50 protein-coding genes (2 of these 50 running past the window's edge) are annotated in these 57,671 nt (G+C 41.1%); 18 read left to right on the forward strand and 32 right to left on the reverse strand.

Annotation, left to right across the window (positions count from 1 at the left end; translation table 11 throughout):
• Window positions 1-685, reverse strand: the start of a protein-coding gene (gene nhaB / locus C9J48_RS18210) for a Na(+)/H(+) antiporter NhaB (RefSeq protein WP_006233013.1). 905 nt of this gene lie to the left of the window's left edge; only the first 685 of its 1,590 coding nucleotides appear in the window; its start codon is at window positions 683-685; its stop codon lies beyond the left edge, outside the window.
• Between the two features lie 440 nt (window positions 686-1,125).
• Here nhaB and fadR point away from each other — a divergent pair, with 440 nt between their 5' ends.
• The gene (fadR, locus tag C9J48_RS18215; RefSeq protein WP_006233014.1) at window positions 1,126-1,977 is read left to right on the forward strand and encodes a fatty acid metabolism transcriptional regulator FadR; all 852 of its coding nucleotides are present in this window, start codon (window positions 1,126-1,128) and stop codon (window positions 1,975-1,977) included.
• A gap of 109 nt (window positions 1,978-2,086) precedes the next feature.
• On the opposite strand, the gene C9J48_RS18220 is transcribed toward fadR, so the two are convergent.
• From C9J48_RS18220 to C9J48_RS18230, 3 genes are all read right to left on the reverse strand, one after another.
• A complete protein-coding gene (locus C9J48_RS18220; protein ID WP_006233015.1) occupies window positions 2,087-3,616 on the reverse strand; it encodes a SpoVR family protein in 1,530 nt (509 codons plus the stop codon).
• A gap of 69 nt (window positions 3,617-3,685) precedes the next feature.
• On the reverse strand, window positions 3,686-4,957 hold the full coding sequence (locus tag C9J48_RS18225; RefSeq protein ID WP_006233016.1) for a YeaH/YhbH family protein: 1,272 nt from the start codon (window positions 4,955-4,957) through the stop codon (window positions 3,686-3,688).
• Window positions 4,958-5,006: 49 nt separating this feature from the next.
• Entirely contained in the window at window positions 5,007-6,941 is a 1,935-nt protein-coding gene (locus tag C9J48_RS18230) for a PrkA family serine protein kinase (protein ID WP_006233017.1), read from the reverse strand.
• A 603-nt stretch (window positions 6,942-7,544) separates the two neighbouring features.
• Between C9J48_RS18230 and C9J48_RS18235 the strand changes: the two genes are divergently transcribed.
• Window positions 7,545-7,925 carry a VOC family protein gene (locus C9J48_RS18235; protein ID WP_006233019.1) on the forward strand — a complete coding sequence of 127 codons (381 nt, stop codon included), beginning with the start codon at window positions 7,545-7,547 and terminating at the stop codon, window positions 7,923-7,925.
• A gap of 100 nt (window positions 7,926-8,025) precedes the next feature.
• Here C9J48_RS18235 and C9J48_RS18240 read toward each other — a convergent pair whose 3' ends face one another.
• Both C9J48_RS18240 and gap read right to left on the reverse strand, forming a co-directional pair.
• Complete coding sequence (locus tag C9J48_RS18240; RefSeq protein ID WP_006233020.1) at window positions 8,026-8,901, reverse strand: D-hexose-6-phosphate mutarotase; 876 nt, start codon at window positions 8,899-8,901, stop codon at window positions 8,026-8,028.
• Between the two features lie 352 nt (window positions 8,902-9,253).
• Window positions 9,254-10,249, reverse strand: a complete 996-nt coding sequence (gene gap / locus C9J48_RS18245) for a type I glyceraldehyde-3-phosphate dehydrogenase (protein ID WP_006233021.1) — start codon at window positions 10,247-10,249, stop codon at window positions 9,254-9,256.
• A gap of 335 nt (window positions 10,250-10,584) precedes the next feature.
• Here gap and msrB point away from each other — a divergent pair, with 335 nt between their 5' ends.
• Window positions 10,585-10,974 carry a peptide-methionine (R)-S-oxide reductase MsrB gene (msrB, locus tag C9J48_RS18250; RefSeq protein ID WP_242610866.1) on the forward strand — a complete coding sequence of 130 codons (390 nt, stop codon included), beginning with the start codon at window positions 10,585-10,587 and terminating at the stop codon, window positions 10,972-10,974.
• 134 nt (window positions 10,975-11,108) lie between these two features.
• Here the strand turns inward: msrB and C9J48_RS18255 are convergent, their stop codons facing one another.
• Window positions 11,109-11,921, reverse strand: coding sequence for a DUF2989 domain-containing protein (locus tag C9J48_RS18255; RefSeq protein ID WP_006233023.1), 813 nt, complete (start codon window positions 11,919-11,921; stop codon window positions 11,109-11,111).
• Between the two features lie 258 nt (window positions 11,922-12,179).
• Here C9J48_RS18255 and C9J48_RS18260 point away from each other — a divergent pair, with 258 nt between their 5' ends.
• Entirely contained in the window at window positions 12,180-12,485 is a 306-nt protein-coding gene (locus C9J48_RS18260; protein WP_006233024.1) for a YeaC family protein, read from the forward strand.
• 9 nt (window positions 12,486-12,494) lie between these two features.
• On the opposite strand, the gene C9J48_RS18265 is transcribed toward C9J48_RS18260, so the two are convergent.
• From C9J48_RS18265 to sppA, 3 genes are all read right to left on the reverse strand, one after another.
• Window positions 12,495-13,163, reverse strand: a complete 669-nt coding sequence (locus C9J48_RS18265) for a glutathione S-transferase family protein (protein ID WP_036804031.1) — start codon at window positions 13,161-13,163, stop codon at window positions 12,495-12,497.
• Window positions 13,164-13,266: 103 nt separating this feature from the next.
• Entirely contained in the window at window positions 13,267-14,277 is a 1,011-nt protein-coding gene (gene ansA / locus C9J48_RS18270; protein WP_006233027.1) for an asparaginase, read from the reverse strand.
• 85 nt (window positions 14,278-14,362) lie between these two features.
• Entirely contained in the window at window positions 14,363-16,216 is a 1,854-nt protein-coding gene (gene sppA, locus C9J48_RS18275; RefSeq protein WP_006233028.1) for a signal peptide peptidase SppA, read from the reverse strand.
• Window positions 16,217-16,376: 160 nt separating this feature from the next.
• On the opposite strand from sppA, the gene C9J48_RS18280 reads away from it, so the two are divergent.
• The 5 genes from C9J48_RS18280 to C9J48_RS18300 all read left to right on the forward strand — a co-directional run bounded on the left by C9J48_RS18280 (window position 16,377) and on the right by C9J48_RS18300 (window position 23,554).
• Window positions 16,377-18,392, forward strand: a complete 2,016-nt coding sequence (locus tag C9J48_RS18280; RefSeq protein WP_036804034.1) for an NADPH-dependent 2,4-dienoyl-CoA reductase — start codon at window positions 16,377-16,379, stop codon at window positions 18,390-18,392.
• A 125-nt stretch (window positions 18,393-18,517) separates the two neighbouring features.
• Window positions 18,518-19,066: an NAD(P)H nitroreductase gene (locus C9J48_RS18285; RefSeq protein WP_006233030.1), complete on the forward strand. Its 549-nt coding sequence runs from the start codon at window positions 18,518-18,520 to the stop codon at window positions 19,064-19,066.
• A gap of 245 nt (window positions 19,067-19,311) precedes the next feature.
• Window positions 19,312-20,352, forward strand: a complete 1,041-nt coding sequence (selD, locus tag C9J48_RS18290; protein ID WP_006233031.1) for a selenide, water dikinase SelD — start codon at window positions 19,312-19,314, stop codon at window positions 20,350-20,352.
• Entirely contained in the window at window positions 20,352-21,440 is a 1,089-nt protein-coding gene (mnmH, locus tag C9J48_RS18295) for a tRNA 2-selenouridine(34) synthase MnmH (protein WP_006233032.1), read from the forward strand. Before selD ends, mnmH begins: the two co-directional genes overlap by 1 nt.
• A gap of 164 nt (window positions 21,441-21,604) precedes the next feature.
• Complete coding sequence (locus C9J48_RS18300; protein ID WP_006233033.1) at window positions 21,605-23,554, forward strand: DNA topoisomerase III; 1,950 nt, start codon at window positions 21,605-21,607, stop codon at window positions 23,552-23,554.
• Here C9J48_RS18300 and C9J48_RS18305 read toward each other — a convergent pair.
• A complete protein-coding gene (locus C9J48_RS18305) occupies window positions 23,551-25,173 on the reverse strand; it encodes a sensor domain-containing diguanylate cyclase (RefSeq protein ID WP_006233034.1) in 1,623 nt (540 codons plus the stop codon). The genes C9J48_RS18300 and C9J48_RS18305 overlap by 4 nt on opposite strands.
• Before the next feature lie 266 nt (window positions 25,174-25,439).
• Between C9J48_RS18305 and C9J48_RS18310 the strand changes: the two genes are divergently transcribed.
• On the forward strand, window positions 25,440-25,715 hold the full coding sequence (locus tag C9J48_RS18310) for a hypothetical protein (protein WP_006233035.1): 276 nt from the start codon (window positions 25,440-25,442) through the stop codon (window positions 25,713-25,715).
• 131 nt (window positions 25,716-25,846) lie between these two features.
• On the opposite strand, the gene C9J48_RS18315 is transcribed toward C9J48_RS18310, so the two are convergent.
• Both C9J48_RS18315 and C9J48_RS18320 read right to left on the reverse strand, forming a co-directional pair.
• Window positions 25,847-27,706: a DUF3413 domain-containing protein gene (locus C9J48_RS18315; RefSeq protein ID WP_006233036.1), complete on the reverse strand. Its 1,860-nt coding sequence runs from the start codon at window positions 27,704-27,706 to the stop codon at window positions 25,847-25,849.
• Between the two features lie 53 nt (window positions 27,707-27,759).
• Window positions 27,760-27,972 carry a YejL family protein gene (locus C9J48_RS18320; protein ID WP_006233037.1) on the reverse strand — a complete coding sequence of 71 codons (213 nt, stop codon included), beginning with the start codon at window positions 27,970-27,972 and terminating at the stop codon, window positions 27,760-27,762.
• Between the two features lie 89 nt (window positions 27,973-28,061).
• Between C9J48_RS18320 and yejK the strand changes: the two genes are divergently transcribed.
• The 3 genes from yejK (at window position 28,062) to C9J48_RS18335 (ending at window position 31,120) form a co-directional block, all read left to right on the forward strand.
• The gene (gene yejK, locus C9J48_RS18325) at window positions 28,062-29,075 is read left to right on the forward strand and encodes a nucleoid-associated protein YejK (RefSeq protein WP_006233038.1); all 1,014 of its coding nucleotides are present in this window, start codon (window positions 28,062-28,064) and stop codon (window positions 29,073-29,075) included.
• Window positions 29,076-29,305: 230 nt separating this feature from the next.
• Entirely contained in the window at window positions 29,306-30,622 is a 1,317-nt protein-coding gene (locus C9J48_RS18330) for an Hpt domain-containing protein (RefSeq protein ID WP_006233039.1), read from the forward strand.
• Window positions 30,623-30,739: 117 nt separating this feature from the next.
• Window positions 30,740-31,120 (forward strand): nitrous oxide-stimulated promoter family protein, encoded by a 381-nt coding sequence (locus C9J48_RS18335; protein WP_242610867.1) that lies wholly within the window; start codon window positions 30,740-30,742, stop codon window positions 31,118-31,120.
• A gap of 611 nt (window positions 31,121-31,731) precedes the next feature.
• On the opposite strand, the gene C9J48_RS18340 is transcribed toward C9J48_RS18335, so the two are convergent.
• From C9J48_RS18340 to nhaC, 4 genes are all read right to left on the reverse strand, one after another.
• Entirely contained in the window at window positions 31,732-32,868 is a 1,137-nt protein-coding gene (locus C9J48_RS18340; protein WP_006233042.1) for a M20 family metallopeptidase, read from the reverse strand.
• Window positions 32,869-32,976: 108 nt separating this feature from the next.
• Window positions 32,977-33,438, reverse strand: coding sequence for a YjiG family protein (locus tag C9J48_RS18345; RefSeq protein WP_006233043.1), 462 nt, complete (start codon window positions 33,436-33,438; stop codon window positions 32,977-32,979).
• Window positions 33,438-34,169, reverse strand: a complete 732-nt coding sequence (locus C9J48_RS18350; protein ID WP_006233044.1) for a nucleoside recognition domain-containing protein — start codon at window positions 34,167-34,169, stop codon at window positions 33,438-33,440. The genes C9J48_RS18345 and C9J48_RS18350 overlap by 1 nt, the downstream gene beginning before the upstream one ends.
• 412 nt (window positions 34,170-34,581) lie before the next feature.
• Window positions 34,582-36,021 carry a Na+/H+ antiporter NhaC gene (nhaC, locus tag C9J48_RS18355; protein ID WP_006233046.1) on the reverse strand — a complete coding sequence of 480 codons (1,440 nt, stop codon included), beginning with the start codon at window positions 36,019-36,021 and terminating at the stop codon, window positions 34,582-34,584.
• Window positions 36,022-36,795: 774 nt separating this feature from the next.
• Here nhaC and asd point away from each other — a divergent pair.
• Complete coding sequence (gene asd, locus C9J48_RS18360) at window positions 36,796-37,911, forward strand: aspartate-semialdehyde dehydrogenase (protein WP_086004192.1); 1,116 nt, start codon at window positions 36,796-36,798, stop codon at window positions 37,909-37,911.
• 96 nt (window positions 37,912-38,007) lie between these two features.
• Here the strand turns inward: asd and C9J48_RS18365 are convergent, their stop codons facing one another.
• The 3 genes from C9J48_RS18365 to sodB form a co-directional block, all read right to left on the reverse strand.
• Window positions 38,008-41,106 carry an efflux RND transporter permease subunit gene (locus tag C9J48_RS18365; protein ID WP_006233048.1) on the reverse strand — a complete coding sequence of 1,033 codons (3,099 nt, stop codon included), beginning with the start codon at window positions 41,104-41,106 and terminating at the stop codon, window positions 38,008-38,010.
• The gene (locus tag C9J48_RS18370) at window positions 41,106-42,344 is read right to left on the reverse strand and encodes an efflux RND transporter periplasmic adaptor subunit (RefSeq protein WP_006233049.1); all 1,239 of its coding nucleotides are present in this window, start codon (window positions 42,342-42,344) and stop codon (window positions 41,106-41,108) included. Before C9J48_RS18370 ends, C9J48_RS18365 begins: the two co-directional genes overlap by 1 nt.
• Before the next feature lie 306 nt (window positions 42,345-42,650).
• Window positions 42,651-43,235: a superoxide dismutase [Fe] gene (gene sodB, locus C9J48_RS18375; protein WP_006233050.1), complete on the reverse strand. Its 585-nt coding sequence runs from the start codon at window positions 43,233-43,235 to the stop codon at window positions 42,651-42,653.
• Between the two features lie 258 nt (window positions 43,236-43,493).
• Here sodB and C9J48_RS18380 point away from each other — a divergent pair, with 258 nt between their 5' ends.
• Complete coding sequence (locus C9J48_RS18380; protein ID WP_006233051.1) at window positions 43,494-43,835, forward strand: Grx4 family monothiol glutaredoxin; 342 nt, start codon at window positions 43,494-43,496, stop codon at window positions 43,833-43,835.
• 111 nt (window positions 43,836-43,946) lie between these two features.
• On the opposite strand, the gene C9J48_RS18385 is transcribed toward C9J48_RS18380, so the two are convergent.
• Window positions 43,947-44,213: a Rho-binding antiterminator gene (locus C9J48_RS18385; RefSeq protein ID WP_006233052.1), complete on the reverse strand. Its 267-nt coding sequence runs from the start codon at window positions 44,211-44,213 to the stop codon at window positions 43,947-43,949.
• A 200-nt stretch (window positions 44,214-44,413) separates the two neighbouring features.
• Window positions 44,414-45,736 (reverse strand): Na+/H+ antiporter family protein, encoded by a 1,323-nt coding sequence (locus tag C9J48_RS18390; protein ID WP_006233053.1) that lies wholly within the window; start codon window positions 45,734-45,736, stop codon window positions 44,414-44,416.
• 305 nt (window positions 45,737-46,041) lie between these two features.
• On the opposite strand from C9J48_RS18390, the gene C9J48_RS18395 reads away from it, so the two are divergent.
• Window positions 46,042-46,647 (forward strand): peroxiredoxin, encoded by a 606-nt coding sequence (locus tag C9J48_RS18395; RefSeq protein ID WP_006233054.1) that lies wholly within the window; start codon window positions 46,042-46,044, stop codon window positions 46,645-46,647.
• Window positions 46,648-46,739: 92 nt separating this feature from the next.
• Here C9J48_RS18395 and C9J48_RS18400 read toward each other — a convergent pair whose 3' ends face one another.
• From C9J48_RS18400 to rnt, 3 genes are all read right to left on the reverse strand, one after another.
• A complete protein-coding gene (locus C9J48_RS18400) occupies window positions 46,740-49,184 on the reverse strand; it encodes a VolA/Pla-1 family phospholipase (RefSeq protein WP_006233055.1) in 2,445 nt (814 codons plus the stop codon).
• A gap of 32 nt (window positions 49,185-49,216) precedes the next feature.
• The gene (locus tag C9J48_RS18405; protein ID WP_006233056.1) at window positions 49,217-50,476 is read right to left on the reverse strand and encodes an outer membrane protein transport protein; all 1,260 of its coding nucleotides are present in this window, start codon (window positions 50,474-50,476) and stop codon (window positions 49,217-49,219) included.
• Between the two features lie 435 nt (window positions 50,477-50,911).
• Window positions 50,912-51,583 (reverse strand): ribonuclease T, encoded by a 672-nt coding sequence (gene rnt / locus C9J48_RS18410; RefSeq protein ID WP_006233057.1) that lies wholly within the window; start codon window positions 51,581-51,583, stop codon window positions 50,912-50,914.
• Window positions 51,584-51,753: 170 nt separating this feature from the next.
• Here rnt and motY point away from each other — a divergent pair, with 170 nt between their 5' ends.
• On the forward strand, window positions 51,754-52,644 hold the full coding sequence (gene motY, locus C9J48_RS18415) for a flagellar protein MotY (protein WP_006233058.1): 891 nt from the start codon (window positions 51,754-51,756) through the stop codon (window positions 52,642-52,644).
• 100 nt (window positions 52,645-52,744) lie between these two features.
• Here motY and C9J48_RS18420 read toward each other — a convergent pair whose 3' ends face one another.
• The gene (locus tag C9J48_RS18420; protein ID WP_006233059.1) at window positions 52,745-53,188 is read right to left on the reverse strand and encodes a DUF2753 domain-containing protein; all 444 of its coding nucleotides are present in this window, start codon (window positions 53,186-53,188) and stop codon (window positions 52,745-52,747) included.
• Window positions 53,189-53,289: 101 nt separating this feature from the next.
• Complete coding sequence (locus tag C9J48_RS18425; protein WP_107281208.1) at window positions 53,290-53,901, reverse strand: superoxide dismutase; 612 nt, start codon at window positions 53,899-53,901, stop codon at window positions 53,290-53,292.
• Between the two features lie 162 nt (window positions 53,902-54,063).
• Between C9J48_RS18425 and C9J48_RS18430 the strand changes: the two genes are divergently transcribed.
• Window positions 54,064-54,402 carry a hypothetical protein gene (locus tag C9J48_RS18430; protein WP_107281209.1) on the forward strand — a complete coding sequence of 113 codons (339 nt, stop codon included), beginning with the start codon at window positions 54,064-54,066 and terminating at the stop codon, window positions 54,400-54,402.
• 50 nt (window positions 54,403-54,452) lie between these two features.
• Here C9J48_RS18430 and gloA read toward each other — a convergent pair whose 3' ends face one another.
• From gloA to rsxD, 5 genes are all read right to left on the reverse strand, one after another.
• Window positions 54,453-54,845, reverse strand: coding sequence for a lactoylglutathione lyase (gene gloA / locus C9J48_RS18435; RefSeq protein ID WP_107281210.1), 393 nt, complete (start codon window positions 54,843-54,845; stop codon window positions 54,453-54,455).
• Between the two features lie 24 nt (window positions 54,846-54,869).
• Complete coding sequence (gene nth / locus C9J48_RS18440) at window positions 54,870-55,511, reverse strand: endonuclease III (protein WP_006233062.1); 642 nt, start codon at window positions 55,509-55,511, stop codon at window positions 54,870-54,872.
• 140 nt (window positions 55,512-55,651) lie between these two features.
• On the reverse strand, window positions 55,652-56,353 hold the full coding sequence (locus C9J48_RS18445) for an electron transport complex subunit E (RefSeq protein ID WP_107281211.1): 702 nt from the start codon (window positions 56,351-56,353) through the stop codon (window positions 55,652-55,654).
• On the reverse strand, window positions 56,350-56,985 hold the full coding sequence (rsxG, locus tag C9J48_RS18450) for an electron transport complex subunit RsxG (RefSeq protein ID WP_006233065.1): 636 nt from the start codon (window positions 56,983-56,985) through the stop codon (window positions 56,350-56,352). Before rsxG ends, C9J48_RS18445 begins: the two co-directional genes overlap by 4 nt.
• 10 nt (window positions 56,986-56,995) lie before the next feature.
• Window positions 56,996-57,671, reverse strand: the 3' portion of a protein-coding gene (gene rsxD / locus C9J48_RS18455; RefSeq protein ID WP_006233066.1) for an electron transport complex subunit RsxD. 374 nt of this gene lie beyond the right edge of the window; only the last 676 of its 1,050 coding nucleotides appear in the window; its start codon lies beyond the right edge, outside the window — the gene reads right to left on this strand; its stop codon occupies window positions 56,996-56,998.

Consider the following 57,671-nt stretch of genomic DNA (forward strand, 5'->3'; position numbering starts at 1 on the left):
TCAGATTTTGAGGCTCACCAACCATTGTCATTACGCCACCTAATGCCGTGCCGATACCGGCGTGCATAAGTAGACTACGTAAGAATGAGCGGTAATTTTCTAGATCATCTCGGCTCACTTCACGCACGTGAGTATCTGTGGTGTGATCATGAGAAGTATTAGGATCTTGCCCCGATGCTACTTTGTGATAAATGCTATAGAAGCCGACAGTAACGCTGATAACAACAGCGATAACCGTTAGAGCATCAAGGAAAGCGGAAAGAAATGCAGCCATTAAACAAAATGATAATGACAGTAAAATCTTAGAGCGAATGCCAATCAGTATTTTAGTAAAGATATAAAGCAATAGCTGCTTCATAAAGTAAATACCAGCAACCATGAAGATCAGTAGTAGTAACACTTCAATATTCGCAACCAACTCATGCTTAACTTGAGCAGGACTAGTCATACCAATCGCAACAGCTTCAATTGCTAATAACCCGCCAGGTTGGAGAGGGTAACATTTTAGTGCCATTGCTAATGTGAATATAAATTCGACAACTAACAGCCAGCCAGCAACAAAAGGGTCAACTAAAAAGAAAACAAAGGGATTGATGATAAGAAAGGAAATTATTGCAATTTTATACCAATCAGGCGCTTTACCTAAAAAGTTCTTAATAAACGCGTTCCCTAGCGAAATAGCCATCTTTGGGGTCTCTTATAAATGTACATGTTAATAAATGAGCTGGGCGCGGCCTTTGTATCAATTAAGACCTCTAAGCTAAACATCATATCTGGTTGGATAAATTAGATGGTGTTTAACTTAAAGTAGGCAGCAGCGTCCATTCAGCTCCCAGTATTAATTCGATGCTAACTGTACAGTTAGATCTGAATCAGTCAAGTTATGTAAGCTGATGTTACATAAATTACTCAGCTTTCATCTCAAAATGAGAATATTAATGTGCTAGAAAGCATGCTATGCAATTTACAGTTAAAGTTGTAAGTAAATGTTGCGCAGAATCAACTTTACTTAACATCTAGACCTGAATATGTCTCTGTTCTACTTTCGTAATTTCGCCTATTCTTGAACTGGTGGTATGATGAGTGAATAAAATATAAACAAGAAGCAAATTGGATAGTATTTAAATGGTTATAAAGGCTGACAGTCCAGCAACGTTTGCTGAGAAATATATCATTGAGAGTATCTGGAATGGTCACTTTCCTCAGGGTTCTATTCTTCCAGCTGAACGTGAATTATCAGAACTGATTGGCGTAACTCGCACAACATTACGTGAAGTATTACAGCGGTTAGCTCGTGATGGATGGTTGACTATCCAACATGGTAAGCCAACACGCGTGAATAATTATATGGAGACTTCAGGTCTTAGCATTTTAGACACTTTGATTACGTTAGACGGTCAAGATGTTCAGAGTGTACTTGAAGATCTATTAGCTGCTCGTACTGATATCAGCAGCGTGTTCATGCGCTATGCTGTGAAGGGTAACGGTAAAGAATCTAGCGAATTGATTGAGCATGTTATTCAATCATGTGAAGAGCTGTTGAATGCAAATAGCTTTGCTGAGTTCGTAGAAAACAGCGATGACAAACTGCCACTTATGCAGCAAGTTAAGAAAATTGTTGATAAATATGGCAAAACGGATCCTGAATTGTGTGAAGCAATTTGTCGTGCTCGTGCATTTAACTATTATGATTATCGTTTGTTCCAAGGTTTAGCGGGCAAATCAGGTAACAAGTTGTATGTATTGACGATTAATGGGCTGCGTAAAATTTACACCCGTGTGGGTGGTTATTATTTCATGAGTTCAGAAGCATGCCAGTTAGCACTAGATTTCTATCGTGAAATGCAGTCTTACTGTGATAATAATCAACCGGAACATGTTGCCGATCGTTTAAAGAAATATGGTCGTGAAAGTGGTGCGATTTGGTACAGTAACCGTATCGAAATTGCACGTTACTTATACGAAGAAGAACAGTAACTGTTCTTTAATGTATGATATATAAAAAGCCGAAGGTAATATTACCTTCGGCTTTTTATATTGTTTTTCTTATGTAGCTGTTCACACATTTTGTAACATAAAATAGGCTTTATATTTCAGTGTTATACTGATTTTGAATAGGGCAAGTTGCCAGGATTTGTGTCCTTCCATCAGGCATCTCTTCTTCAAGCGTTACGTCAAACCCCCAAATACGGTGTAAATGCTTAATTACCTCATTATAGCTATCTGCGAGTGGTACACGATTATGTGGTACATAACGAAGAGTTAATGAACGATCACCCCTAAGTGCCACATTCCAAACTTGAATGTTGGGCTCATTATTACTGAGGTTGTACTGAGAGGATAACTTTTCACGAATAGCACGATAGCCTTCTTCATTATGAATCGCATCGACTTCCACATAGTTGTGCCTGTCATCATCATTGACGGCAAAGAGTTTAAAATCACGCATTAACTTCGGCGAAAGATATTGGCTAATAAAGCTTTCATCTTTAAAGTTTCTCATCGCAAAATGTACGGTTTCCAACCAATCCTTACCGGCAATATCAGGGAACCACTGTTTATCTTCTTCCGTTGGATTTTCACACATACGTCGAATATCTTGGAACATAGCAAAACCAAGGGCATAAGGATTAATACCACTGTAGTAAGGACTATTATATTCAGGCTGTGCCACGACATTGGTGTGACTGTGAAGGAACTCCATAATGAAACGATCAGTGACTAAACCATCGTCGTAGAGGTGGTTCATGATAGTATAGTGCCAAAAAGTCGCCCAACCTTCGTTCATTACTTGAGTTTGTTTTTGCGGGTAGAAATACTGGCTAACTTTACGTACAATTCGAACGATTTCTCTTTGCCAAGGCTCTAGCAAGGGGGCGTGTTTTTCGAAGAAATAAAGAATGTTTTCTTGAGGTTCAGAAGGGAAACGAACCTCTTCTGAATGGCTTTCTTTTTCTTCATTAACCGGAATTGTGCGCCATAGTGAATTCACTTGAGTTTGCAAATAATCTTCACGTGCTTTTTGGCGGGCAGTTTCTTCCACTAACGATATTTTTTGTGGTCGCTTATAGCGATCTACACCGTAGTTCATTAATGCATGGCAAGAATCAAGTAGCCTTTCGACATCATCGACACCATACCTTTCTTCACATTCTGTAATGTATTTACGGGCAAATAAAAGATAATCAATGATCGAACTTGCATCTGTCCATGTTTGAAATAAATAGTTACCTTTGAAGAAAGAGTTATGACCATAACATGCGTGCGCCATTACTAATGCCTGCATAGTGATGGTGTTTTCTTCCATTAGGTAAGAAATACAAGGGTCTGAGTTAATAACTATTTCATAAGCCAGACCCATTTGACCATGCTTGTACCCACGTTCTGTTTCAATAAAACGTTTACCGAATGACCAATGATGGTAATTAATTGGCATGCCAATACTAGAGTAAGCATCCATCATTTGTTCAGCAGTGATGATCTCTATCTGATTAGGATAGGCATCTAACTGATAATGATCAGCAATACGTTTGATCTCTACGTGATACTGATCAAGTAGGTCAAAAGTCCAATCTGGACCATCACTGAGTGTTTTTGTCTTTGTGGTTGTAACCATATCACACTCCCCAAAAGCGCTTATTGACATCAAAAACTAATCATCAACACGTGTTAACTCTGTTAGCCACTAGCTGACCTGTTTTTTAAATAGCTCCCTGAATACAGGGAAAATGTCATCCACAGTCCTTATGTTTTGCATCGCAAAGTTAGCGTGAGTTCCTTGCAGTGCTTCGTATTCTCTCCAGAGTGTTTGATGTGCTCGTCGAGTAATCTCGATATAAGAGTAATAACGGGTTACTGGTAGAATCTCTTTATTAAGTAATTCACGACAGCCTGGCGAGTCATCAGCCCAGTTATCACCATCAGATGATTGAGCTGCATAGATGTTCCATTCAGCCGGGGAGTAACGCTTTTTAATGATGTCATTCATCATACGTAAGGCGCTGGATACAATTGTTCCCCCAGTTTCTTGTGAGTAGAAAAACTCGTGTTCATCGACTTCTTTAGCTTGTGTATGGTGGCGAATAAAGACCACATCTACATTTTTGTAGGTCCGATTTAAAAACAAATACAACAAAATGTAGAAGCGTTTCGCGATGTCTTTTGTAGCTTGATCCATCGAACCAGAGACATCCATTAAGCAGAACATAACTGCTTGGCTACTTGGCTGAGGACGACGCTCATAGTTTTTGTAGCGTAAGTCAAAGGTATCAATAAACGGCACGCTGCTTATTTTCTTTTGCAGTGCCTCTATTTCTTCTAGAATTTTCTTTTCTTCAAATGGTTGTGCAGGCTCTGTGGTCTGTAACAAGTCTAGGGCTTGTTCAAATTCACGTAGTTGTCTGCGTTTACCTGCCGTCATTGCTGTTCGACGTGCCAACGAATTTTGTAATGATCGTACTATGGCAATATTCGACGGTACACCGGCAGATTTATAACCAGAACGGAACGTCTTCCATTCAACAATTTTATTGAGTTGGTTCTTTTGAAGGTTTGGTAATTCCAAATCTTCAAACAGTAAATCAAGGTATTCATCTTTCGATATTTGAAAGACGAATTCATCCTCTCCTTCACCATCTTGGCTAGCTTGACCTTCACCTGCGCCACCTTGCCCACCCCCACTAGGGGGGCGTTCAATACGATCGCCGGGGCTAAATTGGTCGTTGCCTGGATGAACAACATTACGTTGTCCACCACGGCCTTGATGAAAGCTTGGCTCTCTGATATCGCGAGAAGGGATAGTAATATCTTCCCCGCTCTCAACATCGGTGATAGAGCGCTTATTGACCGCATCCGCAATTGATTCTTTAATTTGCGATTTATGGCGGCGTAAAAAGCGCTGACGATTCACCGTGCTTTTATTTTTACCATTGAGCCTGCGGTCTATAAAATGCGCCATAAGCTCTCCCCCCTGTTTATTTATCCTACCGCGTATTCATCTTCTGTATTTATGAAGATTTACGTACGCGTAGATACCATTCAGATAACAAACGTACTTGTTTGCGGGTGTAACCTTTTTCCATCATTCGCGCGACAAAATCATCATGTTTCTTTTGTTCATCTGTTGATGTTTTGGCATTGAAGGAAATAACAGGAAGCAGTTCTTCCGTATTCGAGAACATCTTCTTCTCAATTACAGTGCGCAGTTTTTCATAGCTGGTCCAATTTGGATTTGTTCCTGCATTGTTAGCTCGTGCACGAAGTACGAAGTTCACAATCTCATTTCGGAAATCTTTTGGATTACTGATCCCAGCAGGTTTTTCAATTTTTTCCAATTCATTATTCAATGCTGAACGGTCAAATAGTTGCCCTGTATCTGGGTCGCGGTACTCTTGATCTTGAATCCAAAAATCAGCGTAACTCACGTAGCGATCAAAGATATTCTGACCGTACTCAGAGTAAGACTCGAGATATGCGGTTTGGATTTCTTTTCCAATAAACTCAACATATTTCGGAATCAAATAACCTTTCAAAAATTCAAGGTATTTTTCAGACAGATCTTGCGGGAATTGTTCACGCTCAATTTGTTGTTCAAGTACGTAGAATAGATGAACAGGGTTCGCTGCAACTTCGGAGTGATCGAAGTTAAATACTCGGGATAGGATCTTAAAGGCAAAACGAGTCGATAGACCGTTCATTCCTTCGTCTACACCCGCGTAATCACGGTATTCTTGGTACGATTTTGCTTTAGGATCGGTATCTTTTAATGTTTCGCCGTCATAGACACGCATTTTCGAGTAGATGCTTGAATTTTCAGGCTCTTTCAAGCGAGAAAGTGCGGTGAATCGAGCAAGGATTTCTAGCGTGCTAGGTGAGCATGGTGCTGAAGATAGCTCACTGTTTTGCAGTAGTTTTTTGTAAATTCGGATTTCTTCCGAAACACGTAAACAATAAGGCACTTTCACGATGTAAACACGGTCGAGGAAGGCTTCGTTATTTTTATTATTTCGGAATGTTTGCCACTCAGATTCATTTGAGTGAGCCAGAATGATACCGTCAAACGGCAATGCTGATAAACCTTCAGTACCGTTGTAGTTACCTTCCTGTGTGGCTGTTAGTAGAGGGTGCAGCACTTTTAGTGGCGCTTTAAACATCTCTACAAATTCCATCATCCCTTGGTTAGCTTTACACAAGGCACCTGAATAACTATATGCATCAGGATCATCTTGTGAGAAGTGCTCAAGTTGGCGAATATCGACTTTACCCACTAAGGCTGAGATATCTTGGTTGTTTTCATCACCAGGCTCAGTTTTAGCAATACCGACTTGATCTAGAATAGATGGACGTACCTTGATAACTTTAAATTTGGTGATGTCACCGCCAAATTCATGCAAACGTTTTGCAGCCCAAGGAGACATAATACTATTTAGATAACGATCCGGAATGCCGTATTCTTTATTTAGAATATCGCTATCTTCATTTTTGTCGAATAAGCAGAAAGGGTGGTCATTAACGGGGCTACGTTCACCGTTTGCCGTTAAAATATAGATTGGTACTTTTTGCATTAAGCTTTTTAGCTTTTCTGCTAATGATGATTTACCGCCACCTACTGGGCCAAGTAAATACAAGATTTGTTTACGCTCTTCTAGGCCCTGTGCTGCATGCTTTAAGTAGGAAACAATTTGTTCTATCGCATCTTCCATGCCATAGAAATCTTCGAATGTTTCGTAGCGTGAAATCACACGGTTAGAGAAAAGTCTGCTCAAGCATGGATCTTGAGCGGTATCGATCATTTTTGGTTCACCGATGGCCATAAGCAGACGTTCTGCTGCGTTCACATATGAACTACGGTCATTACGGCAGATCTCAAGGAATTCTTGCAACGAAAGCTCTTCATCCTTGGCTTCTTCATAGCGTTGACGATAATGGTCAAAAATACTCATGGTATGCCCCCTGAATCGTTCTTTAATCAATTAGAAAGGACGAAAACAAAAAACTTTCACATCCCTCATATCTAAGACTAGACCTAACTGATCAAAATGCTGCACTGAGTTGTTGGTTTTTAAATAAATTTCCTTTTTTCTTTCATTTCGCTAGCTTGTATATTTCTTGTTCACAATCTCACTATCCTCTTAAAAAACGGGAGATGCAAGCGAGATTGTTAGTAAAATGTAACTGAAATTTGCTGATATTCAGTATTCGTTCTATCAATAGTCGTTAAAATTATTTAATTAATATATCTTGGTTTTATATGCTTTCTTATCGTTATTCTATAATTGAATTAAATTTTTGACGTCTATTTTATGGAGTATTACTGCGTTTTAAAGGCTGTTCGTATAATGATAAGAAATGTACTTTTACCTATTTATGTATTTTTTTGTGCTATGCGAATGAATTTATTTGTCTATTTTTGATAGTGAATAAAAAAACACGTTGAATTGGCTATATTTCTCTTTGTTGATGCTTATTTTTTGAGCGAAATCAACAACCCTGTTTTAAGCTTGAGATGTAGAACAATAAAAAGCATAGATAGGGGATTTTGATTTATGGGTATTTCACGTGTTGATACAGTATCAATTCCTGTTTCTAATCAGAGTCAGGCATTGTTATTTTATCGTGATGCGTTGGGCTTTGAATTAGTACGTGATCATCATGCAAATAATAAGAAACGCTGGATTCAACTCGCACCTAAAGGGGCGGAAACAACCATTAGTTTAGTGGTGCCATTTGCTGGAATGAAAGCGGGCTCTGTACAAGGACTGGTGGTTCAAACTGATGATATAACATCAACTTATAATGAATTAGCGGACCGGGGGGTTAGTTTGTCTGAGATTGTGTCACTTATTGGTGGTCGTTTTGCTACGTTCACGGATCCAGATGGTAACGGTTGGGTACTCATTGAAGCGACATCGCATATGATGGCTTAATGATCATTGTTTCTAGCATGCAGGTAGCAATAAGCCGCACAGTTATGCGGCTTGAAATACTGAACATTAAGCTTATCAAAAGTAAGTAATGATAGTTGACTTACTTCTTCACAGAAATCAGTGTGCTTAGAGTGTGGGATTGACCTGGTGCAAGCTCAATACCTTTGCCATGGATCGTTGATTCAACACACACCATGGTTTCAAAACTATTATCAGCCATGTCACTCATGCTGATTGATAAGTCTTGCCAAGGATTCCAAATAACCGCTGCGTTATGCCCTTGGTTTTTAACTGCAATTTTGCGTTGATTATTTTTATCATTAATCTCGATGATTTCTTGTGGAGAGGTATAAACGCGATCAACTTCTTGAGTAAATACGAGTGTGTCGTTACCTTCTGCGGCTTTACCGCCTTTTGTGCTATCGCTGAAATTTTTACCCATACCAGTAATGTCAACAGTGTTGATATCTGCAACAGTAAAGTAAGTGTGTAAGGCTCCACCATATGACCAGCTATGATCATCGACATTGGTTGATGTTAAGTGGACTTTAAGTTCTGTACCAATTTCAAAAATCAGTTCATTTTTGAATTTATGTGGCCACATTTCACGTGTTGATTCAGAGTCTTCTAACATCAGCGAAATAATCACGCCATTGCTATTTTCACGGTGTTCTTTGAGTGTCCATTGACTGTTTCGTGCAAAACCATGAGACGGTGTTGCTGCTTTTCCAAACCAAGGCCAGCAGACAGGAATACCTCCACGAATGGCTTTAGTTGTGTCAAACTCCGCTTTTTCGCTAAGCCATATTACATCTTGCTCACCTGCTGGTTTGAACCAAATTAGGTGTCCACCATGAAGAGATATACCCGCTTCGGCAGTATTATGAATAACGCGAACTATTTTCACGCCCTGAAATTCACAAATGGTAACAGCATCTGAAAGTGCATTAATCGTTGAAAGCTTACGTAAATCCATCGACTATTCCTTACTTAACTATGATTTAAATGTTTATTCAGCTATTTAATCAAAATTTCGGGTAGAAAAGATAGTTGAATAAATACTTATTTTTCTTTTAAAAATATCATCATTTATGAAAACTTATTTGTTAAATTTGTAAAATCTCAACAATGGGAGCGGATGTAAACCTGACTCTGTGGCGGTTCAATGATACTAAAAGTGATCTATTTATAGTGTTGTGTTGTCAGTTGTAATACTAAAGGGGTGGGGTTCAATGAGTATGGCGGTGCAAATATCAATTGTTGTGTGTATTACAGATATAAAAAAAGGTAGCTAATCGCTACCTTTTTATCACTTTACTAAGTAATAATTACTTAGAGATGTGAGCAACTAGATCAAGAACTTTGTTTGAGTAACCGATTTCGTTGTCGTACCAAGATACAACTTTAACGAATTTGTCAGTTAGCGCAACACCAGCTTTAGCATCGAATACTGAAGTCTGAACTTCACCGATGAAATCTTGAGAAACAACAGCGTCTTCAGTGTAACCAAGAACACCTTTAAGTTCGCCTTCAGATGCTTCTTTCATAGCAGCACAGATTGCTTCGTAAGTAGCAGCAGTTTTTAGGTTAACTGTAAGGTCAACAACAGAAACGTTTGCAGTTGGTACGCGGAAAGCCATACCAGTTAGAAGGCCGTTTAGTTCAGGAAGAACAACGCCTACAGCTTTAGCAGCACCAGTTGAAGATGGGATGATGTTCTGAGAAGCACCACGACCGCCACGCCAGTCTTTAGCTGAAGGACCATCTACAGTTTTTTGAGTTGCTGTAGTAGCGTGAACTGTTGTCATAAGACCAGATTCGATACCGAACTTGTCGTTAAGAACTTTAGCAACAGGTGCTAGACAGTTAGTAGTACAAGAAGCGTTAGAAACGATGTCTTGACCAGCGTAAGTAGCGTGGTTAACACCCATTACGAACATTGGAGTTGCGTCTTTAGAAGGACCAGTTAGAACTACTTTCTTCGCGCCAGCAGTGATGTGCTTACGAGCAGTTGTGTCGTCTAGGAAAAGACCAGTTGCTTCAGCAACAACGTCTACACCGATTTCGTCCCACTTAAGATCTTCAGGGTTACGCTCAGCAGTTACACGTACAGTGTTACCGTTTACTACTAGGTTACCGTCAACAACTTCAACAGTACCGTTGAAACGACCGTGAGTTGAGTCATACTTAAGCATGTATGCCATGTATTCAACATCGATAAGGTCGTTGATACCAACAACTTCGATGTCATTACGCTCTACAGATGCACGGAAAACAAAACGTCCAATACGGCCAAAACCGTTAATACCAACTTTGATAGTCATTACAGTAGCTCCACGACTTAATTTATTATGAAAGATAACTGGTGGTAAAATTACAGAATCCTTAGTGAGCCTGCAAGTAAAAAACGAACTTAAATTGCTTAAGGTCAAAAAAAAGTCCGTATTTTTTTACATTCTTACTACAACGTTGTTAATTTGAACGCTATTTGTTCAAATATCCGGCGTTATAGTTATTAACTTTCAATATGGTACCTAAGAACAAAAATTGTCTTAGGCATGTAAACAAATCTTCAGAGCAGAAAGTATGTGCTACAGTTGTGATAATTGGCAAGCCTAAATGTCAGTTAGTGCTGAAATGGATGAAAATAGGTTTTAAAATGACTAATAAAACAAATGCTTATTGGCGAGAACAATTAACCGACGATCAATATCATATTTGTAGAGAAAAGGGGACCGAGGCTCCTTTTTCGGGAACATTGCTGCATAACCGTGAAACTGGCCTTTATAGCTGCACATGCTGTGAAGCCCCTTTATTTGTATCTGACAACAAATACGACTCTGGCTGCGGTTGGCCAAGTTTTGATGCGCCTGTGAATAAGGAAGCAGTCCGATATATTGAAGATGTTTCACATGGTATGCAGCGTACTGAAATTCGCTGTGCAAGTTGCGATAGTCATTTAGGGCATGTATTTCCTGACGGACCAAACACAACCGGTGAGCGGTATTGTGTTAACTCAGTGTCTTTAGTATTTAATACGAAAGAGTAAAAAAGTGATTGGAATTTAAAAGGACGAGAGTGTCCTTTTAAATTTATTATGTAGAAGTAGTGAAACTATGATGCCGCTAATATGATTTGTTATTTTGTTATTTTGTTATTTTGTTATTTTGTTATTTTGTGGTTTTATTTCATCATATCTGCGGTAAATTCCCCTTTCTTGAGTGCATTTGTGATTTTATTAGCACTGTTATCTAATGTCTCTCGTTTACTGTCTGCCATTGGATATAAAGCGGCGAGCTTTTCTTTGTTCGCGACGGGTAGGTTAAAATGTGATCCTACTGTTGCCCAGATATACGCATTCTGAGTAAATCCTTCCTGATGCGAAATTGTTGCCAGACTCTGGATAATTTCAGGTTGTATCTTATCTCCTTTTTTATACAGTTCTAATGCATGCATCAATAACGCTAGTGTTTTGTCTTTATCGTTATAGGTGTAATAGGTTGCAAGTGCGAGCTGCAAGGCGGGCGTTTCTAATTTTGGGGTACCCTCTAGTAATAAAAATTGACGCAATGCATTTTTATCACCTTGGCTCCAACGGTAATAAATAATGTCGGGATCCGGTGACGTTGATAGCTCTAAGTTCAAACGTTTAATGGCGTCGTAGCTATGAATGAGTGCATTCATGCGGATACTCTTACGTTCCTTCAATTCCGTCGGTTCAATACGTGCCGCGTACTCTAAGCATTTTTGATAATCGTATGTGAATTGCAGTTCTTTGAATTTTTCAGTATCAGTTGGATTTTTCTGCACATCAAAACGTTGCCAAATTAAATTCGTGCGTTGAATCCGACATTGGCCATCGTTGACATTTAATTCTGCACACAATGCAGGGTAACTTTCACATAAACTGTCTGTCGTTCGATGACGTTCGTAGCAGCCGCTCAATAGCGTTGTTAGGGTCGCTAAGAGAGCAAGTTTAATGAGTTGGGAAGGCATAAATTATCGTCGCTCGTCAACAGGTTAAAGGAGGCAGCACGTTCTATGGTTGATTATTCATAAGTCTATCAGTAAATAGTGTGGCATCAGTGTGAACGACAATATAAATGTGATCATCAAAGCAGAAATACGGTTCTTACTTGACTGTTTTTACCATGTCTTTATGGTTAGCGCTAAGGAAGTAATAAGGCTTATACCATATTTAACGTAATGGCGGATCGTAAACGCACGGATGTGAGTCGTGCAACGGAGTGAAAAATGGATGTAAAACAATTATTAGACGTAATGACGCCAGAAGTATATCAGCGAATCTCAACCGCTGTTGAAATCGGTAAATGGCCCGATGGCTCGGTATTAACGCAAGAGCAGCGTGATTCTGCGCAGCAAGCCGTCATGCTATACCAGTCGCGACATAACGATAATGCTGAACATATGTCGGTAGAAGCTGGTGGCGACATTAAATTTAAGTCAAAAGCAGAATTGAAGCGCGACTTTGGCGTAAAGGAGCCATTGTTAGAGTCTGATCTTAATGATATTGCGCGCTTTGGTCATAACGATTTATAGAGCAATTTTTTAGTCTGCTTTAAAGATCATGGGTTCACAGTAAAAGCTACTGAGCTCATGGTTTTCTTCACTGATGAGGTTCGCAATCCAAGGCTCTTGTTCTATCGTGCTGATGTAAGCATGTAACTTGGGATAATGTGAATTGAGCCTTAAGCCTGCCATCCAGCCATTTCGAAAGATGCTCCATAAGCTCACTTCTGCCATTGAAAAGTGTTCGCACACATACCCTTTTGCTGGTATTTGTTGTTCTAAATAATTCAGCACCATTGGAAGGTGATGTTGTAAGCACTGATCGATGGCATCTTGATCAACGTCTTTATTAAGGATTTTACCTCGTAATACTTTTTGGTAGAAAAGCACCCCACCAATGAGCGAAGTTAATCGTGTATCTGAATATTCTTCTAGCCAACGTATCTTTGCTCTATCTTCTGCTGTACCTGGATAGAGGGGCGGTACGGGGCATATATCATCGAGGTAATGTGCGATAACGGTGGAATCCATGATCGTTTGATTATTGTGTTCTAGAACGGGCACTTTCCCCATTGGGTGACGTTTATGAGCCAATTCTTTTTCAAGATAAGGGTTTAGCGGCTGTAGATCATAAGTAATGCCTTTATAAGCAAGTGCCAACATGATTTTTCTTACAAAAGGGGAAATGGATGCACCGTGCAAAATCATAGTTATTTCTCAAGCTAACTTTATTGGTAATAAGTGTAGCTCTAAAAAAAGAGCCGAATTAAATTCGACTCTTTTTTGATGATTTTACAGCACATCAATAAACTTACAGGGTAAGTTCACCACGTAAATCTTGCTGCATCATACTGCGAATAGTTTCTACCGGAAAATCGGTACTTAACAAGTAGTGCAGTTTAGCGAGTGCTGCTTCAGGGGTCATATCATAACCGCTTAATACACCAGCATCAGCGAGTGCACAGCCTGTCGCGTAACCCCCCATGTTCACTTTGCCAGAAAGGCATTGCGTAAGGTTCATTACAATCACGCCACGTTCACTTGCTTCTTTCAGTTGAGCGAGTAAATCGGGGTTTTGTGGTGCGTTACCTACACCAAATGTCAGCAAAATCATTGCATTAACAGGTTGGCGTAAAGTGTTACGAATTACTTCAGGTGAAATGCCAGGGTACATTGTAATGACACCAATAGGCTGCGGTGTTATTGCATTGACCTTAAAATTACCTTCAGGCTTCTTATCAAGTTCAACATTATTCAACTTGATATTAATACCAGCCTCAAGCAAAGGAGGCATGTTCGGTGAGATGAAAGCACCAAAGCCGTCAGCATGTGCTTTGGTACTTCGGTTTCCACGAATTAGCTGGTTATTGAAGAACAGCGTTACTTCATTGATTGGGTAATTAGCCGCAATATGAAGTGAATTCAATAGATTACTTTGCCCATCAGAACGTAATTCAGCTAAAGGAATTTGCGATCCTGTTACAATAACGGGCTTATCTAGGTTCTCAAACATGAACGACAAAGCTGAAGCAGTGTAAGCCATGGTGTCCGTACCATGCAAAATGACAAAACCGTCATACTTGTCGTAGTTTGCTTTGATATCATCCGCTATACGCTGCCAATCCTCTGGCGACATATCAGACGAGTCAATAAGCGGCTCGTATTCGTGGATAGTAAACTCTGGCATTTCCGCACGGTGGAATTCCGGCATGTTATCCAGTTGATTTTGCATAAATCCAGCAACAGGTACGTAGCCATGATCTGACTTTTGCATACCAATGGTGCCGCCGGTGTAAGCAATGTAAATATTTTTTCTTTCCATAATCGGGTACAGACTTATCGGTTTTGGTGAGCGCATTATACGGTTAACGAACGGTAAAAAAAGCCCAGCATATGCTGGGCTGATCTCACTTCTCGATATTACTGCAATTTAGGCAGAAGGCATATTGCCCTTTTGGGTCGTTAAAGTTACTGAGTGTTGTGTAGTCTGTTACAACTTGTTGTGTAACAGGTTGCAATGCACTTGGAAGCTGACCAAGCACCATAGTGGCTACTTTAGTGCTGACTTCACTTGAAAATTGCTGTAAAAACTTCTCAGCAGTACTGAGTGGTTCTTCCATCCAGTTCAGCTCGTAAGTCTCTAATTTTGCTAGTTCAACGGCAGCGGCAACGGCATCATCAAAATCACCAAGCTGATCGACAAGCCCTAGCTCCATCGCATCTTGACCTGTCCATACACGCCCTTGTGCAATTTTATCTGCTTGCTCTAATGACATGTTACGGTACTGGCTTACTAAGCCGATGAAGCGCTTATAGCCGTGTTCAACACCGAGCTGGAATACTTGACCAACACCTTCTGGCAGTTCACGTGTTACACCAACACCTGAAAATGGTGTAGTGCCTACGCCATCACTGTATACGCCCATTTTTTCCAGCCCTTTCTCAAAGGTGGTAAGAATAGCGAAAATACCAATAGAGCCAGTAATGGTTGTTGGTTGCGCGATAATGCGATCAGCACTTGCTGATATCCAGTAACCACCAGAAGCAGCAACACTCGACATTGATACAACAACGGGTTTGCCTGCTTGTTTTAACGCATCCACTTCATTACGAATGATTTCAGAGGCAAATGCACTGCCACCAGGGCTATCAACACGTAAGATAACGGCTTTAATATCATCATCTAAACGAGCGTCTCGTAATAACGCTGCTGTTGAATCACCCCCGACTGTGCCTTGGCGTTGTGTACCATCAATGATGGCACCACTGGCTACCACAACGGCAATTTGGTTATCACTTGGTAAATCGGTGTTGATAATTGTTGGTTGGTATTCGTAATAACTGATTTGATTAAAGCTGTGTTCGCCATCACTGCCGAATTCTTCAATCATTTTATTACGTAACTGAGGACGAGAAATGAGTTCATCCACTAAACCCATTTTTAGTGATAGTTTGGCAAAATCACCATCAACAGCTTTAAGCTCTTGAACAAAATCATCAATATTAGGCGTCAATGTTGCAGCATCAATATGGCGGTTGTTCGCGACATCAGTGGTAAAAGCCCCCCACAATTGATTTAACCATACGGTATTTGCTTCTCGTGCTGGAGCAGACATATCATCGCGGGTATAAGGTTCAACAAAAGACTTGTACGTACCGACACGGAAGACATGCGTATTAACGTTAAGCTTTTCTAGCAAGCTTTTGTAATACAGCGAGTAAGAACCGTAACCCGTTAGCATTACACCACCGTCTGGCGACATAAAGACTTTATCTGCATAACTGGCTAGGTAGTATTGGCTTTGCCCAAAATTATCGCCATAAGCATAAACAGGTTTACCTGCTGCTTTAAACTCAGCAATCGCCTTAGCGATATAACGTAGTTTGGTTAAGCTGGTTTCAGACATACCTTTTAGGTTGAGAACTAAACCTTCAATTTTATTATCTGTCGATGCTTTTCGAATGGTTTCGGTAATATCGAACAGTATATTTTCTTGCGCAGGGGGTTGTCCTAGTGCATTTGATGCAATGCTATCAATAGGATTAATGTAGCGACGCTGCTCTACGATAGGGCCTGATAAATCTAAAATTAATGCGGCTTTGTCGGGTTGTTCAGGTGTATCTTCACCATAATTAAACGCAACAAAAATTGCGCCAATTATGATCAAGAAAAATAGATTGAGAATAAGTTGCCGGGTGAAACTGATCAATTTCCAGATAGCACGGAATATTCTTCCAATTCCTTTAAATATTGCTTTCATGAACGTTCCTGATGATGATTCTTGTTCTTTATCGTAACTTAGTAAACAAGGAATTACATTTTTAAATCACGCAATGTTACTTTGATGTAAACAAATGTTTGAAAAATGTTGTGATTGTGCAATATACTGGTCAGACCATAATCAAAAAAGAATGGAAGCCATGGACGATAAATCTTACCCTCATCTTTTAGCACCGTTAGATCTTGGTTTTACCCAATTGCGCAATCGTGTGTTAATGGGATCAATGCATACTGGGCTGGAAGAATCTCGCGATGGTTTTAAAAAACTCTCTGCTTTTTATGCTGCTCGTGCCCGCGGCGGAGTGGGTCTGATTGTAACGGGTGGCTTCTCACCAAATTTCCGTGGGCGTTTGCATCCCTTAAGTGCAGAATTTAGTTCTGCGCGTGCTGCTCGTGCTCACCGTGCAATAACCGATGCTGTTCATGAGGAAGGCGGAAAGATAGCCCTACAGCTTCTTCATGCAGGTCGTTATGCTATGCACCCTTTAGCTGTGAGTGCTTCAGCGATTCGTTCACCTATATCAAAATTCACCCCAAGAGAGATGAGTTCTCGTCAAATAAAGAAAACAATTGAAGCCTTTGCTAAAAGTGCAGAACTAGCACGCGAAGCAGGTTATGACGGGGTCGAACTGATGGGTTCGGAAGGGTATTTAGTTAACCAATTCATTTGTAAGCGCTCAAATCATCGATATGATGAATGGGGTGGTAGTTATGAAAACCGTATTCGTTTTCCTATTGAGCTGGTTAAGGCGGTGAGGGCTCGGGTAGGTAAAGAGTTTATTATTATTTTCCGCATCTCAATGCTGGATTTGGTTGAGCAAGGCAGCACTCAACAAGAAGTGGTTCAGCTGGCAAAAGAATTAGAAAAAGTGGGCGTCACCATTTTAAATACGGGTATTGGTTGGCATGAAGCGCGTGTTCCAACGATTGCCACCCAAGTACCAAGAGCAGCCTTCGCATGGGTAACAGAAAAGCTGAAAACCGAAGTTAATATTCCATTGGTTACCTGTAATCGAATCAATACCCCACAAGTTGCTGAGGATATTCTGTCTGCTAATCAAGCTGATATGGTATCAATGGCCAGACCATTCCTAGCTGATCCAGATTTTGTTGCGAAAGCCGAGCAAGATCGCGCCGAAGATATTAATACGTGTATTGGTTGTAATCAGGCTTGTTTAGATCATGTGTTTGTGGGTAAACGGGCGAGTTGTTTAGTGAACCCGCAGGCCTGTTACGAAACCGAATTAGTGCTAAAACCTGCGGCAAGTGAGCGTAGTATCGCGATAATCGGGGCGGGACCTGCCGGGCTAGCATGTGCGGTTGCGTGTGCTGAACGTGGTTTCTCTGTTGATCTGTTTGATAAGAATGATTACGTCGGTGGTCAATTTAACTTGGCGATGCGTATTCCCGGAAAAGAAGAATTTAAAGAGACCATTCGCTATTTCTCTCGTCGGTTAGAGCAAACGGGTGTGGTTGTGAAACTGGGCCATGAAGTTCAAGCTGATGAGCTAAAAAGTTACGATGATGTGGTGGTCGCAACGGGGGTAAAACCGCGTATTCCAAATATTCCAGGTGCGCTTGATAGCGACAAAGTCATTGATTATCAAACTCTGATTCGTGACAGCGTACAATTGGGTCAAAAAGTGGCAGTGATTGGTGCGGGTGGCATTGGCGTGGATGTATCAAGTCTGTTAACTGAACCAGAGCATCAAGATCTAGATACTTGGCTAAAAGATTGGGGTATTGATCAAACTATTGAGCATGCTGGTGGTTTGTATCCTCATGAACAATATGTCAGTCAACGTCAGGTATGGTTGATGCAGCGCAAACCGGGCAAAGTAGGGAAAGGACCGGGTCGTACTACGGGTTGGATTCACCGAAAAGTGTTGGAAAAACGTGGTGTAGAGCTATTGGGCGGTGTGAGCTACGACAAGATTGATGACAAAGGCTTGCATATCACTGTTGAAGGCCAGTCTCGTATTTTGGATGTCGACCATATTGTGATGTGCGCTGGGCAAACATCGGTTGAAGAGTTATCTGAAAAGCTACAAACATTGAAAATCAATACGCATGTTATTGGTGGTGCAGATGTCGCTGGTGAAGTGGATGCTAAACGTGTTATTCGTCAGGCGGTAGAGTTAGCGGCCAAGCTGTAACTGCAATAACGTAGAGAGCTCATTTTACTTAAAAGGGAATGATTATTCCCTTTTATTTACAAGGTTTTATGCGAATAATTTTATGATATTGTAAGAATAATTATTATTTGCAGTTCGAGGTTGCTATGGATGCACTAACGCTACTTTTAAATCGTCGCTCATTACCGAAGTTAATGGAACCTGCACCGCAAGGTGAAGCGTTAGATAATATCTTTCGTGCGGGTCTTCGGGCTCCAGATCATGGTGGTTTAACACCTTGGCGTTTTATTGTTTCGCAGGGTGAAGGCTTGCAAAAATTTTCAGATATTCTGGTGAATGCAGCCAAATTTGATGGTGCAGATGAATCCGTGATTGAAAAAGCGAGCAAAGCCCCATTTCGTGCGCCAATGATTATTACTGTGGTTGCAAAAGTAGCTGAACACGATAAAGTCCCTGTAATAGAGCAGCATTTGTCGGCGGGCTGTGCCACTCAAGCAATGCAAATGGCTGCGGTTGCACAGGGCTTTTCTGGCTTTTGGCGTACTGGCAAATGGGCTTATCATCCTGTAGTGCGTGAATCACTCGGTTTAACCGGAGATGATCTGATTGTCGGTTTTCTGTATATGGGCACCCCGGGTTGCCGTGAAGCGAAAGTGAATGAGCGAGATGTCGGTCAATTTGTTGAGTTTTTATAAAAGAGATAATGCAACAAATGACGTTCAGCAATCAATAATCAGTAAGCTTGAATCAATCTTATTGAATGAATATAACGCTTTGTTGAGTGATCAACAGGGCGTTTGTTGTTTATAGGTGTGAATTAACGCTGATTGAACGCCGTAATAAAAATGGCACTCTTTTGATAGTAATCAAGCCCTATAGATGACACCTGCACCTTGCAGGAGTAGTATTCACGGTTCTCAAAATTATTTTGGAGCGTGTCATGGAAAATGTTCGCCTTACTCAATACAGCCACGGTGCAGGATGTGGTTGTAAAATCTCTCCTCAAGTTCTTGATACTATTCTCCGAACTCAGTTAGCACCATTTTCTGATCCTAACCTTCTTGTCGGTAATGAAAGTAAAGATGATGCGGCTGTTTATGATTTAGGTAATGGCACTGCTGCAATCAGTACCACAGATTTCTTTATGCCGATTGTCGATGACCCATTTGATTTCGGTCGTATTGCTGCAACGAATGCAATCAGTGATATTTATGCGATGGGCGGTAAGCCTATCATGGCGATTGCAATTCTAGGTTGGCCAGTCAATGTATTGGCACCAGAAATCGCTCAGCAAGTGATTGAAGGTGGTCGTTCTGTGTGCCGTGAAGCGGGTATTTCTCTTGCTGGTGGTCACTCTATTGATGCACCTGAGCCTATTTTTGGTCTTGCAGTGACTGGTATTGTCGATACCGACCGTGTAAAGCGTAATAACCGCGCGGAAAATGGCTGTAAGTTGTACTTAACGAAGCCGTTGGGTATAGGTGTATTAACGACAGCAGAGAAGCAATCTAAGTTAGTGGATGAGCATAAAGGCTTAGCACGCGATTGGATGTGTAAACTGAATATTCCAGGTCAAGACTTTGCCAATGTCGAAGGTGTAAAGGCCATGACAGATGTAACAGGTTTTGGCTTGATGGGACACCTAAGCGAAATCTGTGAAGGTAGCCAACTAAAAGCACGTATTGATTTTGATAATGTACCGTACTTACCTGGTGTATTTGATTACATCGCACAAGGTTGTGTACCGGGTGGCACCACGCGTAACTTTGATAGCTATGGTCAAAAATTAGGTGCAATGACAGAACAACAAAAAGCGTTGTTGTGTGATCCACAAACATCGGGTGGCCTACTTATTGCTGTAACTCCTGATGTGGAAACAGAGCAGCAGCTGCAGGAAATTGCTGCACGTCATAATATTGAACTGCAAGCTATTGGTGAAATGATGCCGCTAGATGGCGATACATTGATTGAGATTTGCTAATGCCACGCCAAAATTGTGAAGATTTTCGTCAGCTGTTTGTTAATGATACCCCGTTGATGGATATGCGTGCACCGATCGAGTTTACTCAAGGTGCATTTCCAACATCAATGAATCATCCTTTAATGGAAGATGAAGAACGAAAAGCTGTTGGAACATGCTACAAAGAGCATGGTCAGGATGCAGCGATTGCATTGGGGCATCAGTTAGTCAATAGCGATATAAAAGCAGCAAGACTTGCACAGTGGAAGGCATTCGTAGAAGCAAATCCAAATGGTTATTTGTATTGTTTTCGTGGTGGGTTGCGTTCACGTATTACTCAGCAATGGTTAAAGGAAGCGGGTATTGATTACCCGATGGTTGTCGGTGGATATAAAGCCTTACGCCGCTTTTTAATTGATACTATCGATACGGTTGCACAGCAGCCGATGACGATTGTTGGTGGTAATACTGGTAGTGGTAAAACCATCATGGTGAATGAACTCGCCAATGGTATTGATTTAGAAGGCGCAGCAAACCATCGCGGCTCTTCATTTGGTCGTTATGTAACGGCGCAACGAACACAAATTGATTTTGAAAATGTATTAGCTGTGGAAATGCTTAAAAAGCAGGTTCAAGGTTGTACACACTTTGTGTTTGAAGATGAAGGTCGTGCTATCGGTTCTGCAAGTGTGCCGATATCAATTCATGCAGCAATGGGTAATGCAGATGTGGCGATCGTTGATGATCCGCTAGATACGCGTATTGAGCGTTTAGTTGATGATTACGTTGTGCGTATGCAGCGTGACTATATTGCGCAATATGGTGAGCAGCAAGGCTGGGAATTATTCACTGAATACCTTGAACGTGGCATGTTTGGTATTCGTAAGCGTCTTGGTATGAAGCGCTATGAAGAATTATTGGTAGCGCAACAACAGGCAATTGCAAATCAGAAAAGTAATGGTTCATTGACTGAGCATGATAATTGGCTACGCCCACTCTTAATTGAATATTACGATCCAATGTATACCTATCAGTTAACCAAAAAAGCGGATCGTATTGTGTTCCGTGGTAATTACCAAGAAGTCAAAAGCTGGTTAGCTGATAAATAAAGCCAAACTGATTAAATCGAAACGGCCTGTATTCTCTACGCTTATAATTAGGCTAGATACGGGGCGTTTTCTTTTTAACTGTTGTTATATCCAGTATTATGTTGCCCGTTCCCTCGCTTTTCGGTACAGTTTCTTCATCTTTTTTGTCATTGTGTATTGTTTGAATGACTCGTCTATATATTGCAGAAAAACCCAGCCTTGGTCGTGCGATTGCCGCGGTATTACCTCGCCCTCATAAAAATAATAATGGTTATATTGAAACTGGAAATGGGGACATAGTAACCTGGTGTATCGGGCATTTGCTGGAACAGGTTGAACCTGATGCCTATGATGAGAAATACAAAAAATGGAATATGATCGATCTTCCTATTATCCCCGAACAATGGCAGCTTTCTCCGCGTAAATCAGCCAAACAGCAATTGGCTGTGGTACGTAAGCTTGCCAAACAAGCCACTGACATTGTGCATGCTGGCGATCCTGATAGAGAAGGGCAGTTATTAGTTGATGAAGTGATCGATTACGTTAAAGTTTCCGCTAAAAAGAAAACAGCCATTCAGCGTTTATTGATTTCAGATTTAAACCCAGCGGCGGTAAAACGTGCCTTATCAACCATGCGCAGTAATCGTGAATTTATCCCTTTATCAGTTTCTGCTCTAGCACGCTCACGCGCTGATTGGCTCTACGGTATGAATATGACTCGAGCGTACACTTTGCTTGGTCAGAAAGGCGGTTATCGGGGGGTATTGTCTGTAGGGCGAGTACAAACACCTATTTTAGGCTTAGTGACTCGGCGTGATGACGACATTACGAATTTTAAGCCGAAACCTTTTTACGAAGTATTTGCCTTAATCCCTTACCAAGATATGGATATTCGTGCGCGCTGGAAGCCAAGTGAGGCATGCCAACCTTGGCAAGATGAAGAAGGGCGAGTGCTCAACCGTCAGTTGTGTGAGAATGTACTCAAGCGCATTAAAGGGCAGCCTGCAGAAGTGACCGAGTCGGAACGTAAAGAAACGCGTCAGGCGCCGCCTTTACCGTATTCTTTATCAGCGTTACAAATCGATGCTGCCAAACGATTTGGTATGAGCGCTGCTGATGTATTGGCGAACTGCCAGTCTTTATATGAAAAGCATAAAGTGATTACTTACCCTCGTTCAGATTCTCGCTATTTACCCAATGAGCACTTTAAACAAGCTAATGATGTATGCCGTGCGGTGGCATCCAATGCAAGCGAGTTATCGTATGCATGTAACGGGGCAAATACGGCGTTGAAATCGAAAGCGTGGAATGACAAAAAAGTGGATGCTCACCACGCTATTATACCGACACCAAAACAAATCAGCCCAAATGCATTAAGCGGTAGCGAGAGTAAAGTTTACCAATTGATTGCGCGTCAATATGTCATGCAATTTTACCCTGCCGCGATTTATGCTGAAGCTAAGTTAGTGTTTACCATTGCACAAGGGCACTTTATTGCCCGTGGTCGTCAGCTAATGAGTGCCGGATGGCGAGAATTATTAGGGCGAGATCAGGCTGAAGACAAAACGAAAGTCTCTGGAAATAGTGAGCAAGGGCTAACAGATAAGGTTCCACCTCTTGAAAAAGGTACGGTTCTGACCTGTCGAGAAGGTGAACTTAAAGACAAAATGACCGAGCCACCAAAAGCGTTTACTGAAGCGACTTTGCTACAAGCTATGACGGGTATCGCTCGTTTCGTTTCGGATAGTTCACTGAAAAAGATACTACGAGATACAGATGGCTTAGGTACAGAAGCGACTCGTGCGGGTATTTTAGAGCTATTGTTTAAGCGACAGTTACTGATGCGCCAAGCGAAAAATATTCATGCTACGGATGCGGGACGAGGGCTTGTTTACGCATTGCCCGATGACGCGACATATCCTGATATGACGGCGCATTGGGAACACCAGTTACAAGACATGGCCGATAAAAAGTGTGCTTATAAGCCCTTTATGGATGCTTTGCAGCAGCAAGTTAGTCAATTGATGGATAAAGTGAAATACAGCGAGGTGCCTGAAAGCCTACGTCAATTGAAATCACCAGAACCTAGAAAACCGATGAAAAAAAGGCGTTATACCAAAAGTAAGAAAAGCTAAATGACAAAGTAGCGGTTACGGCCTTGTGATTTTGCTTCATATAGTGCCATATCGGCTTGTTTGAATAATTCATGATGTGAGTGATGTGCTGCTGGAATAACCGTACTGACACCAATACTGATTGTGACTATTGACGAACTGCAATCAGTGTTGGTAGATGCTGTTCTGATGAGTTGCAGTTGCTGAATTTCAGCTAATGCTTGTTTGGCGGAAAATTGTGCCGCATGTGTATCTTGCCCAGGTAGCAAGAGCACAAACTCTTCACCTCCGTAGCGAGCAAATAATGCACCTGCTCTACGTTCTAGTTTTTCTAATGTGGTAGCAATAGCCTTTAAACACAGATCACCAGCAGCATGCCCGTAATTGTCGTTGTAAGATTTAAAATTATCCACATCCATGATCAATAAGGATAAAGGCAGTTGATGCCGTTCAGAGCGGCGCCATTCTTCGATGATTCTTTCATCAAACACTCTACGGTTAGCAATGTTAGTAAGCGGATCGAGTTTCGATAAGGTTTCTAGCTTTTGATTTACAAGCTCAAGCTCTGCGGTTCTTTCTGTGACACGTTGTTCCAATTCTTTATTGAGGTTTCTAAGGTTCTCTTCAGCTTGCCTGCGCACGATATTCTGAGACAGAATAAAACCAAACTGTTTGAGTAAGTGAGGGTGGTAGTCATACAATGGGGTGCCTGTTAGTAAGTTATCACAAGCGATCCAACCTACAGGGGTATCTTCATCCCATAGGGCAATATAACAACTCCAACCAAAGCCGACTTGTTTAAGGTTGTGATATAGCGGCGTATTATTTTCAATCGCTAGGTATTCTTTATTTGATCGGGTGTGTGCTAAATACCATTGGTTAGGAATGTCGGATTCAAAATAATGCTCATCAACCGTTTTACCATGCAGATCTGTGCCATAAGTACCGCGCATACGGTTATTTTTGTTGCTAATAAAAATAGCCATACGATCAATTTGTAATTGTTTTTTTCCTTCTTCAACAGCAGTGTAAAGCATCTCGTTCATTGAGTGCGTACGCCAAAGCCTAAAAGAAATATCATGCAATGCTTGTAGCTGTTCTAATAAGTTTTTTTGCTCGTGCTGACTAATTTCTAATTCACGTTCAGCTGAACGCCGCCCCCAATGCTCATCTTGAATAGACTGAGTAAGAAAGCCTGTATCAATTTCTGAGGCTAGCAATGAGGTTAGCGTGGAAAATGCCTGACAATCTAGCTGTGGTTCGCTAAGCGGTATATCAACCACTAAGCATCCTATAATGCGAGATCGACGCTCTAAAGGTAGCCATAAACGTTGTACATCATGTTGGCGTGTAACATGTGGTTGGTTGTGTTTTGTGAACTCTATGATTTGATCTAATAGAAAATGATTACTATCAGAAATCTCACAGGGAGGGGATTGATAGCTTATCCCTTGGCGATTCATCTTAAGCAAAACTTTCCACGTTGATTGAGATTCGACAATGATTTGGCAATGCAGTGCATTAAAGCTTTCACAAAAATTACGGCAAGTTAACTCACAAATTGTACGCAAGCTATGAGCCTTTCCCCATTGCTCGATAATTCTCTGATAGAAAATACTTAACTGTTGATTACTTGCCACTAGCGCAGTTCCAAATGATATGTATTGATTAATATGAGCTTATTTTTAACCAAATTTCGCTAAAAGTATGCGTATACCCCACACTATGTCGGGATAAATCATTTAGATTTATAAAATTGCGATGTATGCCTCATCGGCACATCAAGCGCAGTCTCGAGAATGATAAATCATCATGATAATTTTTGCTGGGTGTTAAAAATGAGACAAATTCAAATGCCTTGATTGACTAGTTTTAAAGACTAAAGCAATGAATAGTGAGGGCTCTGATGTTCTTAATTATGCGTATAAGTATTGCTGCTGGTATGTTGATTATTTTGAGCGGATGCTCTGCTACACGGCATGATCAGTTATCGAATTTAGGCTTCACTCGACACTATCTCGATGGCTATCAAGATGGGTGTAATAGCCGTAAAGAAGATCTGAATACCTACTTAGAGGGTTTTCGTCGAGATCCTGAGCGAATGAAGGTTGAAGATAAATATGCGAGTGGTTGGAATGATGGTTACGAACAGTGTTATGCCGATAATGCTGAATACCATTAACGCAGTCAACCTTAGGCTCAGTTCTAATGTGTCAACTTATCTCATGACGGATACTATTTTAGGACGAGGTAGTCGATATAAAAAAGGCAACGAAATCGCTGCCTTTAATTATTGCGTTGTCTGGCTGAAGGCTAATTTGGCTGGTAAAAACGTTTTAGTTCATTCATTACCTGCATTAAAGTCGATAACCTAGGTTTACCTTCACTCATTAGCTTGTAGTTCTCATCGTAAACACGGTAATTACCATACTTATCAACGACAGTCGTACTGTTTTTCTGAATCATAACGATATCGCGGCTATCTCCAGCGAGGATCCAGCGTCGACTTGGATCTTTTTCAAACAGGTTCGTGCCACTGCTGTACGTAGTCGGTGCCGAGGCTACTTCTAAAAGCGATTCCATTAAGGTTGGCACAACATCTAAATGGCTGGTAATGCGTTCAATTTGTGCTGGCGCTTGTTGTGGCCAATGTATAACCATAGGTACTTTTAATTGGTACTGGCTATAGTTGGTGTCTGCCCCCCAGCTATTGGTGCCTGTCTCGTTAAATTCAGTACCGTGATTAGCTGTGATAATAACAATCGTGTTATCAAGTACCTGTTTACGTTCTAGTTCATCAAGAATATCAGCAATTTGCTGATCAACATGATATGCCGCGTTGCGGTAACTATTTTTAAACAACAGATTGGAATCTACGCCTACGGTATTTATTTTAACGGTACCCAGCGAAGGGGTGAATTGTGGTACATAGTCACCACCTTCTTCGAATTCTTCTACAGAGGTTAGCTCTAGATAACTGAACCATGGGTTATCATTCTGTTCACCTAACCAAGTTGTCCAATCTGCAATTGCTAGATTATCGTTAGTTTTTTGCTCTGATTTTTTGGATAATTGCTCTTCAAGCTGTTTATCATTAAAAATAGCTTGAGAGTAAATTGAAGATTTAAATTGATTACCACTGAACAGGCCAAAGTCATAACCACGCTTCTCCAATGTATTTAGGAGTATCGGGGTCGTTCCTTCTGCGCGTACGCTATTAACGTAACCACCAGGTAATCCGTAGAACAAACCAAAAATACCCACCATGTTGTCATTGTTAGCACTGTAATGATTGGTGTAGTTTACATTTTGCTTAGCAAACGCAAATAGGTTGGGCATGGTTTTGTTGTTAACCATATCACTGCGAAGGTTATCAACCATCACGACGAGTAGGTTTTGACCTGTACCCAAGCCATCAAAATTCAACTTCTCGGTTGGGTAGCGAATGCGCTGGCTTTCACTTAAGCCTTGCTCGGCACTTCGCTTGGCATAATCTTGAAGATCAAGTAAGCCGTGCTTTTCCATAAAGCTTTTCGCTGTCATTGGGTATGACAATGGAAAATTTGAACGTTGCATAGTAACAGGATGATACAAGTTAGCATCAGCCCAAATATATAGAAGATGGCTACCCAGAAAGGACATACCAAACACGATAGCGATAGGCACGCCAACATGTTTACGAGTGAGCTTCCTGAGTTTTCGCCATAGCCATTCTGACAGAATTAACTGTAGAAGGAAGATGATTGGAACAACAATAAAGAGGTACTGCCAACGGGCATTTAGATCTGTTTTTTCACCACTTAACAATAGGTCCCAAACAAGGGGACTTAAATGTAAGCTTATACTTTCGTAAGCATGAGTATCTAACAATAATACGGTTAGACCAATCGTGCCGACTAATACGGCAAAAAACCGCATTAAGCGTTGTGAAGGGATCAAAAAGCTCGCAGGGAAAATGATTAATATATAAAGACCAAATACCAGAAAGCCAAAATGACCAACCCAGCTCAACAAGAGGTAAAGTTGTCCAAGTAAGGTTTCTGGCCATTCAGAATGCACAATATATCGCGAGCCTAATAGCATGGCTGCGATGATATTGAAAAAGCTGAACCAGTGTCCCCAGCTAATCAGCTGTGAGACTTTATCTTTATAATTATTTCCGCTGGCGACCATATATGTCAGTTCTTCTCAGTCTTAAATGTCGTTTACTACAGCAAACTTAAATCTTATTTAGTTGACTTAAGCAGAGCTTGAGAAAATTGCTCGGCAATTTCTTTTTTCTTGGATGCTGGAACATCGGCATTAATGATGTTGGTTGCGATGTTACCTACAACCATCAGCGCTAGTTCAGCTGATGCATCATGCTTTTCAAGTACGTCAAACACATCGCTAATGATCTGTTCAATTTTCTGATTTGTATATTTTGAAGTAATTGGCATAGGAAATCTTGTTTAATGTCTTAGTTTAAAGTTTAAGAAAGCGCTCTATAATAACCCACACTCTAGTCTTACTGATAACCTTTTCCATTATGAGTCTTACACTTTCTAATGTCATCCTTCATCAGCTGACAAAAAACGATCAAGATGAAATTGAAATTAACCTAAGAAATCAGGTGCTTGATGCCGATTCTTCTACCGAAGGTCTCGTTGCTGAACTACATCGAGTATACAGCAGTAAAGGGGCAAAAGGTTTCGCTCTCTTTGCTGAAGACAGTGAATTTTGTCATTGGTTGAAACAATATCGCACTGGAGAAATGGATTTCTTAACATTTTCTAACCAATCAGCGCAGCGTTTACAGGTTGAACTAGCAAAATATCCCTTCGCTGAAGCTGGCACATTAGTGATGACAGAATACCAATCACTGGCTACTGATTATTTATTTATTGGTTTGTTGCCAACTTGTCATAGCATGAAAGTGACTGAGCAATTAGATATCAGTGCCACCGATTACCTTGATGTCGCTAAAATGGATATTGTTGCTCGCATTGATTTATCATCGTGGGAAACAGATTCGGATTCAAATCGTTACCTGACGTTCATTAAAGGGCGTGTAGGGCGAAAAATTTCAGACTTCTTCCTAGATTTTCTGCAAGCAGTCGTTGGTCTTGATGCTAAAGAACAAAATCAAGTATTGATGCAAGCCGTTGAAGATTTTTGTGCCGATTCTCGCCTTGATAAAGAAGAGAAGCAGCAATATCGCAAGCAGGTTTATGACTACTGTAATGGCCAATTACAAGCCGGCGATGAAGTGGCGGTTAAAGAATTGGCGGGTGAGTTACCACCAACAGAAGACGGCACTAATTTTTATGAATTCACGTCAAAGCAGGGCTACGAGCTAGAAGAAAGTTTCCCTGCTGATCGTACAGCAATGCGTAAATTGACCAAGTTTGTGGGTGCGGGTGGTGGCATGTCGATTAATTTTGACAGCATGCTATTAGGTGAGCGTATTTTCTATGATGCAGAAACCGATACCTTGACGATTAAAGGCACGCCACCTAACTTGAAAGATCAGTTATTACGCCGTTTGAATACTGATAATTAATATCTAGAGGCCTAGCGCCTTAGTTCGATGGTATTTACTCAAACCACCTAGCGTGCTTTTGTGCAACACAAGAGTAAACTCGGTGGTTTTTTGTGCCTGCTTCTCATCATAATGGCTTGTTGGTATTCACCAATATATTGTCTATTATTTTAGTCATGTAAAATAGATTTCATATAAAGGTGTTGAGAATCATTCTCTTTATTTTAAATGTTAACTTTTTAGGTGGTTAAATGAGTAAAGTGCAGTCGTTCGATTGTCGGCGAACTCGTAAAATACTTTATGTCATGCTCGTGATTGTTACTGCTTCTATAGTAGGAGCCTGTTATTTTTCTTATCAATCGACTCAAGTATTGAGTGCTATTTCTCAAATATCGACTTTAGATAGTGAGGTAGAACAACTTCAGTATGGCTTGCTCGTGGATGCCTCAAAGTTGGCGTTGTTTAATATGGCTCTGATGGTCGTAACATCACTTTTGGCTATTATCTCAATATTTACTACTGTGAAGTTACTGACTTCAGTGGAGTCGTTCGCTCACACTGAGATAACTGTGCGATTAGAGGCAGAAGAAGCACACGTAGAAGAGGTGACTGCTGTAAAAACGAGTGCGGTTAATAAACAAGCCGAACAACCATTTGTTGCCTCTCAAGATTCTCCTCAATCTGCGAGTCGTCTTTATTCCTGTGAAGATACGATCTTAGACATTAATTCTATTCTAGAAAGTATGGATGGTGACAAAGAATCCGCTGTGATGTTGTTAGAGATATTTCGAGATGAGTATTCAGCTTATGGTCTACGATTGAGAGAATTGATTGAAGGCTCAAAGACCGAAGAGGCATTACGGTTAGTACATAATTTAAAAGAAGTTGCGGGTAGCCTTGGTGCTCCAAGGTTAAAAATTGAGTCTGAACGACTAGAAAAGAGCTACCAGCAACAAGAACCTGTAACTGTTAATGATGCCGAAAAATTAACAGAGATTATTTACTTAGTGGTTAATGCGATTAATGAATATTTGATTGTTGGAATAAAAAATTCCAGCTATGTTGCTGCCCCCCTGAATATAGAAGCAAAGAAGACCTCATCTATCATAGACGCAAGTAATAAAGCTAATGAAGCGTTGGGGAACACTGAGCTGTCAGTGGCTGATACTGATAAAGAACCGATATCTCCAGAGCTAACAACAAAGGCTGCTATCGATATTCCACTTATGCTTGAAGCAATGGATGGCGACTCAGATTCTGTGCAAATGCTTTTAGACATCTTTATGGATGAACATGCTGCTGATGCGGAAAAGTTACACTGCTTAGTTTCACAATGTGAGCTATCGAATATCAGCGAACCAGCGATCAGAATTGTGCATAGTCTCAAAGGTGTGGCGGGTAGTTTAGGTGCTGAAAAATTAAAAGTGATAGCGGGTGACATTGAGATAAAGTTTATACAGCATCGCGTTGTGAGTGAGGCGGATTATCGTGCTTTATCTTTAGCTCTAGATGAATGTGTTACGTACGCTATGTCTTATATTTCTGAAGAGGCGAATGTTCATGCTTAAAGTTTGAAAGCGCAAACTTTATTACAGTATTTTACGCTGTAAAATGATGGCTTTATCAACATAAAAGTGTGATCGAAGTATTGTTTTGATCTTAATCAACAATCTGATGGTGCAGCGGTGGATAATAGCCGCACTATGACAGTACTAAATAGACATTCAGTTCGTACGCAACGTGAACTGGATACAGTGACGGCGATGATTCGCCTATATTGTAAAACGTTGCACCGTGGGGCGATTACTTGTCCTGAATGTGAAAGTCTTTTCGAATATGTTGAAAGCAGGATGGCCAATTGTCGTTTAGTTGATGAAAAGCCAAGTTGTTTACAATGTCAGGGGCAGTGTTACCAATCAGCAAAGCGTTTGCAGATCATGCATGTGGTGCGCTGGTCGTTACCAAGGTTCTTGTGGCGGCATCCAGTTAAAGCGCTACAGTTTAAAGTCGATGAGATGCGTTCAAATACTATTTTATCATCACGTAAAACAGGCGATATTAAATAGTCTGATGATGGTGATAGATTAAGATAGCAAAGGGCGGGAGCCACTGACGTAGAGCGTTACCAAGGCTGTGTTTTGATAGTTGTTTTTCGGTAATCATCACATTACCGAAGTACAGTTAACAGATCACAGCCTTTTTTATTGCGTATGCTTTTTGCAACTTAAGTTAATGTTTAGGGCTACTCTATTATTTTAATATTACTGGTTGGATTTGTTATAACAATTGCACGCTGTATTATTTATTTTTGATATGGGCTGGCATTTTAGAGTTTGAATATCGAATGTAATAGCATATTGATGCCTAGATAGACAATGATAGGAGTGATGGTGAGTTACCACAAAATGAGTAACCAGCTGAATAAGATGGCTAAAAAAGAATCACAACAACATATCTATCAGGTAAGAAAGAAATTCTTAAAACATTGGTCTAATGACGGGCTCAGGTTACCCATGCCGTTAATGTCGAGTGAGAATCAACAAAAGTTATTCTAGGCGGTATATTAGTCATGATCATTTAACGAGCTAATGAGCAAGACTCTGCATTAAATAGTATAAAAAAGGCGCATTAAGCGCCTTTTAATCATAGATATTTGTTATTACTTAACAAAATCAAATTAACCCGCAATCTTGGTTAATACTTTTATCAGTAGTTTAATGCGAGGTTCGATAGTATCGAGCTCTAAGTACTCATCAGCACTGTGGAAGCCAGCACCAGCAGGACCAAGGCCATCAAGTGTTGGAATGCCCATTACCGCTGTTAGGTTGGCATCTGAGCCACCACCCACTTCTTGCCACTTAATATCGATACCAAGCTCTTTGCCTGATTCTTCAACCAATGCCATCAGTGCTTCTGTTTTCTCTGTTGGTACCATTGATGGTTTATGCGCTTCACGTTCAACCGTGATAGTCACGCCTTCCACAAAGGGTGTTTCTGTCAGTGCACGAATATTCGCATCAGCTTCTGCGTATTCGTCGTTATCCCAGAAACGTACATCAACAACCGCTTCTGCTGAATCAGGCACGATGTTCGCACCTGCACCACCTTTGGCGATACCGACATTTAATGTAGTACCCGATTCAAAGTTGGTTAAATTGTTTATTGCCAAAACCCAGTTGGCCATTTCAGTGATAGCACTGCGACCGTTCTGTGGTTCATTACCAGCATGCGCAGCTTTACCTGCGAATGTTAGACGGTAACGAGCCATGCCTTTGCGTGCTTTCACTAAAGAGCCATCAGCACGTGCAGCTTCTGCAACAAGTACATTCTTTGCATTTACGGCAACGCTTTTTAGCCATGATTCAGAGTGCAATGAACCGATTTCTTCATCAGGGTTCATGCAAATGCAGATAGATAGCTTATCGAGTGTTTCTTTGTCCATATTACGTAAAGCATGAACAACATTAAGTAGACCTGATTTCATGTCAGAAACACCTGGACCGTATGCGCGATTTTCATCAAACGTCATTGGGCGCGCAGCAGCGGTTCCTTCAGGGAAAACAGTATCCATGTGACCAATAAGCATTACGTCGATATCGCTGCTTTCAGGTTTGTTACGAACTTCTAAGCCAGTACCAGCAATACCACAATCGATACGTTTGACGTACCAACCCATATCCAGATACTTTTGCTGCATCTGAGTGGCAACAACTTCGATACCGTCTTTAGTATACGTACCGCAATCAACATCAATGAGTGGGCGTAGTTCTTGTAAGTAATTTTCTAGAGAGAAATCTTGTAGGGCGAAAGTCATCGGAAACTCCAAAGAGACTCGGTGGTGAGTTTTAATCGCGAAAAGAAGGGAGAGAGCAGAGGCCCTCTCCATTGATATCTATATACGGAAAAGCTGTATATGAAAAATCTATACCAGAATGTTCATTACAAACATTGCTGCAAAAGCGTTAAGCACAGATAGAGCAATCATTACTGGAATGTATCGGCCTTCAGTACCGATAGGCCCCATGATTCGACCCATGTATTGAACTTGAGAGCCCATAAGGTAGATAGCAGGAGCTAAAATTGCGATGTGTTGACCATTCAAGATACCTTGGTCAAATAGTGTAATAACCACACCTACCGCACCGCCCATCGACATCCAAGCACCGATCAGCACAGCAGCGGCTTCACCAGGAAGACCAAATACAGCCATAATGGGTGAGAATAGGGTGCCCATTAGTTCTAAAGCGCCAGTGATCTGCAATGCTTTGATGATAACGAAAGCCATTAGTACGTTGGGTACGGTTGACGTTGTAGCAATGACCCAACCTTTCTTAGCACCTTCAACGAAAATGTCTGTCACCATTGGTTTTTTAGCTGTAGTCATTATGCTGTTTCCTCTTTCATTTCAGGCTTTGTCTCTTCTTTATCAGCTTTACCTTCAGTAATGTTGAGGTATAAGCGGAACATGTTGGCACCGACAAACTTAAAGACAAACATGATGACGACAGCAAGACCAATTGATGATGTAACTGCAGGCGTACCATCGGTATTGGTTAATGTGAACAGCACAGCGCCAGAAGAGAAGAAGTTAACAATGGCTGCACCCGCAGAAAATTGGAACATGGTGAAAACATCTGTTTCACGTTTGGTTAGGTGACCTTCATCTTTTAGTTGACGGGTCATTGCGGCACCAGCATCGGTACTTTGTAGCGAGGCAATCAGTGCAAGACCAGAGTTACCTGGAATTCCCATTAAAGGGCGAAGTAGTGGCGTTAGAATTTTACGAGCCGCATCTAGCGCACCATAGTGTTCTAGGACATTGATCATACCCAAAGCGAACATTACTGTTGGAATTAATGTTAGTGCGAATAGGAAACCGTCACGAGCACCGCTACCACCTTGACCACGCATAGATGTTGAAGCGGTTTGGATACCATCTGCCGTTTCGTTTACTGAGTGAACAACACTACCAAATGAACCATTTAGCGTTGTGAAATCAAAAACACCATACCATTCGTTTGATTGAAGTAGCCCGGAAAAAAAGACAACAGCAAAGGCGAGGGCAATGTAGCTGCCAATCGTTACTTTGCGGTCTTGTCCAACCTGATTGCTCATGAATATAACCCCTTAGGAAATTAAAATCGAAAATGTGTCTTTCGTAATCCTGTTCAAAATTTTTAATATTTTGACATAAGTGAAAACTAAAATTTAAATAAACTAGCGCTATTTTCACTGATTTTGATGGGGATTTATTGATTGGGGTCAATATGTGCTACTGAATATTAATACTTTGGAGTTAGTTGGTGGTTTTGTGATCTTATTCACTAAAAATGCACCATTAACATGTTTTTTAATTTAATGGCTTATTTTACGAGATTGTTAATTTAAATTGATTTGTTACAGTTACTTATATTTAGCAATGTAAATATAAGTGAATGATATATTACTGGCTGTATGTATTTAAGGTAAAAAAAAAGAGCGCTATTAGGCGCTCTTCTTTGAGTTGCTTATTTTGTGTTTCTTACTGTTAAGCTGTTTGTTGAGTAACGGCTAGGTTCTCATTCTCATCAGTTTCTTCAGTAATTGTTGGTGGACAACGGTCAACAAACCAACCCATGTAAGATGTCACGATAGTCACAATAATACAGACGAAGCTTAACCACATAAATGGTGCGTAGGAGAAGGTTGCAACCCCCAAGATACTCGCCATGTAAATACCGTTATCACTCCAAGGCACCATACCAGATGTTAACGTACCACCAAATTCAGCGTTACGAGATAGGTTCTTACGCTGGTAGCCTAGGCGGTCATAGTTCTTCGCACAGATTTTAGGCGTTAAAATTAATGATACGTACATAGCAGAACCAAATACGTTACCAAAGAATGCAGTCGCAATCGTGGATGTAGCTAAGCTACCTGCAGAGTTAACGCGTTTCTCGAATAGCTTAGCAACAGTTTGTAGTACACCTACTTTATCAAGTAGACCACCAAAACCCAGACCAAAGATGATAACGGCTACTGAACCCAGCATAGAAGACATGCCACCACGGTTTAGAATCGCATCAATGAAATCAACGCCAGAACTAATAGAGAAAGGTGCCCATGCAGTGTTAAATGCCACGAGTGGGTCCATATCTTGAACCATTACCGCCCATACGATACCCAACAGCGAACCGAAAGAGATAACAGGGAAAGACGGTAGGCGCATTGCCAGTAGACCTAAAACAATAATCACAGGGATGAATGAGAATGGAGAGATAACAAACTGATTTTCCATTGCAAGAATGACAGAATCAACCTGAGCCATGTCTACATTACCTGCATAGTGCAAACCAGCAGCGGTAAATAGAATACCTGTAATGATGTAACTGATTAATGCGATAGGTAGCATGCCTTTGATGTGTTCCATCACTTCTACGCCAGACATAGAAGAAGCAAGAATTACCGAATCAGATAATGGCGACATTTTGTCACCAAAGTAACAACCTGAAAGTACAGCACCTGCAGTCATTGGCGCAGGAACGCCCAGACCTTGTCCAATTCCCATCATCGCGATACCAGCGGTACCTGCAGCACCCCAAGATGTACCCGTCGCTAACGCTGTTAGAGAACAAATAATCATGGTCGCAAGTAAGAAAATGGATGGATGAATGGCTTGCAAGCCGTAATAAATGATTGTTGGAACAATACCACCCGCAATCCAAGTGCCAACAAGAGCACCTACAGCAAGAAGAATTAGTACAGCACCTAAGCCATTTGAAATGCCTTGGGTTGCCGCTTTTTCAAGTGATTTATAGTCATGGCCAAGTTTGATACCTAGCGTGATAATAATGAACCAGCCGATATAAAGTGCTAGTTGAATGGGTAAATCAAGTTTAGCGGTGAAAGAGAATGCCAGTGCAAGGAAAGTACCAAGGGCAAGGATCACTTGCATTAGCGATGGTAGCTTCATAGTCTGTTTTTCCATACTGTTTAACCTTGTTTGATCGATCTTATTAAAGGGTGAACCCTGAAATTAACGTCATTAAGAACGTTAATAATTAATTTTTCTTCTGATCACTGAGTCCTTCTTTAAAGAGACTCATGTTGTTTCGGCGCTACTCTATCTAAATGAGTTACTCACTGCGATAAATATTGTACTTTTCTGTGACCTGAATCTTTTAGTACTGATAAACGCTTTAAAATATACGTTTACATGTATTTTTACTGTTAATTTTAGGTTTTAAATTTGTTCTTGTGTTGTTTTTTAATCGATTTATAAGTTGTGTTTTTATATTAATGATGTGGTTTTTAAAGTGTAAATAACTACATATGCTTATTTCACTGGAGCTTTAAGTCTGATTAATCAGTATATGTAGGTTATCAGGGTGTAGGTTTTTATTCAAAACTTGTGGTTTGTTTGATTTTATTGGTTGGCAGTAGAAAGTTATTTGTAGCATGTGAATCATTCACTCTTGTTGGCTTTTGTTTGCGAATTGTTCACCTTTGGGTTGTTTTCTAGCCCGTATTAATTGTTGATTGAATATGTGTCTTTATTGCCTTAAATACCAACTAATCTCTAGATATTAAATAAGTAAAACAAAACGTGTCCGGAATTTTTATGCAATTTCTGCAGATTCTGCTTGTTTTTCACAATTTAAATCTCTATAGATGGGGGTAGAAATACTCATTCATGTAGTGATAGGAATATTACAACAAGGGTTGGGTTGGTAATTATGAACAAGGAGTGTAGCAAGCGATGATGAAGGTTGGTTTAGTTGGTTGGCGTGGCATGGTAGGTTCTGTGCTGATGCAGCGCATGGTTGAAGAGGGTGACTTCAATTTTATTGAGCCTGTATTTTATTCAACATCTCAAATCGGAATCCCAGCGCCTAACTTAGGTAAAGATGCTGGCTTACTGCAAGATGCGTTTGATATTGAAAGTTTGAAAAAGCTGGATGCCATTATTACCTGTCAAGGTGGTAGTTATACAGAAAAAGTATACCCAGCATTGCGTGCTGCAGGTTGGAAAGGTTATTGGATTGATGCTGCTTCTACATTACGCATGGATCCTCAATCTATTATTACACTAGATCCGGTTAACTTTGATCAAATCAAACAAGGCATTCATAGTGGAACTAACACTTACGTTGGTGGTAACTGTACAGTCAGTTTAATGCTAATGGCTGTTGGTGGCCTTTATAAAGAAGGCCTTGTTGAGTGGATGACATCTCAAACTTACCAAGCGGCTTCTGGTGCGGGTGCGAAAAATATGCGTGAGTTGATCAACCAAATGGGTGTGATTAACGATACGGTGTCAAGCGAGCTTGCAAACCCAGCTACATCGATTCTAGATATTGATCGTAAAGTATCTGAAACCTTACGTTCACCTGGTTTTCCTTCGCAAGAATTTGGTGCTCCGCTTGCGGGTTCATTAATTCCGTGGATTGATGTGAAGCGTGACAATGGCCAGAGTAAAGAAGAGTGGAAAGCGTCGGTAGAAACAAACAAAATTCTTGGCTTGCAAGATAACCCTGTGCCGATTGATGGTACGTGTGTACGTATTGGTGCAATGCGCTGCCACAGCCAAGCATTAACCTTGAAGCTAAAGAAGAATGTACCATTAGATGAGATCGAAGAAATGATCGCATCGCATAATGATTGGGTTAAAGTTATCCCGAACGATCGTGATGCGACGGTTCAAGAGCTTAGCCCTGCGAAAGTAACGGGTACACTGTCTGTTCCTGTTGGTCGTTTACGTAAACTGGCAATGGGTGATGATTTCCTTAATGCCTTTACTGTGGGTGACCAATTACTATGGGGTGCTGCAGAGCCACTTCGTCGTACACTTCGTATTATCTTGTCTGAAAAAGCGTAACGTGAAAAACAATTGATATTAACAAAAACGCCTGCAAATGCAGGCGTTTTTGTTTGTTATCGATAAGAATATTTTTACTTTTAGCTTTTATGTATTTTAGTCTCTTAACATTTCTTTTTGTTCTCGTCTTTTTCTGAACAAATGCAGCATGTCTTTTTGCTTTAGCTTCGCCATACCGACATAAGCCACAGGTACGACGAATAATGAAAAGAAAGTCCCCGCTAATAATCCGCCGACTAATACCAAGCCAATATTAATTCGCCCTAATGATCCCGGGCCAGAAGCCAGAGCGAGTGGTAAAGAGCCTAAAATCATAGTTAATGATGTCATTAATATTGGGCGTAAGCGTGATTGCGCGCTGCTTAAAATAGCCTCAATAGCGGATAACCCATTGCTACGTTGCTTATTGGCGAATTCAACCAAAAGTATACCGTGTTTGGTGACCAGCCCGACCAATGTTAATAGCCCTATCTGGGAGTATATGTTCAGGCTTTGGCCGAAGACCCGCAGTGTTAGCAAGGCACCCACGATACACAGTGGTACTGTCAACAGGATGATTAGAGGGTCGACAAAGCTTTCAAATTGTGCCGCCAATATCAAATAGATAAAGACAATAGCGAGCAAAAATAGTGCTTGGGTACCAGCCTGAGAATCGGTTAAATCTTTGACTATCCCGTTATATTGATAGCCTTGAGAATCGCTTAACAATGCCGGTAGTTGCTGGTCTATATAGGTTTTGATATCACTCGCGGTATAGCCGGGTATCAGATCTGCAGTGATTTCTGCGTTGTCTTGTCCCATAAAAGTTTTAAAGTTTGATTCTGCTGTTGCCTGCTTAATCGAAACAAATTGAGACAGAGGCAGTGTTTGCCCTGATTCTGATGTTACATAAAGCTTATCCAACACTTGAAAATCACCCAAGGCTTTACGGTTCACTTGTACTTGGATTGGGTAGGTGAACCCGTCATCAGCTTGTAAGTCAGCGGCTTTTACTGAACCTAAAAAGGTTGATAATGCATTGGTCACATCACTGTAATTAACGCCTGAAAGAATAATCGCATTACGATCAATGGATAAATCGAAACGTAGCTGATCCCTTAGCATCGAGTTGTTGATATTTGTGAGCCCTGGATAATCCTCCAATAATTTTTCGACTTTACCGGCTGTATCAGAAAGCGCATCGGTATCTCTATCGAGTGTGGTTAATTCTAGAATGAGGTTGGTGGCAATATTTAAATTATCTGCCGAGCGAACGCTGAATGACATATCGTAGGCAGACACTGTCTTACTGGCTTTGTCGATCAGCTCTTTGACCACGTCTTCTGCACTGGTTACACGTTCTCCCCATGTTTTTAGTAGTACGTGGTTGGTCGGCGCCCCTTCAATATAAGAAAGGTTTGCTCCAATGGCATCATTGCCGTTCATTACGCTGTTGAGTTCAGCATTATGATCGAGATGATATTGACGTCCAACTCCTGTCGGAGCAACCGATGTAACATCAATAAACCCCGTATCTTCGGTTGGTAACAACACGCGAGGCATTGTCCATAAAGCCACACCTGATAATAGAACGAGCATTAATGCAATCGCAGACATAATACGCTTTCGCTCAAACCATTTACGTAATTCTTGGATATAGCGATTCGTTATTTTGTGTATAACGCCATCGATAGCAGTAAACCATTTAGGTTGTTTAACCACAGGCTTAATTAAATAGGCGCTCATCATCGGTGATAATGTTAATGCAACGATGCCAGAGATAATAACGGCAGCGGCTAATGTAAAAGCGAATTGACGGAACAAGTCAGCAGTTAAACCAGACATAAGACCGATAGGTAAATAAACCACGGCCAAGGTCAGTGTCATGGCTATAACGGGGAAAATGATTTCTCGGCTACCTTTAAGTGCAGCGTTGAAAGGAGTCTCCCCATTTTCTACATGCCGGTAGCAGTTTTCGACTACCACGATGGCATCATCGACAACCAAACCGATAGCTAAAATAATAGCGAGAATTGTTAAAACGTTAATGCTAAAACCCAGTCCAGCCATGACGGCAAAAACGCCAATAACACACACCGGAATAGTAATAATGGGTACAGATGCTACGCGGAAAGAGCCCATGAATAAGACAACAACCAAAGACACTAAAATAATCGCTTCAACGAGGGTCGAAAAACCTTCGTCAATGGCAGCCTTAATAAAATCAGCTTGGTTATACACCATCGTCATCTCCATACCATCAGGGAGATGTTGTTGCATGCGGTTGATTTCAGTTTTTACATTTTCAGCCACCGTTACAGGGTTTTCGCTGCTTAGTGGTAAGATTTGTAAAGACATAGCAGGCTTGCCTGAAACACTCAGCAAGCTTGGTGTTAAGCTTTCTTCACCCATTTCTACATTGGCGACATCGTTGACTCGAATAACATTGCCGTTATCAACACGTATAACAAGATCTTTTACATCATCAATGTTTTCAACTTGGTTTACGGGGTTAATTGAAAAGTCTCGGGCTTCTCCCATAATCGTACCCGCTGTAAACGTCGCGTTATACGAACTCAAGGTACCAACAACATCTGCAGCTTTGATATTGAGTGCCATCATACGTTCTGGATTTAACCACACACGTACTGCTTTCGATGAACCTCCGTAAGGACCCCATACACCACCAACACCTTGTATGTGCTGAAATTGAGGAACCAGTTGCTGGCTAATGTAATCGTACATTTTTTGCTGGTCGATACCGCCAGTATTTACAAAGGTGACAATATTACTGGCAGCACTGGTATCTGATGAATCATCAGTAACAGTAGGTTTGTCTGTCATACTGGGTGGGAAGTCGTTAATAGCCTCAACACTACTACGTAACTTATTCATTAAGTTCGTGTATTCAATGTCATCTACATCGTCGTTAAATAAGATATTTAGAGAACAACTGCCTTCTTGGCAATCGGTACTCATTGTTTTAACGCTATCGATACCTGTTGCAGCATCAATCAGTTTATCTGCCACATTACGTGACATGAATTCTGCACTGGCACCAGTAATCGAGGCGCTTACTGTCGCTTTCGGTGAATTATGTTCGGGAAAATACTGAATATCCAATTTTTGGAATGAAATAACCCCCAATAACACCATGGCAATACTCAGTACAGCGGCAAAAACAGGGTGACGGATACATATCTCAGGTAGGCGCATTAGTTCACCTCGTTTGTTGGTGTTTCATTTGCTGTAACTGATGCTGACTTTGTTGATGTTGATGTTGATGTTGATGTTGATGTTGATGTTGATGGTAGTTCAACTAGTGCAGGTTTTGATGTTTGCTCTGTTTTTGACTCCAATGTTGGCTCAGGTTTTTCTTTTGATGCTTCAGAAGAGACTTGCTCTGAGGTTTCAACTGCGGGTTTATGGTTAATAACGGTAATGGGTGTATTGATTTCAAGCTTTTGCTGACCAGTCGTTATAACTTGCTCCCCTTCTTTTAGACCTGCATCCACAATGACATAGCCGTCATTGGTGTTTTTTCCTAATGTGACACTCTGTTTCGTTGCGCCACTGTTGTTATATAGCCAGACATAACGCTTATCATTTTGTGCTAATACTGAGTTTTGTGGCACGACAAGGTGTGAGTTACCTTTATGGAAAAGCTGTTTTACGTTAGCAAACATACCAGGGGCAAGGCGGTTATCTGGGTTATCAATACGGGCATGAATTTCGACACGCCCAGAGCTGACATCGACTGCAGGTGCAACATAGTCAACCACACCTTTAAAGTTCGTATTTTTAAATGCTTCTACCGTCACAGTTACCGTTTGCCCTTTAGCGGCTTTACCTAGGTCGTTTTGGCTTATGGCGTATTTTACTTCAACAGGGTTGAGGTTATAGATACTAACTAGTGTCGTTGAGGCTGCGATATGACTGCCAATAGACTGAGTAAAGCTAGTAAGCTGACCATTAAATGGTGCAATGATTTGATAATCACCTAAGGCTGCTTTTTTCTGGCTAAAATCAGCTTTTGCTAAATTTACTTCTTCTCTCATTTCATCCACATCTTGTGGCGATAAAGCATCTGGCTGTTTGGCGAGCAGGTTTTGAATACGGGCAAGTTTAGTTTTTGCTAACCCTAACGAGCTTTTGGCTTTATCGAAATCGGCTTTGGCTTTGGTGCTATCTAGTTCTGCAATTAGATCGCCTTTTCCCACCGTATCACCATCTCTAAAATGAATAGCGGTGATTTTTTCTCCGGCACTGAACGTCAGTGCGGCAGAATCAATCGCATTAATTTTGCCTACTTCTTGAATGATATCTTCAAAAGAGCGTGATGAAATGGTTTCAATAGTGACAGGAACAGAGGCTTGTTCATTGGCAATCGCCGCTGATATAGGTGACATTAATGAGGTCACAAGCAGTATATTTAAAATACTTTTTTTATTCATTTGGTGGGCTCTTTGAATAATGTCTTTTAATAAGAGCTTTTTTTTACGTGCTATGAAGGGGAGGAATGTCAGGCAAACGTTAAAAAATGTGCCGGAATGTAAGTTTTTATTTTTCTGACGATTACATGAACTGAATATGAATAGATTGGTAATTAAGCATACAGATAAGGCTGTAAATTAGATGGAAAGTATCGGTATGGTTAATAGTAAAATTACCGTCATTATTCATAAATAAAATGGCAGGTATAAAAAAGCCTGCAATTAAGCAGGCTCTGTCGGCAATCATTGATTCGCAATAAAGCGAAATTATGCCGCTAGGTTCTTCGCTACGAATTCCCAGTTTACTAATGACCAGAAAGCAGCCATGTAATCAGGACGAACGTTACGGAAATCGATGTAGTAAGCGTGTTCCCATAGATCAACAGTAAGAAGAGGAGTAACACCTTCTTCTGTGATTGGAGTACCAGCGTTAGATGTGTTTACGATTGCTAGAGAACCGTCAGCGTTCTTAACAAGCCAAGTCCAAGAAGAACCGAAGTTGTTGATTGCTGAATCAGTGAATTTCGCTTTGAATTCTTCGAAAGAACCGAATGCTTTAGCGATAGCGTCTGCTACTTCACCCGTTGGTTCGCCGCCAGCGTTAGGGCTTAGGCAGTGCCAGTAGAACGTGTGGTTCCAGATCTGAGCTGCGTTGTTAAATACACCACCAGTTGAAGTCTTGATGATTTCTTCAAGAGACTTCTCTGCTAGATCAGTACCTTCAACAAGGCCGTTTAGCTTAACAACGTAAGTGTTGTGGTGCTTACCGTGGTGGTATTCTAGCGTTTCTTGAGAGATATGTGGCTCAAGAGCGTTGATTGCGTACGGTAGAGCTGGTAATTCAAATGCCATTGCTCAATTCTCCATTTGGTATATTTGAGAGGGTAAACCCTCGACATTGCTTCCGGCAGACTTCAAATGAGCCCGCATTATTTTTCTAAACTGACGGGTTTTATTTTAGCAAGTTTTTACTTTATTAAAAGCCCTAAACACTAAAAATCATCATGTAATATATCCTTACAGATAATAGGCGTTTTTTTCCAGTCCGTGACAAAGTAGAATGTGACTGTTATAAGACCCTATATAAGCAAATTGTTGTAAGAGGAAGCTATGGAAACCATCGATAAGATTAAGCAGCAGATTTCAGAAAATCCAATTCTGTTGTACATGAAAGGCTCTCCAAAACTACCAAGCTGTGGTTTTTCATCTCAAACGTCACAAGCGCTAATGTCATGTGGTGAGAAGTTTGCTTACGTAGATATCCTTCAAAACCCAGACATTCGTGCAGAACTACCTGTTTACGCACAATGGCCAACTTTCCCACAATTGTGGATCGAAGGTGAGCTAATTGGTGGTTGTGATATCGTTCTGGAAATGTTCCAGAAAGGTGAGCTTCAACCGCTAATCAAAGAAGCTGCTGTACGTCGTGATGGCGAAGCTGCTGCTGAGTAAGCACTAATGTACCTTCCTTTTTTAGGTGGGTTATATATACAAAGCCCCGCAGGTCGGGGCTTTGCTGTATCTGACTACTTACTAACTGCAAAATTGAACGTTCAACAGATGTTAGTTACCTGCAATTAATTCCCGCCCGAATTCAGCATTTGTCGAAAGTGGGGTAATAGCTTTAATCGTATCTAAGCGAATCGGCTGCGATTGTCCATCTTGCTCTATGATTAACCATTCCGTTTTATCTGCTTGGGTTTTGGTGTCAATCGCCGTTCCGACTAAAGTTGTCTCATCATTGAGTTCGATAGAAATCAAATAGTGTCGCATACAAGCAATCTCGATAAAGTCATACCGTTGGCATTGAATCGGTTGGTAGTCACTCATATGCGTCCTGTGATTTTGTCAGTAGTTTATATAACCAAGTTACCTCAAGATGTTCGTATCCGCGAGAATTTGTTGGATAGAGGTTAGGTGAACAATCGATAGATGAAAAAAATCCGCCCCTTAAAGGACGGATTCAAATGTTATGTTTGCCAATGTTGTTTAATCAATAGTTAATTAACCAGTATGTGGCTAACCAAAGGCTATAGCACCATTGATGCTAACCAACCAAATGCGATAAGTGGCAGGTTGTAGTGTAGGAACGTTGGAACCACGGTTTCCCAAACGTGTTCGTGCTGACCATCAGCATTCAAACCCGCTGTTGGCCCTAACGTTGAATCAGATGCCGGTGAGCCCGCATCACCCAATGCAGCCGCTGTACCGACAAGCGCGATAGTCGCCATTGGTGAGAAACCAAATGTTAGGCACAAAGGAACATAAATCGTGGCCAGAATAGGGATGGTTGAGAACGAAGAACCAATGCCCATCGTCACAAACAGCCCAACAACCAACATTAATAATGCTGCTAGCGGTTTGTTATCACCAATAACAGTAGCAAGAGAACTAACCAGTGTTTCAACACCACCTGTTGCTTTCATTACTGAAGCAAAACCGGCAGCTGCGATCATGATAAAGCCGATCATTGCCATCATATGTACACCTTTAGTGAACACATCGTGCGTTTCTTTCCACTTAATTACGCCACCAAATGTGAACACCATGAAACCAGCAAGACCACCAATAATCATCGACCCGCTATATAGTTGAGCACCTAGTGCTGCAAAAATAGCGACGACTGCAATATAGACATGGCGCAGGTTAATTTCTTTGTGTTCGGGCTCGTTAGCTAGAATTTTTTCTTCAGAATACTCGCGCGGCTTGCGGTAAGTGACAAATGTTGCCAAAAGTAGGCCGAAAATCATGCCTGCGGCAGGTAAAAGCATCGCCACGGGTACTTGGCTTGCGGTTACATCTAGCCCGTTATCATGCAGGTTCTTCAACAAAATGTTGTTAAGGAAGATGCCGCCAAAGCCAACAGGTAGAACCATATAAGGTGTTACTAAACCAAACGTTAGTACACATGCAATTAAACGACGGTCTAATTTTAACTTAGCAAAAACATGCAGTAGCGGCGGAATAACAATCGGAATAAACGCGATATGCACTGGAATAATGTTTTGAGAAGAGATAGCCAGTAAAACTAAAATGATAAGAACACTATATTTCACGCCAGTGGCTGCAGCTGCATTTTCATGCCCACTAATGCGTTTAATGACTTTTTGAGCCAATACATCCGTAATGCCAGAGCGAGAAATAGCGACAGCAAAAGTACCAAGCATTGCGTAGCTTAATGCTGTTGTTGCACCGCCACCTAAGCCGCTTTCAAATGCAGATACTGCCTCTGTGAGTGGCATGCCGCCAATCAAGCCGCCAATTATGGCACTAAAAGTAAGCGCAACGACTACATTAACTCGCATTAGCGCGAGTAAAAGCATGACGCATACCGAAATTACTACAGGGTTCATAAAACTAAGATCCATCGTTGTGTTATGTCATAGGTGAAAAGCAGAGAATTGTTAATTATGTGATGCTCGTAATTATTTTTCTCATTTTTTTATTATATTTTGAGCTGTTCTACTCAAAAACAATCAGTTTGCTGGAATTTTTTCACATGTCGAGTAAAAGTTGATACTCGTACGGAATTTTATTGGCATTGTGCCAAGTGTCTTAGTCTTGTCATCTTCTCGACGTTATACTGAGATTTCCTGTATTGGTAGGCAGAACAAAACGTTACTGTCGATTTCAACGTTAAAAGTTAATGGAGTTAACCATGAGTGTATTAGTAGGCCGCCCGGCACCTGATTTTACTGCAGCCGCAGTGCTTGGTAATGGTGAAATTGTTGATAGCTACAACTTGATTGAAAATATTAAAGGTAAAGCCGCGGTTATTTTCTTCTACCCGTTAGATTTTACGTTTGTATGCCCATCAGAATTGATTGCATTTGATAAGCGTTATGCTGATTTCCAAAGCAAAGGTGTAGAGGTTATTGGCGTATCTATCGATTCTCAATTTTCGCACAACGCATGGCGTAATACGCTGGTGGAAGATGGCGGCATTGGCGAAGTACAGTACCCATTAATTGCAGATACCAAGCATGAGATTTGCAAAGCTTACGATGTTGAACATCCTGAAGCGGGCGTTGCGTTCCGTGGTTCATTCTTGATCGATAAAGAAGGTATGGTTCGTCACCAAGTGGTGAATGACTTACCGCTGGGTCGTAATATTGATGAAATGTTACGTATGGTTGATGCACTTCAATTCCATGAAGAACATGGTGAAGTATGCCCAGCACAGTGGGAAAAAGGCAAAGAAGGTATGGATGCATCACCAGCAGGTGTCGCGGCATACTTATCAGAGCATACTGACGATTTGTAATTAATGTCACTACCCTCGATGATTATGAGGGCGACTGAATAAAAGAAAGGCTAGCCGCGAGGCTAGCCTTTTTTATGGGTGTTTATGTGACATTATGGCGTTGTGGTCAGAATGTCACTGTTGGTAACCTCAAGTGATGTCCCATCACCATTGATTAGGCTAGCTACATGCTCTTGCATTTCAAGGGTCGCTGGCTTGCCTGAGGGAAGTGTCGTTTCTTTCATGAAACTCGTGTGACTTCCTACAGTGAAGAAGGTAGCTGTTTTCAGGGGGGTGTCTCCTGTAACATCATCTGTTGTTGGAGTTAATCCCAGCTGTGCTTCTGATACAAGATTTAAAGTACCTGCAAATGCTGAGTAGGGTTTCATGATATCAGTCCCCTCAACGGTTGCTCTTGGTGTTAGATGATTGGGGATAGTGCTGTCATCAATAGTCATCGACATATAAACAGGTGTTTGTTCACTGATCAGTGGCGCGTGATTGAGTGGGTCAATTGTATCCAAGATGGTTTGAGAGGCATATGCAAACTCGCCGTATAAGCTATAAATAGATTCGAGTTGGTTGAGCGACTCATTGCTACCACTATTCACTAGCGATCGTTCGTATTGCCCATAGCAAATTGTCATTGCTCCCAAACCTGGATTATTACATACCGCCGCAAATTCATCACTGCTTGCCGAAAGTAATGTACCTTTGACAAAGTTACCAAATGAGCCTGACTCAAGAAGTAGATAGGGAATACCAGCTCCTGGGTTTGCGAATGCAAACTTATTGATATTAAAGAGCAATGGATCTGTTTCTTCATTGACAGTACGATTGGCAACATAGGCCAAATCAATACCTGTAATTGCCCCTAGAGAGTGACCGACAAAATTGACTCCTTTTGTAGGGTCTAGCCAGCCTAGTGGCCCCATATTACTGCCATTTCCTGCTGCAATTCCGGCAAAAATACGACCGATAGCCACCCGCAGGTTAATTTGATCTGTAATGCTCTGACGAACATTGTCTCTACCAACAGGTAGGTATTGCAGGTTCAGGTAAACACTTGGATCGTCAGAGGCATTAACCGTACTTCCATCTGGAAGTGAGATGCCTCGAGTACCATGTAGCGGTAAGTCAATTGCAAAAATAGCATTACATGAATCACCAATTATTTTATCAGGGAGGTCACTCGTTTTAAGGGTTTCTTTGTCGGCGGTGATCCCGTGTTGGAAAATAGTAACTTGGTTAACAGGTGCATTTTGACAATCTGCATCGGATGGGAAAATAACTGTGTACTCAACCCCTTGTACTGATTTTAGTTTTGGTACAGGGCTATACCGTGTGATAAGTCGTTCTGCGTCAAGCTGACTACCATCTGATAAGGTGATCTCTTGACCTGTTAGTAACGGTAGAACCCGAAGTTGTATTGCCGGATCTGTTGCTATGTTGGCGAGATCATCTAAGGTTATACCCAGCTCGGTCAGCTTAGCCATTACAATTGTTTTATCAGCATCAGAGCCGTTTTCAAGCACATAAGAAATTGCAGCTAAACTCGGCATACCACTTTGCCACGGAGTAGAAGCAAACTTTGTTGGGTCTGTCTCTAAGTAATATGGCAGATTTACCGTACCGGTGAAGACTTGGTTACCACCCGGTGTGGTGGAAAATGACGCTGGGTCAAAAGACATTTCGAAGACACTCGCTAACTCTTCAGATGTCACATCCTCACTAATTGCAGTGCCTGTCCAGACTTTATCAGGCCCTTGTTGCAATGCTAGAGCAGAGGCTGCTTTAGCTGCATACATCACATCACCTGCGGATGCAGTTGTGAACCAGTTAGAGAAGATGATTTTATCTTTATCTATTCCAGTTGCAGCAAAAGTTGCTTCACTTAAATGGGCAACTTTTTGTGCAGGTTCTAGTGCCATATCTGGTGTTGGGGTCGCTGATTTTAATACAGCATAAGTGCTGCTCATCCCTACTGGGTTACCTTTTTCATCTTTTAGGTCTGATGTAATAGCAAATTGGTACTGGCTGGCGGCTTTGAGAGGTTTTAAGAAGATAACTGTCAGTGTTTTGCCAGATGTAACAATTGTAAAGTCACCATTAACAACTGTTAGTGGTATTGGGGGGGTATTGGCATAATCTGATGAACTTGGGTCACCTGTTTCTAGAAGATAAAAGCCGTCTTCAGCAGTTGTAGCATCCAGTTTATTGCCAGTAAACTCAATAACTATTGGTTGGTTTGTGCTCCAGCCATCTGTTTTTCCAAGTGCAACTTCAGGGTTAGAAATATCTGTTGAATAGCCTTCTGTACCGACATCACCATCTGTTTTTATCGTACCGTCAAAACTATCCATTGCAAGGTAGGTTGGTGTAACAATAACTGGGTTTGAAGGATCACTAACAAGGTCGAAATTAATTTTTGTTTCTGCTTTTAAACTTTCACCAATATTAGGATCTAATGTCGGATCACCAGAAGTAGTGGCATCATCTCCACACGCTGTTAGGCCAAGTGTTGAAGCAACGAGTAAAGCAAGTAATTTTTTATTCATGGAATTTTCCTTAAAGAACCTTATAGCGAGAATTAGAATTTGTAGTTAACTTGTGCAGCACCAAGCCACGCATAGTTTTTACCGCTAAATTCATACTCTCTACCATCGACATACTCTTCCTTAAATGTGTTGCTCTTGCCGTAAAGGTATGTGACACCGAGATCAAATGATAAGTCATTGCTATAAAGGTAAGTAAAGCCAGCTGAATACCAGTAACGGTCAGTATCAGGGATACTTAATGTGGCCTGACCTGCTTGCTCATCAAACGCGAAGCCTGTACGGAGTATCCATTCAGGATTAAGAGTGTATGTTGCACCGATGGAGTAGCGGAAGTTATCGTCATAGTCCTCTTCTTTCACAAGGCAGGTATTATTTATACAGTCATCACTTGTTGCTTTAAGTTCGGTAAATTTGCTCCATTGAGTCCATTGGACACCATAGTGAACAGCCCATTGCTTTGATAATTGGTGAAAACCGCCAAATTCAGCAATTGCAGGAAGAGGGACTTTTAGAACACCATCAACGGTGGTTGGATTGGTTGGGGAAGCACCCGCAACACCACTACCTTGATAATCAGTGAATTTACCTTCGAACTCTAAATCTACTTGCGAGCGGTAGCTAAAACCAAAGCGGTTATTTTCATCTAATTCCCATAGGGCACCAATATTCCATCCCCACTCCCACGTATCACCTTGAAGATTGAGAAGTGTTTGGCTTGGCTCTGTGTCATATATAGGAGCAAGGCTTCCGAAATTACGGTTTAGTTCAGCATCTGCATAAACGAGAGATACACCAGCACCAACACTAAATTGTTCATTAATTCGCCATGAAATGTTGGGGTTAATATTTAATGTGATCAGGTCGGTCATGCCAGCTAAAGCACCGAAATTAGCATCTTCTGGGTAGTCGGTTGCGAACCCATAACTCGAAAATATCCCAATTCCCCAAGCTAATTGATCGTTAATCGGTTGAATAAAGTAACCCGCAGGTACTGCTGCAAAAGGAGCGACATTGTTGTACGTTTGGCTTGGGCTGCTATCAACAGTAGATATATCAATGGAAGGGTCAATCAGAGATAAACTACCTGAGAATTCCATGCGATCAAACATAGCCATTGCCGCAGGATTTCGTGCAAGAACCGATGCGTTATCTGCTACTGCAACTTCACCTGAGAATGCTCGGCCAAGGCCTGATGCAGAGTGCTCATTAACTTGGAAACCTGCTGCATTAACATTAAGTGACATGAAAGCTGCTGTTACGGCAATAGAACTGAATTTTATATTTTTGGACATTATTATTTTGCCTCTTTAATTCGCTTCTTTATTTAGCTTCTTGTTCTTCATTCCATGAAGGAAAAACAACTCAATTTTATTGAGTTTCAATAATGTTCAGATAAACAGAACCATGTTAAGCGCGCTGAAAGGAAAGGATGCCATCTAGGTATAGAAGCGTCATATCCATATGATGCAAAGTGATTATGCTTGCGCGATTAGTCTCTCATGGACATAGTCTGAAACAATATGAAACACCGTTATGGAGTATAAAGAGGAAAGATTCAAATGTTAACCCGATGTAAATCACTGTTTTTAATATTAATGGGCAATCGAACGGTATTTAATTGATTTATGTTTTAAACGAGCGTTTAAAATTAAACGAGCGTTTAGAATTATAGTTCTAAAAGCCCAGCAGTGCTGGGCTCATAGGAGGTCTGATGAGTTTGTGTTGTTTTAATTTTGAGAATTATCGATTTCTTCTGTTTGAGGTTCAAAAAGCGGCCATCCGCCTAATTTCTTCCATTTGTTAACAATCTCACAAAATAGCTCTGCCGTTCGCTCGGTATCATAGAGGGCTGAGTGTGCTTCTTTGTTATCAAACGCGACGCCAGCTGTTTTACATGCTTTTGCTAAAACGGTTTGACCAAACGCTAAACCACTCAATGCGGCAGTATCGAAAGTGGCAAAAGGATGAAAAGGGTTACGCTTTAGACGAGCACGCTCTGATGCTTCCATTACAAAGCTATGATCGAAGTTAGCATTGTGTGCAACCATGATTGCACGTGAGCAATCTGCTGCTTTTTGTTCTTTACGTATTTGCTTATAGATTTCTTTTAATGCCGTTTCTTCAGATACAGCGCCACGTAATGGGCTGAACGGGTCACGAATGCCATTAAATTCTAATGCTTCTTTATGTAAAACTGCGCCTTCAAAAGGGGCTACATGAAAATGAATAGTTGAAGCAGGTTTTAACCAACCATCTTCATCCATCTGTAATGTAACAGCACAGATTTCAAGTAGGGCATCAGTTTTGGAATTAAAGCCGGCAGTCTCAACGTCAATGACTACGGGAAAGTAGCCGCGGAAGCGACTTTTTAATGTATTTAGATCGTTTTGTTCGCTCATAACACTGCTGTCGATAAAAAAGAGGGTGGCATTATGTCAGATTCAGAAGTCTAGCTAAACCTTCTGATTACAAATGTTCACGATCTCGCGGTGATGGGCTAAAGATTTTTGAATTAAATTCGATACAATAGGAAGTAGCGCAAAAGCCCCGTTGTTAGATTTGGAAAAGCATGAATACATTTTTTAAAGTTGTTTGTTTAAATGCTTCTGTATTAACGAGCTTATTATTAAGCCCGTCAGTCATGGCTGCTAAACAATATGTGGCGACACCAGCACAATCAAGCTGGAAAGTTGCAGTCGATACGCCACTTGAATGCCGTATGATTCATGCTATTCCAAGTTATGGAGAGGCTCAATTCACATCAAAGGCGGGGAAAAAAATCAATTTAGATTTTGAGCTTAAAATGCGCCGCCCTATGGGTGAAACACGCAATGTTAATTTAGTGTCAATGCCTGCGCGTTGGATGCCGGGTGAAGCGGCTGAACCAATAACGCAGATCCAATTTTTTAAGCAGTTTGATGGTTATGTCGGTGGTCAAATGGCCTGGGCAATGTTATCTGAGCTTGAAAGTGGACGTTATCCTACGTTCAGTTATAACGATTGGCAGCATCGAGATAAAATGATTGAAGTAGGGCTTTCTGCGGTGTCTTTTCAAGCGCCATATCAGCAATTTAGCGTCTGTCTAGATAACCTGCTTCCATATAGCTTTGAAGATATCGCTTTTACTGTTTTACATTATGATATGGATAGCGATGAATTGAATAAACCTTCTCAGCGGCGTTTAGCTCAAATTACAGACTTTGTGCGTTACAGTGATGATATTGATTTAGTGTTGCTAGCAACCTACAGCGATTCGACTGGAGGTACCAAGGTGAACCAGAGTTTATCTGAACGTCGTGCAAAGAAACTAGAAGAATACTTTATGTCGTTAGGGCTACCTAAAAATCGTATTCAAGTAGAAGCGTATGGTAAGCGTCGTCCAATAGCAGATAACGATACCCCAATAGGACGCAATAAAAACCGTCGTGTTGTTATATCGTTGGGCAGAACAATCATTTAATACGTATTTCACTACAGCTGGTGGCTTACTGATGATAATAGAAAGAGTTTCGGGTTTAGATGCGAAACTCTTTTTTTTAATCCGCAAGAATGAGTTGGTATTAATGCAGGCGGAACTTCGCGATTAATTCACATTGGTTACTAGTACTGATGTGAGAGAGCTGCTTTGCGATAACAGGGTTTGGATGGCGTTTTAGAAATTCAATTAATGCTGTACGGCAACAACCAAGAGTTTCAATAAAAGCATCACACTCTTTTCTTGGGCATTGTGGAATTAGTGACATCACTTGTTCTGACGCAAGCTGAAGGTATTTAAGCTCATAATCACTGTCTCCATTTTTACGCCAAAAATCGGCAAGGTTATGGCATGAAACCACTTTAATGGTAAGCAGGTCTTCTAATTCATCACGTGTACCACGAATTGGTTCAAGTTGCTGGGATTTAGCTAAGGCAAGTTGATAATGAATAATCGTCATCATTGGTTTATTACTTTTTTCGGCTTCCGTTGCTAGCAGGGTATGGGTTTCCCACCTTGAAACGTCCATGATTTTTCCTTTTTTACCCCCAGTGTTAAAACGAAAAGGGCGTATTATTAACGGGGATTATATTAATTAGTACAGAATAAAACGACGGCTAAAGTCGCTGATTACTGCTGTGAAATTGTTAAAAAATGCTGCGAGATTTGCTCCCAATCGACTACGTTCCACCAAGCATTGATATAATCAGGGCGCTTATTTTGATAGCAGATGTAATAAGCATGTTCCCATACATCAAGGGCTAGAATCGGCTCGCCACGCTTCTCAACAATATCCATCAAAGGGTTATCTTGATTGTTTGTTGTTGAGATCTCTAGTCGTCCTTCTATAACTGAAAGCCAAATAAACCCTGAACCAAAGTGATTTGCTGCAGCATTAGAAAATGCGTTTTTAAATAATTCAAAACTGCCAAAGTGACAGTAAATTGCTTCAGCGAGCAAACCTGAAGGCTGGCTACCCCCTGCAGGGGACATGCATTGCCAGTAAAGGTTGTGGTTAAAGAAACCGCCACCATGATTTCTTACTGCTGGTGAATGTGATGAGACATTGGCAAAGATAGTATGCAGTGACTGGGTTTCTAGCTCGGTACCGTCAATGGCTGCAGTGAACTTATCAAAGTACGTTCTGTGATGACGGTTATAGTGGATCTCTACCGTTTTTGCGTCGATAAAAGGCTCAAGTGCATCATAGGCATAAGGTAACTTTGGAAAGCTGAAAGGCATAATAATGACTCCTTAATATTGTCACATGTATCGTAATGATAATTACTCGCATTAACAACCATAACTTTTTTGAGATTATTAACTATGATTAGGTTGGACCCAGTGATGAATGTCGTGTTTATCATTGCTGAAATATATAACTAAAAGAAAGAGTGGTGTGATATGAAGAAAATTATTTTATTGCTAATGATGTGTTCATTTTCCGTTTTTGCTGACGAAAAGGCGGTGGTCGGTAGTGATGCGACTGAGGCACTAGAACAAGTTACCAGTGAAGTGACTTCAGAGCTGATCACGGTTGAACGAGCAGAAGAGCTAGGTTTGAATCGTGCAACAACCTATGAAGTGTTCAGTACCGTTAGTGTTGATAATTTAGAACGTAATATTGCAGAAAAAGTGAAAGAGTCGAAAGTGCCATTTTATTCGGTAGAATTTAATGAGGCAACGCAGAGCGACAGTAATTATCGCGCTGAAGTAACAGAATACTTTAGTAAAGTTGAATAATTTATACGCTAAAATCAAAAAAGCCCGATGACTTCGGGCTTTTTATCGAATTATGCGCGTTGAATGAGTTCGATTTTGTAACCATCAGGGTCGGTCACAAAGGCAATATGGGTGTTCCCGCCTTTAACAGGACCAGGCTCGCGAGTTACATTGCCACCTACGGCTTTAATAGCATCACATGTTGCATAGATATCTTCAGTACCAATAGCGATGTGACCGAATGCATCGCCCATTTCATATTCAGTTGTTCCCCAGTTATAGGTCAACTCAATAACAGCACCTTGCGATTCATCACCATATCCGACGAAAGCAAGTGTGTATTTATAGGCTTCATTTTCACGCTTACGAAGTAAATCCATGCCCATTACATTGGTATAAAAATTAATTGCGCGGTCTAGATCACCGACGCGAAGCATTGTGTGAAGAATACGTCCATTAGCCATATGTTACTCCAGTGCGTTTTAAGATTATTCGTCAGGGTATATTTTGTCTTTGAATTCACAGAGGTCTTCAATAATACAGCTGCCACAGCGAGGTTTACGTGCTATGCAGGTATAACGTCCGTGTAGAATTAACCAGTGGTGTACATCTACTTTGAACTCTGTTGGCACGACTTTAAGCAGTTTTTCTTCTACTTGGTCAACATTTTTACCCATAGCAAATTTAGTACGATTCGATACACGAAAGATATGGGTATCAACGGCAATTGTTGGCCAGCCAAACGCGGTATTTAGCACAACATTTGCTGTTTTTCGCCCAACACCTGGCAGTGCTTCTAGCGCTTCACGATCTTCTGGAATTTCACCATTGTGCTTATCCAGTAAAATCTTACAGGTCTTAATGACGTTTTCAGCTTTGGAATTAAATAACCCAATGGTTTTAATGTACGTTTTAACGCCTTCAACGCCTAAGTCGTAGATGGCTTGTGGCGTATTCGCGATAGGGTAGAGTTTGTCTGTTGCCTTGTTAACACTCACGTCTGTCGCTTGAGCAGATAAGAGAACTGCAATCAGTAGTTCGAAGGGAGAACTCCATTTTAACTCAGTTTCAGGGTGAGGGTTTTCTGCTCGTAAGCGCTCTAGTATTTGGGTACGTTTTTGATTGTTCATTGCTTGCTTCCTGGCTGCGCCGCAAATGACTTGTTATCACATGAACTCACGTAGGGGATGTGATGGGCGGTTGAGTCGCCCATCATGTGATGAATGTATTTTTGCGGTTTACTTTGTACGGTTAACAATACGAATGTGCTCTAATCGGCAGATGTAATGCGTACTCGTTCTATTTCTGGCTTTTTCTTGGCGACTAACGTATTTTTCTCTTCTCGTTTCTTATCGATTACATTTTTTAACGCAATCATAAAGCCGACACCGAGGAATGCCCCTGGTGGTAGCATGGCAAGCAAGAAGCTGCTGTCAAAGCTGAATATCTCAATACGCAGCGACGAAGCCCAATCACCTAATAGGCGATCAGCACCATCGAAGAGTGTACCGTTACCTAAAATTTCACGCATGGCACCTAGTACAACGAGCACTGCTGTCATGCCTAGCCCCATCCATAGCCCATCTAAGACAGCAGGGATTGGATCGTTTTTAGAGGCAAATGCTTCGGCGCGACCAATAATAATACAGTTAGTCACAATCAATGGAATGAAAATACCTAATGATTGGTATAAACCATAAGTGTATGCATTCATTAGTAGTTGTACGCATGTTACTAAGGCTGCAATGATCATCACAAATACTGGAATACGGACTTCAGATGGGATCCATTGACGTACTAAAGATACGATCAGATTAGAACCCACTAAAACAGCTGTTGTCGCTAAGCCTAAACCAAGGGCATTGGTTACTGTTGCCGATACGGCTAATAACGGGCACAAACCTAATAGCTGTACAAGGGCAGGGTTATTGACCCACATGCCATTTTTCATTAATTCTTTATTTGTGCTCATGATTTACCCTGACAGTTTAGAGGTTGACTGAGTAGTTCTTGCTGGTAGCGATCAAAGTATAGTGAAACATTCTTCACTGCCTTTACAACTGCACGCGGTGTGATCGTTGCACCGGTAAACTGATCGAATTCGCCACCGTCTTTTCTCACTGCCCATGCAGGATCTTTTTCACCTTTCAGTTTCTTACCCGTAAAGGCATAGATCCAATCAGTAATGCGCGTTTCAATTTTATCGCCTAAACCGGGTGTTTCATTGTGCTGTAGAACCCGAACACCTGTTACATAACCCGCCATGTCTAAACCGATGATCAGCTTAATCGCACCGCTGTAACCATCGGGTGCTATGGCTTCTATGGCAACCCCCGTAGGTTTTCCATTTTTTTCCGCTATGTATGCTGGCATGGGAGCAGCTGTACCGATATATTGCTGGTTAGTAATGAGTGTGCAATTTTTATACAGCTCATTGTCATGATTGGCTGCTGGAATAACCTGATTGAGAACTTTTAGCAGCTCTTTTTGCTGCTGTTCTAGAATTTTATCTTCTGTCAGTAAGTGGGTGACTGACACTAATGCTGTTGCCAATAAGGCAAATATCGCTAGCACTCCACCATTTTTTTTCATTGCATTTAGCATGGTAGCGCTCCTAAGAATGACCGAAAGTACGAGGTCGGGTGTAATAATCGATCAGTGGTACACACATGTTGCCAAGTAATACACCAAATGCGACCCCATCAGGGAAGCCACCCCAAGTGCGGATGAGATAAACCAGCAGCCCAATGAGTGCGCCAAAGATGATGCGTCCTTTCACTGTCGTGCATGCCGAGACCGGATCGGTCGCAATAAAGAACGCCCCTAACATGGTTGCACCAGAGAATAGGTGGAAGATAGGAGAAGCAGTACTATCAGGATTTAATATATAGGCAATACTACTGATCAAAAATAGCATCCCTAGCATTCCCGCTGGAATTTGCCATTGGATAATGCGCATTTTCAACATGATTAAACCACCAATCAAGAAACCAATATTGACCCACTCCCAGCCTATGCCAGCAATGGCTCCATAGATTGGGTTTGCCAATGTTTCAGAGGCCGTTAGCCCTGTAGTTAATGATGTTTTGAATGTATCAAGTGGTGTTGCCATTGTTACGCCATCGACTGACATGCGTAGCTGATGAACACTAAATCCATCTTGAGTGAACCCTGTAAAAACAGAATATACACTATCAATTAATGATACTGGCTCGGCACTTAATGACGCCGGTGGTAACCATGTTGTCATTTGTACTGGAAAAGAAATAAGCAGTACTACATAGGCCACC

The organism is Photobacterium profundum, assembly GCF_003026285.1.
GTDB classification, from domain to species: Bacteria; Pseudomonadota; Gammaproteobacteria; order Enterobacterales; family Vibrionaceae; genus Photobacterium; species Photobacterium profundum.

Excerpts from the sequence above, each read along its gene's own strand:
- C9J48_RS18445 (WP_107281211.1), bottom strand. The coding sequence starts at position 56,353 with ATGAGCACAAATAAAGAATTAATGAAAAATGGCATGTGGGTCAATAAC.
- C9J48_RS18310 (WP_006233035.1), top strand. The coding sequence starts at position 25,440 with ATGTTCTTAATTATGCGTATAAGTATTGCTGCTGGTATGTTGATTATT.
- rnt (WP_006233057.1), bottom strand. The coding sequence starts at position 51,583 with ATGAGCGAACAAAACGATCTAAATACATTAAAAAGTCGCTTCCGCGGC.
- C9J48_RS18420 (WP_006233059.1), bottom strand. The coding sequence starts at position 53,188 with ATGGACGTTTCAAGGTGGGAAACCCATACCCTGCTAGCAACGGAAGCC.
- C9J48_RS18330 (WP_006233039.1), top strand. The coding sequence starts at position 29,306 with ATGAGTAAAGTGCAGTCGTTCGATTGTCGGCGAACTCGTAAAATACTT.
- C9J48_RS18340 (WP_006233042.1), bottom strand. The coding sequence starts at position 32,868 with ATGACTTTCGCCCTACAAGATTTCTCTCTAGAAAATTACTTACAAGAA.
- asd (WP_086004192.1), top strand. The coding sequence starts at position 36,796 with ATGAAGGTTGGTTTAGTTGGTTGGCGTGGCATGGTAGGTTCTGTGCTG.
- C9J48_RS18300 (WP_006233033.1), top strand. The coding sequence starts at position 21,605 with ATGACTCGTCTATATATTGCAGAAAAACCCAGCCTTGGTCGTGCGATT.
- C9J48_RS18380 (WP_006233051.1), top strand. The coding sequence starts at position 43,494 with ATGGAAACCATCGATAAGATTAAGCAGCAGATTTCAGAAAATCCAATT.
- C9J48_RS18425 (WP_107281208.1), bottom strand. The coding sequence starts at position 53,901 with ATGCCTTTCAGCTTTCCAAAGTTACCTTATGCCTATGATGCACTTGAG.
- selD (WP_006233031.1), top strand. The coding sequence starts at position 19,312 with ATGGAAAATGTTCGCCTTACTCAATACAGCCACGGTGCAGGATGTGGT.
- C9J48_RS18230 (WP_006233017.1), bottom strand. The coding sequence starts at position 6,941 with ATGAGTATTTTTGACCATTATCGTCAACGCTATGAAGAAGCCAAGGAT.
- nhaC (WP_006233046.1), bottom strand. The coding sequence starts at position 36,021 with ATGGAAAAACAGACTATGAAGCTACCATCGCTAATGCAAGTGATCCTT.
- yejK (WP_006233038.1), top strand. The coding sequence starts at position 28,062 with ATGAGTCTTACACTTTCTAATGTCATCCTTCATCAGCTGACAAAAAAC.
- gap (WP_006233021.1), bottom strand. The coding sequence starts at position 10,249 with ATGACTATCAAAGTTGGTATTAACGGTTTTGGCCGTATTGGACGTTTT.
- C9J48_RS18395 (WP_006233054.1), top strand. The coding sequence starts at position 46,042 with ATGAGTGTATTAGTAGGCCGCCCGGCACCTGATTTTACTGCAGCCGCA.
- ansA (WP_006233027.1), bottom strand. The coding sequence starts at position 14,277 with ATGGAAAGAAAAAATATTTACATTGCTTACACCGGCGGCACCATTGGT.
- rsxG (WP_006233065.1), bottom strand. The coding sequence starts at position 56,985 with ATGCTAAATGCAATGAAAAAAAATGGTGGAGTGCTAGCGATATTTGCC.
- C9J48_RS18280 (WP_036804034.1), top strand. The coding sequence starts at position 16,377 with ATGGACGATAAATCTTACCCTCATCTTTTAGCACCGTTAGATCTTGGT.
- gloA (WP_107281210.1), bottom strand. The coding sequence starts at position 54,845 with ATGGCTAATGGACGTATTCTTCACACAATGCTTCGCGTCGGTGATCTA.
- fadR (WP_006233014.1), top strand. The coding sequence starts at position 1,126 with ATGGTTATAAAGGCTGACAGTCCAGCAACGTTTGCTGAGAAATATATC.
- sppA (WP_006233028.1), bottom strand. The coding sequence starts at position 16,216 with ATGAAAGCAATATTTAAAGGAATTGGAAGAATATTCCGTGCTATCTGG.
- C9J48_RS18235 (WP_006233019.1), top strand. The coding sequence starts at position 7,545 with ATGGGTATTTCACGTGTTGATACAGTATCAATTCCTGTTTCTAATCAG.
- C9J48_RS18385 (WP_006233052.1), bottom strand. The coding sequence starts at position 44,213 with ATGAGTGACTACCAACCGATTCAATGCCAACGGTATGACTTTATCGAG.
- C9J48_RS18370 (WP_006233049.1), bottom strand. The coding sequence starts at position 42,344 with ATGAATAAAAAAAGTATTTTAAATATACTGCTTGTGACCTCATTAATG.
- C9J48_RS18240 (WP_006233020.1), bottom strand. The coding sequence starts at position 8,901 with ATGGATTTACGTAAGCTTTCAACGATTAATGCACTTTCAGATGCTGTT.
- msrB (WP_242610866.1), top strand. The coding sequence starts at position 10,585 with ATGACTAATAAAACAAATGCTTATTGGCGAGAACAATTAACCGACGAT.
- C9J48_RS18350 (WP_006233044.1), bottom strand. The coding sequence starts at position 34,169 with ATGAGCAATCAGGTTGGACAAGACCGCAAAGTAACGATTGGCAGCTAC.
- C9J48_RS18365 (WP_006233048.1), bottom strand. The coding sequence starts at position 41,106 with ATGCGCCTACCTGAGATATGTATCCGTCACCCTGTTTTTGCCGCTGTA.
- C9J48_RS18225 (WP_006233016.1), bottom strand. The coding sequence starts at position 4,957 with ATGGCGCATTTTATAGACCGCAGGCTCAATGGTAAAAATAAAAGCACG.
- motY (WP_006233058.1), top strand. The coding sequence starts at position 51,754 with ATGAATACATTTTTTAAAGTTGTTTGTTTAAATGCTTCTGTATTAACG.
- C9J48_RS18405 (WP_006233056.1), bottom strand. The coding sequence starts at position 50,476 with ATGTCCAAAAATATAAAATTCAGTTCTATTGCCGTAACAGCAGCTTTC.
- C9J48_RS18265 (WP_036804031.1), bottom strand. The coding sequence starts at position 13,163 with ATGATTTTGCACGGTGCATCCATTTCCCCTTTTGTAAGAAAAATCATG.
- C9J48_RS18315 (WP_006233036.1), bottom strand. The coding sequence starts at position 27,706 with ATGGTCGCCAGCGGAAATAATTATAAAGATAAAGTCTCACAGCTGATT.
- C9J48_RS18390 (WP_006233053.1), bottom strand. The coding sequence starts at position 45,736 with ATGAACCCTGTAGTAATTTCGGTATGCGTCATGCTTTTACTCGCGCTA.
- sodB (WP_006233050.1), bottom strand. The coding sequence starts at position 43,235 with ATGGCATTTGAATTACCAGCTCTACCGTACGCAATCAACGCTCTTGAG.
- C9J48_RS18345 (WP_006233043.1), bottom strand. The coding sequence starts at position 33,438 with ATGACTACAGCTAAAAAACCAATGGTGACAGACATTTTCGTTGAAGGT.
- C9J48_RS18255 (WP_006233023.1), bottom strand. The coding sequence starts at position 11,921 with ATGCCTTCCCAACTCATTAAACTTGCTCTCTTAGCGACCCTAACAACG.
- C9J48_RS18400 (WP_006233055.1), bottom strand. The coding sequence starts at position 49,184 with ATGAATAAAAAATTACTTGCTTTACTCGTTGCTTCAACACTTGGCCTA.
- C9J48_RS18220 (WP_006233015.1), bottom strand. The coding sequence starts at position 3,616 with ATGGTTACAACCACAAAGACAAAAACACTCAGTGATGGTCCAGATTGG.
- nth (WP_006233062.1), bottom strand. The coding sequence starts at position 55,511 with ATGAACAATCAAAAACGTACCCAAATACTAGAGCGCTTACGAGCAGAA.
- C9J48_RS18260 (WP_006233024.1), top strand. The coding sequence starts at position 12,180 with ATGGATGTAAAACAATTATTAGACGTAATGACGCCAGAAGTATATCAG.
- C9J48_RS18285 (WP_006233030.1), top strand. The coding sequence starts at position 18,518 with ATGGATGCACTAACGCTACTTTTAAATCGTCGCTCATTACCGAAGTTA.
- C9J48_RS18430 (WP_107281209.1), top strand. The coding sequence starts at position 54,064 with ATGAAGAAAATTATTTTATTGCTAATGATGTGTTCATTTTCCGTTTTT.
- C9J48_RS18320 (WP_006233037.1), bottom strand. The coding sequence starts at position 27,972 with ATGCCAATTACTTCAAAATATACAAATCAGAAAATTGAACAGATCATT.
- mnmH (WP_006233032.1), top strand. The coding sequence starts at position 20,352 with ATGCCACGCCAAAATTGTGAAGATTTTCGTCAGCTGTTTGTTAATGAT.